The organism is Kitasatospora sp. NPDC058063 (assembly GCF_042885395.1).
In the GTDB taxonomy this organism is placed as follows: Bacteria; Actinomycetota; Actinomycetes; order Streptomycetales; family Streptomycetaceae; genus Kitasatospora; species Kitasatospora lactacystinica.
The window spans coordinates 340,817-398,487 of sequence record NZ_JBHVSD010000007.1 but is presented as its reverse complement, the minus strand read 5'-3'; the positions used below and the strand labels follow the sequence as shown (position 1 = coordinate 398,487).

Annotated in this window: 42 protein-coding genes, 1 pseudogene and 1 riboswitch (1 of these 44 cut by a window edge); of the genes and pseudogenes, 10 read left to right on the top strand and 33 right to left on the bottom strand. The window is 73.4% G+C overall.

From position 1 onward, the window contains the following. The first annotated feature begins 42 nt into the window (after positions 1-42). A complete protein-coding gene (locus ACFVUY_RS15255; protein WP_387730055.1) occupies positions 43-2,526 on the top strand; it encodes a YfhO family protein in 2,484 nt (827 codons plus the stop codon). A gap of 101 nt (positions 2,527-2,627) precedes the next feature. On the opposite strand, the gene ACFVUY_RS15250 is transcribed toward ACFVUY_RS15255, so the two are convergent. From ACFVUY_RS15250 to ACFVUY_RS15155, 20 genes and pseudogenes are all read right to left on the bottom strand, one after another. Then, positions 2,628-5,981: a S8 family serine peptidase gene (locus ACFVUY_RS15250; RefSeq protein ID WP_387730052.1), complete on the bottom strand. Its 3,354-nt coding sequence runs from the start codon at positions 5,979-5,981 to the stop codon at positions 2,628-2,630. A gap of 294 nt (positions 5,982-6,275) precedes the next feature. Beyond that, entirely contained in the window at positions 6,276-6,437 is a 162-nt protein-coding gene (locus tag ACFVUY_RS15245; protein ID WP_387690755.1) for a hypothetical protein, read from the bottom strand. Positions 6,438-6,723: 286 nt separating this feature from the next. Then, positions 6,724-8,304, bottom strand: coding sequence for a phosphoglycerate dehydrogenase (gene serA, locus ACFVUY_RS15240; protein ID WP_359901556.1), 1,581 nt, complete (start codon positions 8,302-8,304; stop codon positions 6,724-6,726). Between the two features lie 246 nt (positions 8,305-8,550). Beyond that, entirely contained in the window at positions 8,551-9,549 is a 999-nt protein-coding gene (ilvC, locus tag ACFVUY_RS15235; RefSeq protein WP_359901553.1) for a ketol-acid reductoisomerase, read from the bottom strand. Positions 9,550-9,653: 104 nt separating this feature from the next. Beyond that, positions 9,654-10,178: an acetolactate synthase small subunit gene (ilvN, locus tag ACFVUY_RS15230; RefSeq protein ID WP_049657946.1), complete on the bottom strand. Its 525-nt coding sequence runs from the start codon at positions 10,176-10,178 to the stop codon at positions 9,654-9,656. Positions 10,179-10,215: 37 nt separating this feature from the next. Beyond that, positions 10,216-12,069, bottom strand: coding sequence for an acetolactate synthase large subunit (locus ACFVUY_RS15225; RefSeq protein WP_387690758.1), 1,854 nt, complete (start codon positions 12,067-12,069; stop codon positions 10,216-10,218). Between the two features lie 331 nt (positions 12,070-12,400). Next, the gene (locus tag ACFVUY_RS15220; RefSeq protein WP_387730075.1) at positions 12,401-15,352 is read right to left on the bottom strand and encodes a putative bifunctional diguanylate cyclase/phosphodiesterase; all 2,952 of its coding nucleotides are present in this window, start codon (positions 15,350-15,352) and stop codon (positions 12,401-12,403) included. Between the two features lie 497 nt (positions 15,353-15,849). Beyond that, a complete protein-coding gene (locus tag ACFVUY_RS15215) occupies positions 15,850-18,891 on the bottom strand; it encodes an AAA family ATPase (protein ID WP_387690760.1) in 3,042 nt (1,013 codons plus the stop codon). A 149-nt stretch (positions 18,892-19,040) separates the two neighbouring features. After that, positions 19,041-19,199, bottom strand: a complete 159-nt coding sequence (locus tag ACFVUY_RS15210) for a hypothetical protein (protein ID WP_387690762.1) — start codon at positions 19,197-19,199, stop codon at positions 19,041-19,043. 238 nt (positions 19,200-19,437) lie between these two features. Continuing rightward, a complete protein-coding gene (gene gatB, locus ACFVUY_RS15205) occupies positions 19,438-20,943 on the bottom strand; it encodes an Asp-tRNA(Asn)/Glu-tRNA(Gln) amidotransferase subunit GatB (RefSeq protein ID WP_387730049.1) in 1,506 nt (501 codons plus the stop codon). 78 nt (positions 20,944-21,021) lie between these two features. After that, positions 21,022-21,279 (bottom strand): hypothetical protein, encoded by a 258-nt coding sequence (locus ACFVUY_RS15200; RefSeq protein ID WP_359901541.1) that lies wholly within the window; start codon positions 21,277-21,279, stop codon positions 21,022-21,024. Further along, positions 21,276-22,769 (bottom strand): Asp-tRNA(Asn)/Glu-tRNA(Gln) amidotransferase subunit GatA, encoded by a 1,494-nt coding sequence (gatA, locus tag ACFVUY_RS15195; protein ID WP_387690768.1) that lies wholly within the window; start codon positions 22,767-22,769, stop codon positions 21,276-21,278. Before gatA ends, ACFVUY_RS15200 begins: the two co-directional genes overlap by 4 nt. A gap of 5 nt (positions 22,770-22,774) precedes the next feature. Further along, positions 22,775-23,071 (bottom strand): Asp-tRNA(Asn)/Glu-tRNA(Gln) amidotransferase subunit GatC, encoded by a 297-nt coding sequence (gene gatC / locus ACFVUY_RS15190; RefSeq protein ID WP_030057414.1) that lies wholly within the window; start codon positions 23,069-23,071, stop codon positions 22,775-22,777. A 452-nt stretch (positions 23,072-23,523) separates the two neighbouring features. Beyond that, positions 23,524-25,011: pseudogene (locus ACFVUY_RS15185) on the bottom strand (putative bifunctional diguanylate cyclase/phosphodiesterase); the annotation flags it as partial. A 385-nt stretch (positions 25,012-25,396) separates the two neighbouring features. Further along, a complete protein-coding gene (gene ligA, locus ACFVUY_RS15180; protein ID WP_387730047.1) occupies positions 25,397-27,685 on the bottom strand; it encodes an NAD-dependent DNA ligase LigA in 2,289 nt (762 codons plus the stop codon). 19 nt (positions 27,686-27,704) lie between these two features. Then, positions 27,705-28,715 carry a methionine synthase gene (locus ACFVUY_RS15175; RefSeq protein WP_359901529.1) on the bottom strand — a complete coding sequence of 337 codons (1,011 nt, stop codon included), beginning with the start codon at positions 28,713-28,715 and terminating at the stop codon, positions 27,705-27,707. Between the two features lie 155 nt (positions 28,716-28,870). Next, positions 28,871-29,560 (bottom strand): SDR family oxidoreductase, encoded by a 690-nt coding sequence (locus tag ACFVUY_RS15170; RefSeq protein WP_387690776.1) that lies wholly within the window; start codon positions 29,558-29,560, stop codon positions 28,871-28,873. 13 nt (positions 29,561-29,573) lie between these two features. Then, positions 29,574-30,098: a TIGR00730 family Rossman fold protein gene (locus ACFVUY_RS15165; RefSeq protein ID WP_387690778.1), complete on the bottom strand. Its 525-nt coding sequence runs from the start codon at positions 30,096-30,098 to the stop codon at positions 29,574-29,576. Positions 30,099-30,168: 70 nt separating this feature from the next. After that, positions 30,169-31,305 (bottom strand): tRNA 2-thiouridine(34) synthase MnmA, encoded by a 1,137-nt coding sequence (gene mnmA / locus ACFVUY_RS15160; RefSeq protein ID WP_387730044.1) that lies wholly within the window; start codon positions 31,303-31,305, stop codon positions 30,169-30,171. 50 nt (positions 31,306-31,355) lie between these two features. Further along, positions 31,356-32,537 carry a cysteine desulfurase family protein gene (locus ACFVUY_RS15155; RefSeq protein WP_387730042.1) on the bottom strand — a complete coding sequence of 394 codons (1,182 nt, stop codon included), beginning with the start codon at positions 32,535-32,537 and terminating at the stop codon, positions 31,356-31,358. A gap of 242 nt (positions 32,538-32,779) precedes the next feature. Here ACFVUY_RS15155 and ACFVUY_RS15150 point away from each other — a divergent pair, with 242 nt between their 5' ends. Beyond that, a complete protein-coding gene (locus ACFVUY_RS15150) occupies positions 32,780-33,547 on the top strand; it encodes an IclR family transcriptional regulator (protein ID WP_359901515.1) in 768 nt (255 codons plus the stop codon). On the opposite strand, the gene ACFVUY_RS15145 is transcribed toward ACFVUY_RS15150, so the two are convergent. Next, on the bottom strand, positions 33,453-34,112 hold the full coding sequence (locus ACFVUY_RS15145) for a trimeric intracellular cation channel family protein (protein WP_387730040.1): 660 nt from the start codon (positions 34,110-34,112) through the stop codon (positions 33,453-33,455). The genes ACFVUY_RS15150 and ACFVUY_RS15145 overlap by 95 nt on opposite strands. 129 nt (positions 34,113-34,241) lie before the next feature. Between ACFVUY_RS15145 and ACFVUY_RS15140 the strand changes: the two genes are divergently transcribed. Further along, positions 34,242-35,660, top strand: coding sequence for an acyltransferase family protein (locus ACFVUY_RS15140; RefSeq protein ID WP_387730038.1), 1,419 nt, complete (start codon positions 34,242-34,244; stop codon positions 35,658-35,660). 74 nt (positions 35,661-35,734) lie between these two features. Here ACFVUY_RS15140 and ACFVUY_RS15135 read toward each other — a convergent pair whose 3' ends face one another. The 7 genes from ACFVUY_RS15135 to ACFVUY_RS15105 all read right to left on the bottom strand — a co-directional run bounded on the left by ACFVUY_RS15135 (position 35,735) and on the right by ACFVUY_RS15105 (position 44,144). Then, positions 35,735-36,799, bottom strand: coding sequence for an ABC transporter ATP-binding protein (locus ACFVUY_RS15135; RefSeq protein ID WP_387730035.1), 1,065 nt, complete (start codon positions 36,797-36,799; stop codon positions 35,735-35,737). A 34-nt stretch (positions 36,800-36,833) separates the two neighbouring features. Continuing rightward, the gene (locus ACFVUY_RS15130; RefSeq protein WP_387690788.1) at positions 36,834-37,904 is read right to left on the bottom strand and encodes an ABC transporter ATP-binding protein; all 1,071 of its coding nucleotides are present in this window, start codon (positions 37,902-37,904) and stop codon (positions 36,834-36,836) included. Beyond that, complete coding sequence (locus tag ACFVUY_RS15125; RefSeq protein WP_380359380.1) at positions 37,901-38,911, bottom strand: ABC transporter permease; 1,011 nt, start codon at positions 38,909-38,911, stop codon at positions 37,901-37,903. The genes ACFVUY_RS15130 and ACFVUY_RS15125 overlap by 4 nt, the downstream gene beginning before the upstream one ends. Before the next feature lie 98 nt (positions 38,912-39,009). Further along, entirely contained in the window at positions 39,010-40,782 is a 1,773-nt protein-coding gene (locus ACFVUY_RS15120) for an ABC transporter substrate-binding protein (protein ID WP_387690791.1), read from the bottom strand. 80 nt (positions 40,783-40,862) lie between these two features. After that, entirely contained in the window at positions 40,863-41,852 is a 990-nt protein-coding gene (locus tag ACFVUY_RS15115) for an ABC transporter permease (RefSeq protein WP_359901496.1), read from the bottom strand. A 444-nt stretch (positions 41,853-42,296) separates the two neighbouring features. Beyond that, positions 42,297-43,223, bottom strand: a complete 927-nt coding sequence (locus ACFVUY_RS15110) for an enhanced serine sensitivity protein SseB C-terminal domain-containing protein (RefSeq protein ID WP_387690793.1) — start codon at positions 43,221-43,223, stop codon at positions 42,297-42,299. 117 nt (positions 43,224-43,340) lie between these two features. Next, a complete protein-coding gene (locus ACFVUY_RS15105; RefSeq protein ID WP_387730033.1) occupies positions 43,341-44,144 on the bottom strand; it encodes an enhanced serine sensitivity protein SseB in 804 nt (267 codons plus the stop codon). A 258-nt stretch (positions 44,145-44,402) separates the two neighbouring features. Then, a riboswitch (glycine riboswitch) is annotated at positions 44,403-44,504 on the top strand. 228 nt (positions 44,505-44,732) lie between these two features. Here ACFVUY_RS15105 and gcvT point away from each other — a divergent pair. The 4 genes from gcvT (at position 44,733) to ACFVUY_RS15085 (ending at position 49,214) form a co-directional block, all read left to right on the top strand. Next, positions 44,733-45,854, top strand: a complete 1,122-nt coding sequence (gcvT, locus tag ACFVUY_RS15100; RefSeq protein ID WP_387690797.1) for a glycine cleavage system aminomethyltransferase GcvT — start codon at positions 44,733-44,735, stop codon at positions 45,852-45,854. 100 nt (positions 45,855-45,954) lie between these two features. Beyond that, entirely contained in the window at positions 45,955-46,335 is a 381-nt protein-coding gene (gene gcvH, locus ACFVUY_RS15095) for a glycine cleavage system protein GcvH (protein ID WP_387690799.1), read from the top strand. Between the two features lie 80 nt (positions 46,336-46,415). Beyond that, positions 46,416-47,684 (top strand): serine hydroxymethyltransferase, encoded by a 1,269-nt coding sequence (glyA, locus tag ACFVUY_RS15090; RefSeq protein ID WP_387690801.1) that lies wholly within the window; start codon positions 46,416-46,418, stop codon positions 47,682-47,684. Between the two features lie 162 nt (positions 47,685-47,846). Beyond that, the gene (locus ACFVUY_RS15085; protein ID WP_387690803.1) at positions 47,847-49,214 is read left to right on the top strand and encodes an L-serine ammonia-lyase; all 1,368 of its coding nucleotides are present in this window, start codon (positions 47,847-47,849) and stop codon (positions 49,212-49,214) included. A gap of 80 nt (positions 49,215-49,294) precedes the next feature. On the opposite strand, the gene ACFVUY_RS15080 is transcribed toward ACFVUY_RS15085, so the two are convergent. Both ACFVUY_RS15080 and ACFVUY_RS15075 read right to left on the bottom strand, forming a co-directional pair. Next, complete coding sequence (locus ACFVUY_RS15080; protein WP_387730031.1) at positions 49,295-50,956, bottom strand: MFS transporter; 1,662 nt, start codon at positions 50,954-50,956, stop codon at positions 49,295-49,297. Positions 50,957-50,978: 22 nt separating this feature from the next. Beyond that, positions 50,979-51,602, bottom strand: a complete 624-nt coding sequence (locus ACFVUY_RS15075; protein WP_387730028.1) for an NADPH-dependent FMN reductase — start codon at positions 51,600-51,602, stop codon at positions 50,979-50,981. Positions 51,603-51,747: 145 nt separating this feature from the next. On the opposite strand from ACFVUY_RS15075, the gene ACFVUY_RS15070 reads away from it, so the two are divergent. After that, on the top strand, positions 51,748-52,500 hold the full coding sequence (locus ACFVUY_RS15070; RefSeq protein WP_387690808.1) for a TetR/AcrR family transcriptional regulator: 753 nt from the start codon (positions 51,748-51,750) through the stop codon (positions 52,498-52,500). Positions 52,501-52,534: 34 nt separating this feature from the next. Here ACFVUY_RS15070 and ACFVUY_RS15065 read toward each other — a convergent pair whose 3' ends face one another. Both ACFVUY_RS15065 and ACFVUY_RS15060 read right to left on the bottom strand, forming a co-directional pair. Beyond that, positions 52,535-52,987 (bottom strand): nuclear transport factor 2 family protein, encoded by a 453-nt coding sequence (locus ACFVUY_RS15065; RefSeq protein WP_387690810.1) that lies wholly within the window; start codon positions 52,985-52,987, stop codon positions 52,535-52,537. 162 nt (positions 52,988-53,149) lie between these two features. Beyond that, complete coding sequence (locus ACFVUY_RS15060; protein WP_387730026.1) at positions 53,150-54,085, bottom strand: EamA family transporter; 936 nt, start codon at positions 54,083-54,085, stop codon at positions 53,150-53,152. Between the two features lie 436 nt (positions 54,086-54,521). Here ACFVUY_RS15060 and ACFVUY_RS15055 point away from each other — a divergent pair, with 436 nt between their 5' ends. Continuing rightward, positions 54,522-55,781 carry a hypothetical protein gene (locus tag ACFVUY_RS15055; RefSeq protein WP_387730024.1) on the top strand — a complete coding sequence of 420 codons (1,260 nt, stop codon included), beginning with the start codon at positions 54,522-54,524 and terminating at the stop codon, positions 55,779-55,781. 173 nt (positions 55,782-55,954) lie between these two features. Here ACFVUY_RS15055 and ACFVUY_RS15050 read toward each other — a convergent pair whose 3' ends face one another. After that, entirely contained in the window at positions 55,955-57,130 is a 1,176-nt protein-coding gene (locus ACFVUY_RS15050; protein WP_387730022.1) for a protein-L-isoaspartate O-methyltransferase, read from the bottom strand. Positions 57,131-57,580: 450 nt separating this feature from the next. On the opposite strand from ACFVUY_RS15050, the gene ACFVUY_RS15045 reads away from it, so the two are divergent. Then, a protein-coding gene (locus ACFVUY_RS15045) for a hypothetical protein (RefSeq protein WP_387730020.1) crosses the window boundary here: on the top strand, positions 57,581-57,671 show its start. The gene runs 605 nt beyond the window's last position; 91 of the gene's 696 nt are visible here — the first part of the coding sequence; it begins with the start codon at positions 57,581-57,583; the stop codon falls past the right edge of the window.

The following is a 57,671-nucleotide window of genomic DNA, read 5'->3' as shown; positions in this document are numbered from 1 at the left end:
TAGGGTGGGCGGGTTCGGCGAAGCGCGTGGAACGGGGTGCGGATGGGCGAGCGGCGGCGGGAGGTGCTGGTCTGCGGGGGTGCCGCGGGGCTGGCCGCGGGCGGGTACGGGCTGGCGGCGGCGCTGAGCGGGCAGTGGCCGGCCGGGGCGGAGGCGGTCGCCGTGCCGTACCACGCCCACCTGTGGGACCTGCTGCACGGGCAGGCCGCCGGGGACCTGCTGGTCAACTGGAACAGCGGCTACGGCGCCCCGTTCCTGGCGGACTTCTTCGCCTACCTGATGAACCCCTTCTCCTGGCCCACCGCGCTGCTCCCCCGCGACCAGGGCCGGCTCGCCGTCCTCCTGGTCACCCTGGCCACCATCGGCCTCGGCACCGCCCTGATGACCCGGCTGCTCGGCCGCCTCCACCCGGGCCCCCGGTGGCTGCGGATGCTCGCCGCCGTCGGGTACGGGCTCTGCGCCTGGGTGCTGGACGTCGGCGGGGCGGCCCCGATGTGGCTCTGGGGCCTGGTCTCGCTGCCCCTGCTCGGCCTGGCGGCCGACTGGTGCCTGCGCGAGCGGCACTGGGTGGCCGGCGCGCTGTGCGTCGCGCTCGCCTGGGCGGGCAACCTGTACACGGCCGCGCTGGCGACCCTGGCGGCCGCGCTCCTGTTCGCCGTCCGGCTGTTCGCCGCCCCGCGCCCGCTGCGCCACCGGGTCCGGGCCACCGGCCGGGCCGTCACCATGGCCACCGCCGGGGTGCTGCTCGCCTCCCCGGTGCTGTTCGTCGCGGTGCTGTCCGCCCGCCGGGCCCAGCCGGAGTCCCCGGTCGAACCGCTCGGCCCGTCCGGCGTCGGCGCCCACCTCGCCCGGCTGCTGCCCGCCACCCACGGCGGGCAGCGGCTGCCGGACGTGGCGATCGGCGTCTTCGGCCTGCTGGTGGTGTGCGGGCTGCCGTTCAACCGGCGGGTGCGGCCGCGGGAGCGCGCCCTGTGGTGCACGGCGCTGGCGCTGGTGGCGGCCGGCTTCCTCTGGACCCCGACCGTGCTGGTCTGGCACGGTCTGGCGATCCCGGCCGGCGGGCCGTACCGGGTGGCCTTCGTGCTCAGCGGGCTGCTGGTGCTGGCGGGCTGGGTCTCGCTGGCGCACCGTCCGGACCGGCTCACCGTGCTGGGCGGCGCCGCCGTGGTGGCGCTGATCGCCGGCCTGGCGGCGGGCCGGCACACGGTGCGCCCGGCCACCTGGGTGCTGCTGGCCGTCGGCGGCGCCGTGCTGTCGGCCGCGCTGTGGCTGCTGGACCGCCGGCACTCCGACCGGCGGGCGACCGCGCTGGCCACCTGGGTGATCGGCGGCGCGGTGCTGGGCAACGCCGTCTGGTCGGGGTACGCGGCGCTCGGCTCGGCCCCCTCCGGCGACGTCTCCCCGGCGGCGGTCCGGGCCGGGCACGCGACGCTGCGCGCGGCCGCCGACTGGCCGCGCGGCCGCAGCGACCCCGGGCCGCACGCCTTCACCCCGAACGACCCGCTGCTGCTGAACGGCCAGGGCGGCGGCTGGTTCAGCAGCTACCTGCCGACCGTCACCGCGCTGCTGCTGCACGACCTCGGCGCGGGCTGGACGGCCGGCGGGCGGCAGACCGCGAGCGTCACCGATCCGGTCGGGCAGGCGCTGTTCGGGGTCCGCGTTCACCTCGACGAGGGCCCGGCGCCGCGTTCCTTCACGCCTGTCCGGGCCGCCGCCACGCCGCCGCTGGTCACCGTGCTGCCCCCGGGTGCCCGGCCGGAGAGGTCCTCGGTCTGGGCCCGGCAGGAGTCGCTGCTCGGCAGCCAGGTGTACGACGCCCCGCTGCCCGTCCCGGCGGGCGGGCCGGCGCCCACCCTGCACGGCACCAGCGGCTGGTCGGTGCCGAGCGGCGGGGAGGGCACGGTGTTCACCGCCGCCTGCACGCCGGGCGGGACGGCCTACTTCCACGGCCTCTGGTACCGGGGCACGGTCAGCGGCCTCGGCAGCGCCTTCCGCAGCGACGGCGAGCAGCCCACCACCGCCGTGCCGATCCACCGGCTGGGGACCGTCCCGGCGGACGGGGTGGTCCGGGTGACGCTGCGGTCGGACGTGGTGAGCCAGCTGCCCGCCCGCCCGATCGGCTGCCTGCGGGCCGGTGCCCTGGAGGCCGCGGTCGCCCGGCTGACCGCGACCGGCGCCACCCGGGTGGAGGCCGGCGGGCACACCCTCACCGCGACCCTCCCGGCGGGTTCCACCGGCACCGCGCTGCTCTCCGTCCCGGCCACCGAGGGCTGGACCTGTGCGGTGGACGGCGGCCGCCGCGCCGCTCCCGCGTCCGTGCTCGGCATGATCGGCGTCCCGCTGGGCGGCGGCGCCTCCCGGATCGCCTGCGCCTTCCGGCCGCCCGGGCTCACCGAGGGCCTCGTCGTCGCCTCCGCCACCGCCGCCGTCCTCGCGCTGGTCGCCGTCTTCGCCCGGCTCTCGCGCCGCCCCACCCGTCCCCCGCGCCGCGACCGCCGCCGGGCGGCGGGGCCGGCCGGGGCGTGACGGGGGCGGGCGGCGCGGCCGGAACGTGCCGGGGCGGCCCGCCGGAGTGCCGGCGGGCCGCCCCGGCCCCGGTCCCCTGATCGGGTCTCCCGACCCCGTGATCAGGGCAGGTCGACCACCTGGGCCCGTCGCTCGGCCGGGTTGAGGTGGTGCAGCAGCAGGAGCCGCGAGGTGCCGCCCTGCGACCGGTGCACGTCGAGGACGGCGCCCGGGCCGGCCGGGACCACCACGGCGTACGGGCCGGTGAGGCCGGCCCGTACGGTGAGTGCCGGCCGCAGCACGTCCAGCGGGACGGTCGGGGCGGTGCCGTTCAGTCCGATGGCGCAGAGCGCGTCGGCCACGTCCGGCGTACCGGCCCCGGCGTAGCCGGTCCACACGCCGTAGCGGACGGTGCTGTGCCCGGGCGCGACGCCGGGCAGGGCGCTCAGCCGGACGGGCAGCACCAGGACGTCGCTGTCGAGCAGGGCGGTGTCGGTGTCGCCCCAGTGGGCGTTGAGCGGCTGGACGTCCAGTTCGGCCCCGGTGCGGGCGTCCAGGGCCCGGGAGACCAGGACGTCGCTGCCGCGCAGCCGGTCGGCCTTGAGGACGACGTCGGTGCTGCCGTCCCCGTCGGTGTCCAGCGCCACCCGCACCCCGTACAGCCCCACCGGGGTGGCCGCGGGCGCCCACAACTGCGCTCCCACGTACAGCAGTTCGGAGTCGACGGCGGCGCCCGCCGCACGCAGGTCGGCGGACCGCTCGCCGGGGTGCTCGACGCAGACCTCCTGCGCCGGGTCCGGCTCCTCCCCGGTGCCCTTCGGCCGGACGCCCGCGCCCGGCGCGACCGCCGCGTCACCGCCGCCGGGCGGGCAGTCCGGCCAGCGGATCCCCTCGCCGCCGAGCGCGAGGGCGCTGACCAGCCCGGGCTGTTCTCCGGGCGCGGCGCGGCCGCCGAGGGTGACCAGGGTGCCGTCCCGGGCGGTGCGGACGGTGGCCGTCGCCGTGAGGTCGCCGGTCGGGCGGGGGGCGGCCAGCACCGGGATCCGCAGCTGCGGCGGCGTGTCGTCGCCGACGGGCGTGAGCAGCACCCGGCCGGAGAGCTCGCCCCGGTAGCTGCGGGCCCGGCCGCCCTGCACGGTGTCGACGGTCGGGTCGGGCGCCCGCCCGAGCTCCCCCGGCACGGCGAGCGTCACCCGTACCCGGGCGGTGCCGCCCGCCGGGACGTCCACCCGGGGCGGCGTCACCCGGTAGGAGGCGCCGGGCAGCCGGGTGGCGGCCGCGTAGGAGGTGCGGTAGGTCAGCGGCGCGGCCGAGGTGTTGCGCACCTCGATCTCCCGGGTGACCGCCGTCGGCCCGCCGACCTCGACCGGACCGAAGGAGACCCCGACGACGCCCTCCGCGGCGCCCTCGCCCACCGCGTAGGCGACGGCGGGCGTGCGGACCGCCCGGTCCACCCGGACCCGCCCGGCGCCGGTGCGCTCGGGCCCGTAGACCGGCCCGCCGCGGTCGTCGCCGAGGTAGGTGTCGACGGTGGTGTTCATCAGCGCGGCCTTGACCTGCTCGACCGGCCAGTCCGGGTGCGCGGCGCGGACCAGCGCGGCGAGTCCGGCCACGTGCGGGGTGGCCATCGAGGTGCCGCTCTCGCGCTGGCCGCCGGCGCCGCTGCCGACCAGGCTGGACCAGATGCTCTCGCCGGGGGCCGCCAGGTCGGGCTTGACCACGCCCGGCACGCCGATGCCGCGCGAGGTGAAGTCGGTCAGGGTGTCGACCCGGGCCGGCTGGTCCTGCGCGACCGAGCCGTGCAGCGTGTTGCCGGGCGCCGCGAGCCGGATCCGCACCGGCCCGGCGGCCGCGGCCTGCCGCAGCCGGTCGCCGTCGGCACGCGCCAGCAGCGCGGCCGGGATCCGGTCGTTGCCGGAGATCTCGGCCAGGTGGTCGGAGTCGGCGGCGTACAGCGCGCCGATCGCGCCCGCGTCGGCGGCGTGGTCGGCGCGCGGGCCGGAGTTGCAGGCCCGGTCGGCTTCCCGGGTGCGCCAGGCGAGCAGCGCGATCCGGCCCTTCAGCCGCTGCCGGTCGGCCTCGCTGAAGTCGGTGCAGCCGTCCGACTGGTCGGCGGGCAGGGCGAGTTCGCCGCTGACGTCGCCGGTGGTCCAGCCCTGGTAGCGCTCGCTCCAGTGGGCCGGGACGATCCCGGCCCGCTCGGCCGGGGCGAGCACGGTGATGCCGTCCACGTCGGCGTGCCCGTGCACCGAGGCGGCGACGGTGATCGCCCGGGCGGCGGTGCCGGGGCTGCCGCCGATGCCGTACACGTCGCCGTCGTTGCCCGCCGCCGCGACCACGACGGTGCCCAGTTCGGCGAGCCGGTCGACGGCCAGGGCGTCGGTGTCGTCGGTGCTGCCGAAGTGGCTGCCGAGCGAGAGGTTGACGACGTCCAGCCGGTCGCTCAGGTCGCCGTCCCCGTTGGGGTCGGCGGCCAGGTCGAGCGCCTCGGCGACCCGGTCGGTGGAGCCGTCGCAGCCGAACACCCGGATCGCGTACAGCTGGGCGCCGGGGGCGGTGCCGGGGCCGATCCGGAAGCCGGCCGGGTCCAGCCCGGGCCCGTACGGACCGGTGTACGGGCGGCCGTCGGCGGTGACGCCGTACCCGGCGGCGGTGCCGGCCACGTGGGTGCCGTGCCCGTTGCGCACGCAGTCGATCGGGTTGTCGCCGGGGTGCGGCACCGGCTGGTGGTGCGGGGAGGCCGGGTCGGGGTCGTAGTCGTCGCCGACCAGGTCCTTGCCGCCGATCACCTTGGCGTTGGGGAAGAGCGCGGGCGGCGCGGGCTTGCCGCGCTCGACCGAGCGGAAGGCCTCCTCGGTGCCGGGTCCGCCGAAGTCGGCGTGGGTGTAGTCGATGCCGCTGTCGATGATCCCGATCCGCATGCCCTGCCCGGTGCCGGTCGTCCGGTCGCCGGCCCAGACCTGCGGGGCGCCGGTCAGCGGGACGGAGTGGGCGTTGTCGCGCCGCTTGGCGACGATCGGGTGGACGGCCCGGACGCCCGGCAGTGCCCGCAGCGCGGGCAGCCGGTCGGCGGGCGCGCTGACCGCGAGGCCGGTGAGCACGGTGCGGGTGCGGTAGAGCTCGCGCGCGGCGGGTGCCGCCCGGTGGACGGCCCCGGCGAGCCGGTCGAGCGCGTCCCCGGTCCGGGACCGCTGGGCGGCGCCGGCCCGCGCGGCCTCCCGGCGGACGTCCTCCGGGGAGCGCCGGGCCCGCCGGGCCCCGTCGGCGGCGCGCCGCCAGGCGGAGCCGGTCGTCTCGGTGGTGAGTTCGAGCAGGACGGAGGCCGTTCGGCCCGCCCCTGGCGGTCCGGCCGTTGGTGGTCCCGCGGTCGGTGGGCCGCCGGCCGCCGGGGTGGCGGCGAGGACGGCGCTTCCGGCCAGCAGGGCCAGGGTGAGGCCGATCCGGGCGGCGGGTCGGCGGACGGGTGGCAGACGCACTGGGCCCTCTCCCCCGGCAGGGGGACTGATCCGCACTCCGTGTCGCTGACGCCCGCCCACGCGAACGTCGATCACCCCTCCGAGAGCCCCAAATTAGGATGATCGCGCCGACGGGGACGAGCAACTTCCCTCGGACGGAGCGGGGTTGCACTCTACTGGGTGACATCCCCAACGCCCGTACGGCCCATTCGGCCGATGAACGCCGGTCGACACCCGGCCCGACGGCGGGGACGGCCGCCGGACGGCGGCGGCGCGTACCCGAGGACGGGGCCGGTCACCCGAGGGCGGGGCGGGTCAGTGGTGGCCGGTCACGCCGCCGTTGTCCCGGCGGTCCAGCGAGCGCTGCAGGGCGGCGGCCGCGAAGGGGGTCCGCTCGGCGGCCCGGCGGCGGCGCGGGGCACGGACGGGGGCGGTGGCGGGGGCGGACGTGGCGTGACGGTCGGCGGTCGGCGACATACCGGGCTCCTTGGAAGCGGCGCCGCGGAGGGCGGGCGCGAAGAGGGGGGAGGGAGCGCGGGAGCAGGGATCGCCTGCTCGTGAAGGCGCACGCGCACACGGGCCGCACACCCTGGCTACAGGGGCGGCACACCGTATGGCCCTTCCACGGTACGGCCGCGCCCCGGCCGTGTCTGCACGAATACTTGGATTTCCTAGTATCTGAGACGGGCGTCACCCGGGAGAACGCAGCAGGGCCCGGACCGCCGTTCGCACGGCGGTCCGGGCCCTGCTGGAGCCGGGAGGGTCAGCCCAGGTCGACCGAGCGCGCGAAGTGGGCGCCGATCTCGGCGGCGATGGCCGACAGCACCTCCTGCGGGATCTCGGTGTCCACGGTGATGGAGGCCAGCGCGTTGCCGCCGTCGCGGGCGACCTGCATGCCGGCGATGTTGATGCCCGCGTCGCCGAGGTGGCGGCCGAGCACGCCGACCACGCCGGGGCGGTCCTCGTACTTGAAGAAGGCCATGTGGTCGGTGAGCGCCACGTCCACGTCGAAGGCGTCCACGCCGACGATCTTCTGGGTCTGCTTGGGGCCGGCCAGCGTGCCGGAGATGGCGATCTCCTCGCCGCCCCCGAGCGTGCCGCGGACGGTGATCACGTTGCGGTGCTCGGGGCTCTCGCTGGAGGTGGTCAGCCGGACCTCGACACCGCGCTCCTGGGCGAACAGCGGGGCGTTGACGTAGGACACCGTCTCCGCCACCACGTCCTCGAACACGCCCTTCAGCGCGGACAGTTCGAGCACCTTCACGTCGTGCTGGGTGATCTCGCCGCGGACCTCGACGTCGAGGCGGACGGCCACCTCGCCGGCCAGCGCGGTGAAGATCCGGCCGAGCTTCTCGGCCAGCGGCAGGCCCGGGCGGACGTCCTCGGCGATCACGCCGCCCTGGACGTTCACCGCGTCCGGCACCAGCTCGCCGGCCAGCGCGAGGCGCACCGACCTGGCGACCGCGATGCCGGCCTTCTCCTGCGCCTCGTCGGTGGAGGCGCCCAGGTGCGGGGTGGCGACCACGTTGTCGAAGGCGAACAGCGGGGAGTCGGTGCACGGCTCCTTGGCGTACACGTCCAGGCCGGCGCCGGCCACCCGGCCGTCGCGCAGCGCGCTCGCCAGCGCCTCCTCGTCCACGATGCCGCCGCGGGCGGCGTTCACGATGCGGACGGTCGGCTTGACCTTGTGCAGTGCCTCGTCGCCGATCAGGCCGATGGTCTCCGGGGTCTTGGGGAGGTGGACGGTGATGAAGTCCGAGACCTCCAGCAGCTCCTCCAGGGTGACCAGCTTGACGCCCATCTGCGCGGCGCGGGCGGCCTGGATGTAGGGGTCGTACGCGACGATCTTCATCCCGAACGCGGACATCCGCTGGGCGACCAGCACGCCGATCCGGCCGAGGCCGACGACACCGAGGGTCTTCTCGCTCAGCTCGACGCCGGTGTACTTGTTGCGCTTCCACTCGCCCTGCTTGAGCGCGGCGTTGGCCGGCGCGATGTTGCGGGCGACGGAGATCAGCAGGCCGCAGGCGAGCTCGGCGGCGGTGACGATGTTGGAGGTCGGCGCGTTGACGACCATCACGCCGGCCTTGGTGGCGGCGGAGACGTCCACGTTGTCCAGGCCGACACCGGCCCGGGCGACCACCTTGAGCTTGCGGGCGACGGCCAGCGCCTCGGCGTCGACCTTGGTGGCGGAGCGGATCAGGATCGCGTCGACGTCGGCGATCGCGGTGAGCAGCTCGGTGCGGTCGGCGCCGTTGCAGTGGCGGATCTCGAAGTCGGGGCCGAGGGCGTCGACGGTGGCGGGCGAGAGCTCTTCGGCGATCAGTACAACGGATTTGCTCACGACAGTGGGGTCCTTAACTGTCCGGTTCCCCCGGGCACGTAGGTGGCGTGGAGGGCGGGGGAAGGTGGCATGCCGCGTAGGTAGACGCACGACGCTGTGGGCCTGACGCGCACTCGGAGTGTATCGACGGGCTGGGTAGCGGGCTGCTCCCGTCCGGCGAAATCACCCGGACGAGAGCAGCCTACTTGTACAAGGGAGTTACAAAATCGGGGCCGGCGGCGCAGCCGGTACCGGCCCGGAAGGGGGTCAGGCCTTCTCGTTGACCCAGCTCATCAGCGAGCGCAGCTTCTTGCCGGTGGTCTCCAGCAGGTGGTCCTCGTCGGCCTTCTTGTACTCGTTGTACTTGGGCAGACCCGCCTTGTACTCGGCGATCCACGTGTTGGCGAAGGTGCCGTCCTGGATCTCGGCGAGGACCTTCTTCATCTCGGCCTTGGTGGCGTCGGTGATGATCCGCGGGCCGGTGACGTAGTCGCCCCACTCGGCGGTCTCGGAGACCGACCAGCGCATCTTCTCCAGGCCGCCCTCGTACATCAGGTCGACGATGAGCTTCAGCTCGTGCAGGCACTCGAAGTAGGCGATCTCCGGCTGGTAGCCGGCCTCGACCAGGGTCTCGAAACCGGCCTTCACCAGGGCGGCGGTGCCACCGCAGAGGACGGCCTGCTCACCGAACAGGTCGGTCTCGGTCTCCTCGGTGAAGGTGGTCTTGATGACGCCGGCCTTGGTGGCGCCCAGGCCCTTGGCGTACGACAGCGCCAGGGCGAAGGCGTTGCCCGAGGCGTCCTGCTCGACCGCGACGATCGCGGGGACGCCGCGGCCCTCCTCGTACTGGCGGCGGACCAGGTGGCCCGGGCCCTTCGGGGCGACCATGCAGACGTCGACGTCCGCCGGGGGCTTGATGAAGCCGAAGCGGATGTTCAGGCCGTGGCCGAAGAACAGGGCGTCGCCGGCCTTCAGGTGCGGGGCGATGTCGGCCTCGTAGACGTCGGCCTGGATCGGGTCCGGCACCAGGATCATGATGACGTCGGCCTCGGCCGCCGCCTCGGCCGGGGTGACGACGCGCAGGCCGGCCTCCTCCGCCTTGGCGCGGGACGTGGACTCCGGCTTCAGGCCGACCCGGACGTCGGCGCCGGAGTCGCGCAGCGACAGCGCGTGGGCGTGGCCCTGGCTTCCGTAGCCGATGACCGCGACCTTGCGGCCCTGGATGATGGACAGGTCGGCGTCGTCTTCGTAGAACAGCTCGGCCACGGGGGCACATCTCCTTGCGTGATGGTTGCCGGGTACGCGGTGCTCACCGTATGCGCACGCGGCGGGGGTTTGGGTCTTTGCGTCAGGGTTTGAGACGGCGCTGTTTACGCGCTGCGGTCCAGGGCGCGCAGCGAGCGGTCCGTGATGGAACGCGCGCCGCGGCCGATGGCGACCAGGCCGGACTGGACCAACTCCTTGATGCCGTAAGGCTCCAGCATCCGGAGCATGGCCTCCAGCTTGTCCGAACTGCCGGTGGCCTCGATGGTCACCGCTTCGGGCGACACGTCGACGGTCTTGGCACGGAACAGCTGGACGATCTCGACGATCTGCGACCGGGTCTCGTTGTCGGCGCGGACCTTCACCAGGACCAGTTCCCGCTGGATCGCAGCGGACTGGTCGAGTTCGACGATCTTTATCACGTTCACGAGCTTGTTGAGCTGCTTGGTGACCTGTTCCAGCGGGAGGTCCTCGACGTTGACCACGATCGTCATCCGGGACACGTCCGGATGCTCGGTCGAGCCGACGGCGAGGGAGTCGATGTTGAAGCCCCGACGGGAGAACAGGGCGGCGATGCGGGCGAGCACGCCGGGCTTGTTCTCGACCAGGACGGAGAGGGTGTGCTTGGACATGGGATTCCTCAGTCGTTCTGGAAACTGCAGGGGCTGGTCAGTCGAGGTCGTCGCCGAAATCGGGGCGCACGCCCTTGGCGAACTGGATCTCGTCGTTGCTGGTGCCGGCCGCGACCATCGGCCAGACCATGGCGTCCTGGTGGACGATGAAGTCGATGACCACCGGGCGGTCGTTGATCTCCATCGCCTGCTTGATGACCGCGTCGAGGTCCTCGGGGCGCTCGCAGCGCAGGCCGACGCAGCCCATCGCCTCGGACAGCAGGACGAAGTCGGGGATCCGGGTGCCCTGGGCCGGCGGCTCGATGCCGTCGTGGCCGGGGCCGGAGTGCAGCACGGTGTTGGAGTAGCGCTGGTTGTAGAACAGCGTCTGCCACTGCCGGACCATGCCCAGCGAGCCGTTGTTGATGACCGCGACCTTGATCGGGATGTCGTTCAGTGCGCAGGTGACCAGCTCCTGGTTGGTCATCTGGAAGCAGCCGTCGCCGTCGATGGCCCAGACCGCGGTCTCCGGGCGGCCGGCCTTGGCGCCCATCGCCGCGGGGACGGCGTAGCCCATCGTCCCGGCGCCGCCCGAGTTGAGCCAGGTGCCCGGCTTCTCGAACTGGATGAACTGCGAGCTCCACATCTGGTGCTGGCCCACGCCCGCGGCGTAGATGGCCTCGGGGCCGACCAGCCGGCCGATCCGCTCGATGACCTGCTGCGGCGAGAGCTGCCCGTTCGGGGCCGGCTCGTAGCCGAGCGGGTAGGTCTTCTTCCACTCGTCGAGCCGCTCCCACCACTCGGTGTAGTCGCCCCGGTGGCCGGCGTCGAACTCGGCCTGGACGGCGACGATCAGGTCGGCGAGCACCTCGCGGGCGTCGCCGACGATCGGCACGTCCGCCGGGCGGTTCTTGCCGATCTCGGCCGGGTCGATGTCCGCGTGGACGACCTTGGCGCCGGGGGCGAAGCCGTCCAGCTTGCCGGTGACGCGGTCGTCGAAGCGGGCGCCGAGGGTGAACAGCAGGTCCGCCTTCTGGAGCGCGGTGACGGCCGGGACGGAGCCGTGCATGCCGGGCATGCCCAGGTGCTGGGGGTGGCTGTCCGGGAAGGCGCCGAGCGCCATCAGGGTGGTGACCACCGGGGCGCCGGTCAGCTCGGCGAGGATCCGCAGCTCGGCGGTGGCCCGCGCCTTGAGCACGCCGCCGCCGACGTACAGCACCGGACGCTTGGCGCCGACCAGCATCTTCGCGGCCTCGCGGATCTGCTTGGCGTGCGGCTTGGTCACCGGGCGGTAGCCGGGCAGCGCGGTCTCGACCGGCCAGCGGAAGGTGGTGGTCGCCTGGAGCGCGTCCTTGGCGATGTCGACCAGGACCGGGCCGGGGCGGCCGGTGGCGGCGATGTGGAAGGCCTCCGCGATCACCCGGGGGATCTCGGCCGGGTCGGTGACCAGGTAGTTGTGCTTGGTGATCGGCATCGTGATGCCGCAGATGTCCGCCTCCTGGAAGGCGTCGGTGCCGATGGCCTTGGAGGAGACCTGGCCGGTGATCGCGACGACCGGCACCGAGTCCATGTAGGCGTCGGCGATCGGGGTGACCAGGTTGGTCGCGCCCGGGCCGGAGGTCGCCATGCAGACCCCGACCCGGCCGGTGGCCTGGGCGTAGCCGGTGGCGGCGTGACCGGCGCCCTGCTCGTGGCGGACCAGGATGTGGCGCACCTTGACGGAGTCCATCAGGGGGTCGTACGCGGGAAGGATGGCCCCGCCCGGAATGCCGAAGACGGTGTCCGCGCCCACGGCCTCCAGGGAGCGGATGAGCGACTGGGCGCCGGTCATGGTCTCGACGACGTGCTGGGGAGCGGGAGCGTTGGCGGCCGGGTTGTCCCCGCGGCGGGGGGATGCGGCGTGCTCAGTCATCTGCCTGTCTCTTCTCGGGATTTGCCGACCAGGTGCTGCGGGCCCCGGTGCTGCGAGGGTGGGGTCCCGGTCCGGGCCGAGCGCCGGCTCTGCCTCAATCGTCCCGCTCGATCCGACAAGTCGGACATGCTCGGGCGGCCGAGGCCAGGGGTCTTGCGGAGGTGGAACAGCGTCAGTGCAACAAAAAACCCCTCGTGCCCAAGGGCATGCGAGGGGTGGCGCGTCGGTCTGTCACGAGCAGGGCGTACGAGCCCACTCAGCCGACGCGCCCGCCAAGTACGAGAATTCGGGTGCGCATGGCAACGACCTTCCTCCCGTCCGGGGCGGCATGTCAAGCAGGTGGGATGACCGTCTCGCCATGCGGACCTCCCGGCGGACCAGTGACGGCACGGTGTTCGGGCAGGTCAGAGCCGCCATGGTGATGTGCGCCACGTCCCGGCGCGGCGTCCGTGCGGCCGCTCGTCCGGCCACTCGTCCGGGTGTCGTCGGCGGCGGGAGAGTACGCGCGGCGGGCCGGGACCGGGCCCGCCGGCGCGGGCAGCGGGTAGCCGCGGCGGGCCAGCGCCCGGCGCAGCCGGGGCTCGTCCAGCGGCGGGGCGAAGGCCGAGCCCTGGGCCTGCCCGCAGCCCAGCTCCTGCAGCGCGGAGACCTGGCGGGGCAGGTCCACCCCCTCGGCGGCGGTGGCCATCCCGAGGTCGCGGCCGAGCCGCAGTACGTGCCCGGCCAGGGTGCGGCTGAGCGCGGACTCGCCGAGGTCCTGGACGAGCGTGCGGTCCAGCTTGAGCCCGTCCAGCGGCAGCCGGGCGAGGGCGCCGAGCGAGCCGCCGCCGGCGCCGTACCCGGCCAGCCAGGTGGAGACGCCCAGCCCGCGCAGGGCGGAGAGCCGGCGGCCGAGCTCGTCGGCGAGCGAGTCCGGGCCCATCCGGGCCACCTCGATCACCAGCTCGTCGGCCGGCAGCCCGCTGTCGCGCAGCGCCGCGGCCACCGTCTCGTACAGGCCGGGCGAGCAGAGCCGTTCCACGGAGAGCCGGACGGCCACCGGGACGGGCTCCGGCGCGCCGCGGCCCCGGCCCGGCAGGGTGCGCCGCTCGACGGCCGCGCTGACCGCCTCCAGGACCAGCCAGCGGGAGAACCGGGTGGCCGCGTCGCCGTGCTCGCTCGAGCGCAGGAACTCGGCCGGGGTGAGCAGCAGGCCGCCCACCGAGCGCCAGCGGGCCTGCGCCTCGACGCCGGTCACCGCGCCGCTGCGCAGGTCCACCACGGGCTGGTGGAGCAGCGTGAAGCCGCCCTCCCTCACCGCCATCCGCAGCCGTTCCTCCAGTTCGGTGCGGCGCTCCAGGTCGGCCCGCATCGCGGGGGTGTAGAGCACCACCCGGCCCTTGCCCTCGGACTTGGCCCGGTACATCGCGAGGTCGGCGTTGCGCATCAGCTCGTCGGCGGCGACCCTGGGGTCGGCCGCCGGGCCGCGCTCGGGGGTGCCGAAGGCGATGCCGATGCTGGCGGCGACGCCGAGTTCGGCACCGCCGATCCAGTACGGGTCGGAGAGCGCGAGGCGCAGCCGCTCGGCCAGCTCCTGGACCTGGAGGCGGCCGAGCGGGCCGCAGACCAGCGCGGCGAACTCGTCGCCGCCGAACCGGGCGACGGTGTCCCCGCAGCGGACGGCGTTCTGGAGCCGGCGGGCGGCCTGCACCAGCAGTTCGTCGCCGACCTGGTGCCCGGCGGTGTCGTTGACCGCCTTGAAGCCGTCCAGGTCGAGGAAGAGCACCGCGATCCCGGCGCCCGTCCCGCCCTGCTGGCCGCGGGCGCCGAGGGCGGCCCGCAGCCGCTGGGTGAACAGCGCCCGGTTGGGCAGGTCGGTGAGCGGGTCGTGGAAGGCGTTGTGCTGCAACTGGGCCTGGAGCATGACGCGTTCGGTGACGTCCCGGCTGTTGAGCAGCAGGCCGTCGCGATGTCTGCTGACGGTGGACTCGACGTGCAGCCACTCGCCGGCGCCGGAGCTGATCCGGCACTCGACCCGGGCGGAGAGCTCGGCGCCGCCGGGGCTGCGGTGGGTGGTGAGCCGGACCCTGGCGAGGTAGCGGCGGACCTCGGCGAGCACCCGGCCGACGTCCTCGGGGTGGACCAGGTCCAGCAGGTTGCCGCCGACCAGCTGCTCCGGGTCCCGGCCGTAGACGCCGAGCGCGGCCGGGGAGACGTAGGAGAGCACGCCGTTGGCGCCGGCGATCATGATGACGTCGCTGGAGCCCTGCACCAGGGAGCGGAAGTGCGCCTCCTTGTGGGCGAGTTCCTGGGCCAGCGACAGGTTGTCCAGGAGCATCACGCCCTGCCGGAGGATCAGCGCCAGCCCGACGGTGCAGGCCGCCGCGGCCACCACGCGGTCCAACTCCCGTCCGCCGAGGGCGTTGTAGAGGATTCCGGCGGTGCAGACCGCGGCGGCCGCGTACGGGGTCAGCGCGCTGAAGGTGGTGGCCACCCGGCGGTGCGGCAGGCCGCCGGCCGAGGGGTGCTCGCGCAGCGGGCGGCGCCAGCGCGGCGACCACGGTGCCCAGGCCAGCAGCAGGCTGCCGGCGAACCAGCCGGCGTCCAGCAGTTCGCCCGAGTGGTAGTTGCTGCGCAGTTCCGGGGAGGTGAACAGGGCGTCGCAGGTGACGGTGACGGCGAGCGCCACCATCGCCGTGTGCACCGCCGCCCGGTTGCCGTCCCGGCCGCCGAAGCGCAGCCCGACCACCAGGCTGACCAGCAGGATGTCCAGCACCGGGTAGGCCAGGTTGAGGGCCAGGCGCAGCGGTGAGCCGTCCTCGCCGGCCGCGATCCGGCCGAGTGCCAGGCTCCAGCTGAGGGTGAACAGCGAGCCGGCGATCAGCCAGCCGTCGAGCAGCAGGCAGAGCCAGCCGGCCGCCGTGCGCGGGTGCTGGGCGAGTACCAGGACGCCGGTGATGGCGAGCGGGGCGAAGAGCAGGAAGGCGTACTCGGCGAGCGAGTCCCGGGGCAGCGCGGTGCGCACGACCAGCTCGTACCAGCCCCAGGTGCCGTTGCCGAAGGCGACCATGAGCGAGGAGAGGCCGAACAGCAGCCAGGCCGGGCGGGCGTGCCCGCCGACCGTGCAGCCGTACACCAGACAGGACAGCGCGGCCGCCAGGGCCGCCGCGGCCAGTCCGAAGTCGCCCATGAAGACGGACAGTTGGTGTGATCCCCAGCCGGCGGCGGCGCCCGCGGCGTAGGCCAGGCAGAGTGCGCCCAGGACGAACCCGGGCAGGGTGCGGCTGGCCCGGAGCCGGCACAGCGGGCTGCGGCGGGCGGGCGCGGGCACGTCGGCGGCGGACGTGTCGGTGTGCGGTGCCTCCGGCCGTCCGGTTCCGGGCAGCACCGTTTCGGTGGAGCTCACTCGGCCTCTCCCCCTCCGGCCCGGGGCCTCGCGCCCCGGCCACGGACCACCGGCCGCGCGCCTCTCGGACGTACGCGGTGGCCTGGCGCCCCGTCAGGACGGTGGCCCAGGGGGTGGGCGGCCTGCCGGTCGCCGCACCGTACCGATGCTCCCAAAATGGACCCTACACCAATCCCGTCACTCAATGACACGCACACTCAACTTAGAGTAATGGCGAAAGGGTGGGGAAATGCCCCCGATTCCTACGGATCGGCCCGGTTGGCGGCGGCGCGCGGGCGGGGGCTCACGCGGCGCGCACGGGAGCACGCGGCGGCGCCCGAACACCGGTTCCAGGACGGACGAACGAACGGCCCCGGACCGGTCGAAGCCGGTCCGGGGCCGCCGCGGGGCCCTGCTCAGCGGCCCGAGGGGGCCAGATCGTCCGGGAACAGCCGCAGCCGGTGCGCCAGTGCGGCCGCCTCGCCCCGGCCGCCGACCGCGAGCTTGCCGAGGATGTTGGAGACGTGCACGCTCGCGGTCTTCGGAGAGATGTACAGCTCCTCGGCGATCTGCCGGTTGGTCCAGCCGCGCGCGAGCAGGCGCAGCACGTCCCGCTCACGGGGGGTGAGGTTGAAGGAGTCCCCGGCGGCCTGGGCCGGCACCGCGGCCGACCGCTCGGCCGGGGCGAGGCTCAGCCCGGCCCGCTCGGCCAGCGCGGCGATCTGCCCGCCGAGCAGCCGGTCGTCCCGGACGGCCGCCAGTTCGGCCGCCTCGCGCAGCAGTTCGGCGCCGGCCTCGCGCCGGCCGGCCTGCACCTCGGCCTCGCCGGCCCGCAGCAGGGCCTGGGCCAGCGGGTACGGCAGGCCGGTCGGCCGCAGCGCCTCGACCGCGGCGGCCCAGACCTCCGGAGTGTCCGCCCCCTCGGCGCGGGCCAGTTCGGCCTCCAGCAGCCGGGCCCAGCCGTGGTGCAGCGGGGCCCTGGGACGCAGCTCGGCGGCGGCCGCCGCGATCGCGGCCAGCGCCCCCGGCCGGCCCGCCCCGGCCTGCGGCAGGCCCCGGCTGTCCGCCTCCACCGTCGCGGCCTCGGCCAGCAGCGGGTAGACGTCGGACTCGTGACCGAGCCGGCCGTCCTCCTCCAGCACGGCGAGCGCTTCGGCCCGGGCCTCCAGCGGCCGGCCGCCGAGCGCCGCGAGCCGCACCGCCAGCCGGCTGATCGGCACGCTGTGCTGGACCTGGCCGACCCGGTTGGCCGCCCGGGCCTGCGCCAGCATGGTCCCCGCGGTGGCCAGGTCCCCCTTGAGCAGGGCGAGTTCGCCGCGCATCCGGTCCAGGAACTCGGCGTGGGTGCCGGTCGGGCTGGCCGCCTCGTAGCCGGCCAGCACCTCGGCGGCCTCCCGGACCCGCCCGAGGTCGGTCAGCGCCTCGACCAGGTTGCCGGTCAGGATGGCGCCGATGTTGCGCAGCAGGCCGTTGCCGTCCGCGAACTCCAGGCCCTCCCGGGCCAGTCGGACCGCGTCCTCGGGGTGTCCCAGTCCGCGCTGCATGCTGGCCAGGTTGTTGATGCCGCGCAGCAGCAGGTCGGGCACGCCCAGCCGGCGGGCCCGTTCGACCGCCCCGGCGAGCTCGGCGAGCCCGCCCTCGGCGTCGCCCTGCACGTCGTAGCGCAGGCCGCCGAGGGTCATCCGGGCGTGCACCTCGACCGAGTGGGCGCCCACCTCCTCGGCGATCCGGATCGCCCGCTCGGCCAGCTCGATCGCCTCCGCGGTCGGCTTCTTGAGCATCGCCGTCCCGGCGCCGAGCGCGAGCACCTCGGCCTGGACCGCGGTCGGCGGCAGGTGCTCCACCAGCCGCAGCGCGTTCGCGATCTCCTCCTCGTCGCCGGAGCGGCGCAGGCTGCCCAGCATCCGGGCCCGGTTGATCCGGAACCAGGCCGCGCGCACCGGGTGCTCCGCCTCGTCGACCAGCCGCAGCCCGCGCTTGGCCAGGCTCAGGCCGCGCTCCCGGTCGCCGCAGCGCCGGGCCGCGACCACCGCCTCGGCCAGCACGTCGACCAGCTGGATCCGGTCGCAGTCCTCGTCCGCGGCGCTGTGGTCGCAGGAGCCCGGCGGGTAGGTCTCGGCCCAGTCGTACGGGCGCAGGGTGTGCGCCAGCACCTCCTCGGAGACCAGGTCCCACAGCTCCAGGGCCCGTTCCAGCATCCCGAGCTGCTCGGCGAAGGCGTTGCGGCGGCGGGCCGCGCGGGCGGCGTCCAGGGCCGTCGGCAGGGCGCGGGCCGGATCGTGCGCGTGGTACCAGTAGTTGGCCAGCCGGGCGGCCAGCGCGTCGCCCGGGACGAGCTGCGGCTGGGCCTCCACGACGAGCGCGAACTTGCGGTTGATCCGGTGCCGTTCGCCGGGCAGCAGGTCGTCCGAGACCGCCTCGCGGACCAGCGCGTGGCGGAACCGGTAGCCCTCGCCCTCGCTGTCCGGGCGCAGGATGTTGGCGCCGACGGCCGCCCGCAGCGCCTCGATCAGCGCCTCCTCGTCGTCGTCCAGGACGGCGGCGAGCAGGGCGTGTTCGACGTGCGAGCCGCCCTCGGCGGCGATCCGCACCACCCGCTGGGCCTCCTCGTCCAGGCCCTCGACCCGCACCAGCAGGATGTCCCGCAGCGAGTCGGTCAGCCCGGCTCCGCAGCCGTCCTCGAAGGCGGTGGCCAGCTCCTCGACGAAGAACGGGTTCCCCTCCGAGCGGCGGTGGATGCGGTCCACCAGCTGGCGGTCGGGGACGGTGGTGCCGAGGATGCCGGCCAGCTGGGCGGCCACCTCGCGGCGGTCGAACCGCGCCAGCTCCAGCCGCTGGACGGTGCGCAGCCGTTCGAGCTCGGCGAGGAAGGGGCGCAGCGGGTGCCGGCGGTGCAGGTCGTCGGTGCGGTAGGTGGCGACCAGCAGCACCCGCGACCGGTGCAGGGTGCGCACCAGGAAGGCGAGCAGCTCGCGGGTGGAGCGGTCGGACCAGTGCAGGTCCTCGACGGCGAGGACGAGGGTACGCTCCGCGCCGAGCCGCTCGAACAGCCTCGCGGTGTGCTCGAACAGCCGGGCCCGGCTGTACTCGTCGTTGGGTTCGCCGTCCACCTCGCCGAACTCGGAGAGCAGCAGGGCGAGGTGGCTCTCGCTGCCGGCCGCGGCGGCCTCCAGTTCGGGGCCCAGCGAGCGGTGCAGCCGGCGCAGCGCGGCGGCCAGCGGCGCGTACGGCAGGCCCTCGGCGCCGACCTCCAGACAACTGCCGAGCGAGGTGACCGCCCCGCGGGCGGCCGCCCGCTCCAGGAACTCCTCCAGCAGCCGGGTCTTGCCGACCCCCGCCTCCCCGCCGATCAGGATGGCCTGCGGGCTGCCGGTGCCGGCGCGGCGCAGCGCGTCGGTCAGCTCGGTGATCTCGCTGCCGCGGCCGACGAAGACGGGGCTGACCGATGTCTGCTGCATGGAGGCGAGCATGCCATAGCCGGTGGGGCCCGGCCGAGGGGTTATCTCCCCTGGCGAACGGGTCGAAGGGCCCGAATGCCCGGAGGGGGAGACGCTGGTGAGCGTCTCCCCCTCCGGAGCTCCTTCGGCACCGCCGTGGTGCCGCACCGTCAGCATTCGGGCCGACGCACGGGGCGCCGCTGGAAGCGGGCGGCCACCGGACGCTGCCGCACTCGGCGGGCCTCCTTGGCCTCGCGCACCAGGCGCTCGTGCTCGGCGCGGGCCACGAGCTCGTGGGCCTGTTGCTGGAAGGTCTGGTACTCGATCATTTCCGGTTCCCCCTCGGGTTTTCCACTCCGTCTTGCTGACAGGTAAGAGCTTCCTCCGCCAGTGGGGGGTGCCGCATCGGGAGCGTGCCGCATCTTCCGGGCCCCGGATGCCTTAGATCGGTCGCCAAAAACGGTTTAAGGCCCCGCCTCACCCAGATACATAGGTGAGACGGGGCCTTAGGCCTTACTTAGAGGGCCTTAGATGCCTTAGATGCCTTAGGAAGGAAGGGCCGACAGCCTAGGCCGCACCCAGCTTCTCCAGGATCAGGTCCTTCACGCGGGCGGCGTCGGCCTGGCCGCGGGTGGCCTTCATGACCGCGCCGACCAGCGCGCCCACGGCCTGGACCTTGCCGTCGCGGATCTTGGCGGCGATCGCCTCGTTCTCGGCGATGGCCTGGTCGACCGCGGCACCCAGCGCGGAGTCGTCCGAGACCACGGCCAGGCCGCGCTTCTCGACGATCTCGTCCGGCTCGCCCTCGCCGGCCAGCACGCCCTCGATGACCTGGCGGGCCAGCTTGTCGTTGAGCTTGCCCTCGGCGACCAGCGCGGCGACCCGGGCGACCTGCGCCGGGGTGATCGGCTGCTCGCTCAGCTCGGTGCCGGTCTCGTTGGCGCGACGGGCCAGCTCGCCCATCCACCACTTGCGGGCCTGGTCGGCCGGGGCACCGGCCGCGATGGTCTCCTGGATCGGCCCCACCGCACCGGCGTTGAGCACCGACTGCATGTCCTTGTCGGACAGGCCCCACTCCGCCTGCAGCCGGGCACGGCGCACCCGCGGCAGCTCGGGCAGAGCGGCGCGCAGCTCCTCGACCCACTCGCGGGTGGGGGCCACCGGCACCAGGTCCGGCTCGGGGAAGTAGCGGTAGTCCTCGGCGTTGTCCTTGATCCGGCCCGAGGTGGTGGAGCCGTCCTCCTCGTGGAAGTGGCGGGTCTCCTGGACGATGGTGCCACCGTCGGTCAGCACCGTGGCGTGCCGCCGGACCTCGAACCGGGCCGCCCGCTCCACGCTGCGCAGCGAGTTGACGTTCTTGGTCTCCGAGCGGGTGCCGAAGGTCTCGGTGCCGTTCGGGCGCAGCGACAGGTTGACGTCGCAGCGCATCTGGCCCTTGTCCATCCGGGCCTCGGAGACGCCGAGCGAACGGATCACCTCGCGCAGCTCGGCGACGTACGCCTTGGCGACCTCGGGGGCGCGCTCGCCGGCGCCCTCGATCGGCTTGGTGACGATCTCGATCAGCGGGATGCCGGCCCGGTTGTAGTCGAGCAGCGAGTGGGTGGCGCCGTGGATGCGACCGGTGGCCCCGCCGACGTGGCTGGACTTGCCGGTGTCCTCCTCCATGTGGGCGCGCTCGATCTCCACCCGGAAGGTCGAGCCGTCCTCCAGCTGCACGTCGAGGTAGCCGTTGAAGGCGATCGGCTCGTCGTACTGCGAGGTCTGGAAGTTCTTGGGCATGTCCGGGTAGAAGTAGTTCTTCCGCGCGAACCGGCACCACTCGGCGATCTCGCAGTTCAGCGCCAGGCCGATCTTGACGGCCGACTCCACGCCGACCGCGTTGACCACCGGCAGCGAACCCGGCAGGCCCAGGCAGGTCGGGCAGGTCTGGCTGTTCGGCTCGGCACCCAGCTCGGTCGAGCAACCGCAGAACATCTTGGTCTTGGTGCCCAGCTCGACGTGGACCTCAAGGCCCATCACCGGGTCGTACGACGCGAGAGCGTCCTCGTAGGAGACCAGGTTCATGACGCTCACAGCGTCCCTTCTCACTTGAAGCTTGGGAGGTACGGGCCCGGCCACCGCGTCGCGCGGGGCCGGGCCAGGGCACTTGACTCAGCCCAGCAGCACGTCGTCGGAGCCCAGCCGGCGCAGCTCGCGCACCAGCAGGGCGGTGCCGGTGACCAGCGCGGCGGCGCCGACCAGGGCGTTGACCAGCTTGAGGGTGTCGCTCTCCTCGCGGGCCTTGCGGACGTCCTTGGCCACGGAGATCGCGCCGAACGCGCTGGTGCCGATGGACAGCCACAGACCGGGCTTGGAGTGCTTGAAGCCCTTCAGCGAGCCGGAGCCCTTGGTCTTCTCGATCTTGCTCACAGTGCCGGTGCCTCCTCCAGCAGGGTGTGCCCCCACTTGTCGTTGAGTGCGGCCTCGACGGCGCCGCCCACGCGGTACAGGCGGTCGTCCGCCATCGCGGGTGCGATGATCTGGAGGCCGACCGGGAGATTGTCCTCCGGGGCCAGGCCGACCGGCAGCGACATGGCCGCGTTGCCCGCCAGGTTCGACGGAATCGTGCACAGGTCGGCCAGGTACATCGCCATCGGGTCGTCGGCGCGCTCGCCGATCGGGAAGGCGGTGGTCGGCGTGGTCGGCGAGACCAGGACGTCCACGCCCGCGAAGGCCGCGTCGAAGTCGCGCGAGATGAGGGTGCGGACCTTCTGGGCCGAGCCGTAGTAGGCGTCGTAGTAGCCCGAGGACAGCGCGTAGGTGCCCAGGATGATGCGGCGCTTGACCTCGTCGCCGAAGCCGGCCTCGCGGGTCAGCGCGGTGACCTCCTCGGCCGAGCGCGAGCCGTCGTCGCCGACCCGCAGGCCGTAGCGCATCGCGTCGAAGCGGGCCAGGTTGGAGGAGCACTCCGACGGCGCGATCAGGTAGTACGCCGGCAGCGCCAGGGTGAAGGACGGGCAGGAGACCTCGACGACCTCGGCGCCCAGCTCGCGCAGCAGCTCCACCGACTCGTTGAAGCGCTGCATCACGCCGGCCTGGTAGCCCTCGCCGGCGAACTCCTTGACGACGCCGATCCGCATGCCGCGGATGTCGCGCATCCGCGCGGCCTCGACGACGGCCGGCACCGGCGCGTCGATCGAGGTGGAGTCCAGCGGGTCGTGCCCGGCGATGGCCTCGTGCAGCAGGGCCGCGTCCAGCACGGTGCGGGCGCACGGGCCGCCCTGGTCCAGGCTGCTGGAGAACGCGACCAGGCCGTAGCGGGACACCGAGCCGTAGGTCGGCTTGACGCCGACGGTGCCGGTGACGGCGCCGGGCTGGCGGATCGAGCCGCCGGTGTCGGTGCCGATCGCCAGCGGGGCCTCGAAGGCGGCCAGCGCGGCGGCCGAACCGCCGCCGGAGCCGCCGGGGATGCGGGAGAGGTCCCACGGGTTACCGGTCACGCCGTACGCGGAGTTCTCGGTGGAGGAGCCCATCGCGAACTCGTCCATGTTGGTCTTGCCGAGAATGACCACGCCGGCGTCCTTGAGACGGCTGGTCAGCGTGGCGTCGTACGGCGGGATCCAGCCCTCGAGCATCTTCGAGCCACAGGTGGTCGGGATGCCCTTGGTGGTGAAGACGTCCTTGAGCGCGAGCGGGACGCCGGCCAGCGGGCCCAGCTCCTCGCCCTTGGCGCGCTTGTCGTCGACGGCCCTGGCCGCGGCCAGCGCGCCCTCGGTGTCGACGTGCAGGAAGGCGTTGACCTTCTTGTCGACGGCGTCGATGCGGTCAAGGTGGGCCTGCGCGACCTCGACGGCGGACACCTCGCCCTTGGCGATGGCGCCCGCGGTCTCGGCGGCGGTGAAGCGAATCAGCTCGGTCATCTCGGTCAGTCCTCCCCGAGGATCTGCGGCACACGGAAACGCTGCTCCTCGGCGGCGGGGGCGCCGGACAGCGCCTGCTCCGGGGTGAGCGACGGCCGGACCTCGTCCGCACGCATGACGTTGGTCAGCGGCAGCGGGTGGGAGGTCGGCGGGACGTCCTGTCCGGCGACCTCGGAAACGCGGGCGACCGCGCCGATGATCACGTCGAGCTGCTCGGCGAAGTGGTCCAGCTCTTCGGGCTTCAGCTCAAGACGCGACAGCCGGGCGAGGTGGGCGACCTCCTCGCGCGTGATGCCAGGCATGCAGCGATCCTCAGGGTGAGTTCTGGTGAGACCCGGCTGTGCCTTGCGGGCGGTGCCGGGCCCGGGCAGGAGCAGCCGGTTCCGGCGCTCCGTCCTCGTGGTCTTTGGACCCCATCCTATGGGGCCCGTCCCCCGCCCCGGCCAACGAGTGAGCCGCGGCGCCCGTCACCGGCCCTCCCCGGGGCCGGACCGCGACCTCCGGCGGGCTACTGCGGCCGGGTGCGGGCCCAGCCCTGCGGTTTGATCTCCCGGTGCGCGGCCTGCACCACCTGGGCCACCGGCGGCAGCGTGGGCGGGATGACCGGCGGCCGGACCGGCGGGAGTGTCGGCGGCAGCACCGGCGGCCTGGCCGGCGGGACGATCGGCTTGGCGTTCGGGACCGACGGGAAGCCCGCAGGCAGCTGGGGCGGCAGGCCGAGCCGCTCCACCGGCGGGGCGCCGGTGCGGTGCACCCGCAGCCAGGCGGTGGCCTGCTCGGCCGGCAGCGCGGCCGACACCAGCCAGCCCTGGACGGCGTCCACGCCCATGCAGTGCAGCCGTTCCCAGGTCTCGTCGTCCTCGACGCCCTCGGCGACCACGGTCAGGCCCAGCGAGTGGGCGAGCTCCACCGAGCAGCGCACCACCGCCGCGTCGTGGTCGTCGGCGACCATCCGGGAGACGAAGGAGCGGTCGATCTTCAGCTCGCCGACCGGCAGGCTGCGCAGCCGCACCAGCGAGGAGTGCCCGGTGCCGAAGTCGTCCAGGGACATCCCGACGCCGTAGCCGCGCAGCTCGGCCAGGGTGTCGGCGGCCCGCCGGGAGTCGTCCAGCAGCAGCCGCTCGGTGATCTCCAGCTGGAGCGCGTGGGCCGGCACCTGGTGGCGCACGAGGTGGCCGGCGACCCGCTGGGCGAAGCCGGGGTTGAGCACGTCGCGCGGCGAGACGTTGACCGCGACCTGCACCTGCAGGCCCTGGTCGCGCCAGTACGCGAGCTGGCCGACGGCCGCCTCCAGCACGTAGTCGGTGAGCCGGGGCATCAGGCCGCTGGACTCGGCGAGCCCGACGAACTCGTCCGGCGGGACCTTCCCCTGGCCGGGGCGCTCCCAGCGCAGCAGCGCCTCCAGGCCGACCACCCGGCCGTCGAAGGCCACCTTCGGCTGGTAATGCAGCTGCACCTCGCCGGTCTCCAGCGCCCTGCGCAGGTCCCCCAGCAGCCCGATCCGGTACGGCGTGTCGGCGTCCTGGGTCTCGTCGTACTGGGCGACGCCGCAGTGTCCGCGCTGGGCGTGGCCCATCGCGACGTCGGCCCGGCGCAGCAGGGCCTCCGCGTCCTGGGCGTGCTGCGGGTAGACGCAGACGCCGCCGCTGGCCTCCAGGACGAGCAGCAGCCCGTCCAGCCGGATCGGGGCGGCCAGTTCGGCGATCAGCGCCTTGGCGACCCGCTCCAGGCTGTCCGGGCAGTTGATGCCGGGCAGCAGGACGGCGAACTCGTCGCCGCCCATCCGGGCCACCATGGGGCGGCCGCGGCGGTAGTGCCGGGGCAGGCCGGCGAAGACGTCGTCGATGGACTCCCGGGTGGCGCTGCCGGCCGGTCCGCCGGAGCGCAGGGCCCGGTGCAGCCGGCGGGCGATGTGAACCAGCAGCCGGTCACCGGCCGTATGACCTAGTGTGTCGTTGAGTGATCGGAAGCGATCGAGATCGAGCAGGATGAGACCGACGCTGTAGCCCTGACCACACTCCGCGATCGCCTCCTGGGCGGCCAACAGCAGGGCCTGACGGTTGGGCAGATCCGTCAGCGGGTCGGTCAGCTGATCGCGGGCGCGGTCCCGGGCGATCCGCCAGGCCGCCACCAGCACCGCCAGGGGCACGGCGAACAGCGGCAGCAACTCGGGTTCGTACCGGTAGACCAGGACGGCCAGCGGGATGAGCGGCGCGGCTCCGGCCAGCAGCACGCCGAGCAGCAGGACCGCACCCGCCACCCCCTGCGGCGGGCGTGTGGGCGCACCGCCGGTCGTACGATCCATAAGCCCTGTCCTCCGTCGGGCCCGCCCCGTCGGGCCGCCTTACGGTGAGGCACCGTGCCGGTACCGACAGCTGCCGGGCATGGAGCGACCCCGCGGAACACCGGCCCAGCCGGTGCCCCCACCCCTGCTGACACTCTGTTGCGCTCCAGGGTATGCCGGGGTCCACCCGGTGGGCAGACTTTCGGACAACCGGAAACGCGCCACCGCTCTCGGGTGCCGCACAGTGACACAATGCCCGCTTTCACTGTGCGGCACCCGGTGACGTTGCATCAGGACGATAACAACACCGATCCGGTCACCGACCGCTCGGGTCCGCTCCGGGTCAGTCCTCGACGGGCTCCTTCTTCGCCTCCCCGGCCTCCTCCGGCTCCGGAAGCCCCAGGTGGGCACGGGCGGCGGACGGACCGTCGGCGAGCAGGACGGCGAACCCGGCGTCGTCCAGGACCGGCAGGCCGAGCTGAACAGCCTTGTCGTACTTGGACCCAGGGTTGTCACCAGCGACCACAAAATCGGTCTTTTTCGAAACCGAACCGGTCACTTTCGCTCCGCGCGAGGTCAGCGCCTCCTTGGCGCCGTCCCGGGTGTGGCCGGCCAGGGTGCCGGTCACCACCACGGTCAGGCCCTCCAGCGGGCGCTCCGCCTCCTCCTCGTCCGCGAACTCCTCGGTGAAGCGGACGCCGTCCGCCTCCCAGTTCCGGAGGATCTCCCGGTGCCACTCCTCCGCGTACCACTCCCGGATCGAGCGGGCGATGGTCGGGCCGACCCCCTCGACGGCCGCCAGCTGCTCCTCGCTCGCCTCGAAGATCTTCGTCAGATCGCGGAACTCCCGGGCCAGCGCCTGCGCGGCGACCGGACCGACGTGCCGGATCGACAGCCCGTTGACGAACCGCCACAGCGGCCGCCCCTTCGCCGCGCCCAGGTTGTCGATCAGGGCCTGGAGCGACTTCTTCGGCTCGCCCTTGGTGGTGGCGAAGAAGAAGACCTCCTTCTCCTTGCCCGTCCTGTCGTCCAGCTTCGGCATGCCGGTCTTCGGGTCCCGGACCAGCACCTTGATCGGCAGCAGCTTCTCCCGCGTCAGCCGGAAGATGTCGGCCTCGTTCCGCACCGGCGCCTCGGCCGGCTCCAGCGGCTGGGTCAGCGCGGTGGCCGCGACGTAGCCCAGCCCCTCCACGTCCAGGCACTGCCGCCCGCCGAGGAAGGCGATCCGCTCCCGGATCTGGGCCGGGCAGCGCTCCGCGTTCGGGCAGCGCAGGTCGATGTCGCCCTCGGCCATCGGCCGCAGCTCGCTGTCGCACTCCGGACAGTGCGAGGGCATCACGAAGGCCTGCTCGGTGCCGTCCCGCAGGTCGTAGACCGGGCCGAGGATCTCCGGGATGACGTCGCCGGCCTTGCGCAGCACGATCGTGTCGCCGAGCAGCACGTCCTTGGCCTTGACGACCTCCTGGTTGTGCAGCGTCGCGTACTGCACCATCGAGCCGGCCACCTTCACCGGCTCGGCCAGCACCGCGTACGGGGTGGCCCGGCCGGTGCGGCCGATGCCGACCTTGATCTCGGCCAGCCTCCCGGTGACCTCCTCCGGCGGGTACTTCCAGGCGATCGCCCAGCGCGGGGACTTGGAGGTGGCGCCGAGCCGGCCCTGCAGGGCGATCTCGTCCACCTTCACCACGACGCCGTCGATCTCGTGCTCGACCGAGTGCCGCTGCTCGCCGAAGTGCGCGATGAAGGCCCGCACCTCGGCGAGCGTCCCCACCACCTGGTTGTGGCGGGCGGTGGGCAGGCCCCAGTCGTGCAGCAGCCGGTAGGCGTGCGACTGGTTGTCGATGTCGAAGCCCACCCGGGCGCCGATGCCGTGCACCACCATGTGCAGCGGGCGGGAGGCGGTGACGTGCGGGTCCTTCTGGCGCAGCGAACCGGCGGCGGCGTTGCGGGGGTTCATGAACAGCCGGATCAGCGCCCGGGGCCGCTTGCCCTCCTTGGCGCGCTCCTCGTTCTCCTGCCGGCGGCGCTCGTTCTCCTCCGCGAAGGAGGCGTTGAGCGCGTCGAACTCCTCGGTCGGGAAGTAGACCTCGCCGCGGATCTCCACCAGCTCCGGGATGTTCTCGCCCTTGAGCCGGTGCGGGATCTCCTTGATGGTGCGGACGTTGGGGGTGATGTCCTCGCCGACCCGGCCGTCGCCGCGCGTCGCCGCCTGCACCAACTGGCCGTTCTCGTAGGTGAGGTTGACGGCCAGGCCGTCCACCTTGAGCTCGCACAGGTAGTGGTAGTCGATGCCCTGCAGCTCGGTGGCGACCCGCTCGGCCCAGGCGGCCAGCTCCTCGTCGTCCATCGCGTTGTCCAGGCTGAGCAGCCGCTCGCGGTGCTCGACCTCGGCGAACAGCCCGGTGGCCGCGCCGCCGACCTTCTGGCTCGGCGAGTCCGGGGTGACCAGGGCCGGGTGCTCGGCCTCGATCCCCTCCAGCTCCCGCATCAGCGCGTCGAACTCGGCGTCGCTGACGACCGGCGCGTCCTGCTCGTAGTACCGGGCCCGGTGGTCGGTGATCTCCTGCGCCAGCTCGGCGTGCCGCCCGCGCACCTCCGCCGGGACGTCCTCCCAGCCCTCGACAGCCGTCACCGCAAGCCCTCCTGCACTCTCATTCCGGGTTGTCCACCAGGCTCTGTGCCGCCCGCGCCGCGGACGACAGCGCCCTGCGCGCGTACGCCGGGGAGGCCCCGGCCAGCCCGCAGGTCGGTGTCACCAGCACGCGGCGGCCCAACAGCTCCGGGGCGAACCCGAGCCTGCGCCACAAGGTCCTGACACCCTGGACACTACCGGCAGGGTCGGACACCGCCTGGTCAGTGGCGGGGACGACACCGGCGAGGATCGTCGTGCCGCCCTCCACGGCCTCGCCGAGGTCGTCGTCCTGGCGCTCGGTGAGGAGCGAGAAGTCGAGGGAGATCCCGGCGACCCCGGCGCGGCGCAGCAGCGGGACCGGGACGTCCGGCGCGCAGCTGTGCACCACCACGGGCGCGTCGAGGTTCCGGATCACCTCGCGCAGCACCTCCTCGGCGACCTGCCGGTCGACGGCGCGCAGCCGCTGGAAGCCGCTGGCGGTCTTCACCGACCCGGCCAGGACGGCGGGCAGCGAGGGCTCGTCCAGCTGCAGCACGACCTCGGCGCCGGGCACCCGCCTGCGGACGTCCGCGAGGTGGCGGCGCAGGCCCTCGGTGAGCGAGCCGGCGATGTCACGGCACGCGCCGGGGTCGGCGAGCGCCTTCTCGCCGTGCTTGAGCTCGATGTTCGCCGCCAGCGTCCAGGGGCCGACGGCCTGGACCTTGAGCGCGCCCTGATGGCCCTGGGTGAACTCCTCCAGCGCGTCCAGGTCCTCGCCGAGCCAGGAGTGGGCGCGCCGGGTGTCCCGGCCCGGACGGTCGGTGAACCGCCAGCCGCTCGGCTCGGTCTGCGCGAACAGTTCGACCAGCAGGCCGGCGCCGCGCCCGATCATGTCGGCGCCCGGCCCGCGGGCGGGCAGCTCGGGCAGGAACGGCAGGTGCTCCAGTGCCCCGGTGGACGTCTTGGCGGCCTCCCGGGCGTCGGTGCCGGGCAGCGAGCCGACGCCGGTGGCGGCGCCGCGCAGGTCGGGGAAGGTGTGTGGGGTGCTCACCCGCCCGAGCCTACTCAGCCGGACGGCCCCGGTGCCGGGCGCGGGGCCCGGCACCGGGGCCGTCGGGCATGCGGAGGCCGTCGGGTACGCGGGGGCCGTGTCGAAATCCGGTCCGCGCACGGAAAGTCGGACCGGCCGGCCTCCCGTGCGGCGCGCTACCGCCCGGGGCGGACGGTGATGTCGGTGATCTCCGCGTCCCGGGAGGCGTCGAGAGCGGCGAGGATCGCCCCGGCGACGGACGCGGGCTCGATCCAGCGGCCGGCGTCGTACTCCTTGCCCTCCTGCTGGTGCACCTTCACCTGCATCGCGGTGGCGGTGCGGCCCGGGTAGACCGAGGTGACCCGGACGCCGTTGGCGTGCTCCTCCTGGCGCAGCGCGTCGGCGAGCGCCTTGAGGCCGTGCTTGCTGGCCGCGTACGCCGACCACTCGGCGTGGGCGTTGAGGCCCGCGCCGGAGTTCACGAAGAGCACATGGCCCTTGACCAGCCGGATCGACGGCAGCAGCAGACGGGTCAGCTCGGCGGGGGCGACGAGGTTGACGTTCAGCGTCTCCTGCCAGGCCTTGGGGGTCAGGTCGCCGACCGGGCCGAGCTCGACCGTGCCCGCGACGTGCAGGAGGGAGTCCAGCTCGACCGGCAGCTGCTGGTGGCCGAAGGCCCAGGACAGCTTGCCCGGATCGCCGAGGTCCCCGACGAGGGTGCGGGCCCCGGGGAAGCGCTCGCGCAGTTGGGCGGCCCGACGGGCGTCGCGGGCGAGCAGCCAGAGCTCGTCCCCGCGCTCGGCGAGTCGCTCGGCGAGTACGGCGCCGATGCCGGAGCCGGCGCCAGTGATCAGATGTGCAGCCATGGTCGTGATCCAATCAGGCCTTGAGCTGGGCGAAAACCTCGGCGGGCGTGTCCGCGAAGGTGATCAGCTCGGCGAGCGGGCGCGGCAGGAAGCCCTCGGCGTCCATCCGCTCCATCTGGGTGCGCAGGCCCGTGTAGAAGCCCTCGGTGTCCAGGACCACCACCGGCTTGTCGAACATCCCGTGCTTCTTGAGCTCCAGCACCTCGGTGACCTCGTCCAGGGTGCCCAGCCCGCCCACCAGCACGACGATCGCGTCCGCTCGCGAGGCCAGCTCGGCCTTGCGCTCCGGCAGGTCGGCCGTCCACACCAGCTCGTCGGCGCCGACGTACGCCTTGTGCCGCAGCATCTCGACCATCACGCCGACGAGCGTGCCGCCCGCCGCCTTCACCTCGTCGGCGAGCAGCCCCATCAGCCCGGCGTTCGAGCCGCCCCACACCAGCGTGTGCCCGCCCTCCCCCAGGAGCCGGGCGAACTCCGCGGCGGGGGCGGAGTAGCGGTCGTCGAGCGAGTACGCGGAGCAGAAGACAGAGATATTCATAGTGCCGTCCGGTCTATCACGCCCCGCGGCAGGACTTCACCGGGGATTCCTCGCCGGGCGCGGGGCGGGCTCAGGCGGTGACGGCCGGGCGCTCGGTGGTGGCGATGGTCGCGGAGCCGACGACACGGGTGCCGTCGTAGACGACCACGGCCTGGCCGGGGGCGATGCCCCGTACCGGGGTGTCCAGTTCCACCCGCAGCTCGCCGTCGACGACCGAGGCGCTCACCGGCACCTCCTCGCCGTGGGCGCGCAGCTGGGCGGTGTAGCGGCCGTCCGCCAGGGGCTCGGTGCCGCACCAGCGGGGGCGGATGGCGGTCAGCCCGGTCACGTCGAGGCCCTCGACCGGGCCGACCGTGACGGTGTTGTTCACCGGGGAGATGTCCAGCACGTAGCGCGGCTTGCCGTCGGCCGCCGGGCGGCCGATCCGCAGGCCCTTGCGCTGGCCGATGGTGAAGCCGTACGCGCCGTCGTGCTCGCCGAGCTTGGTGCCGTCGACGTCGAGGATGTCGCCGGTGGCGGTGCCGAGGTGCTGGGCCAGGAAGCCCTGGGTGTCGCCGTCGGCGATGAAACAGATGTCGTGGCTGTCGGGCTTCTTGGCGACGGCCAGGCCGCGGCGCTCGGCCTCGGCCCGGATCTCCTCCTTGGTGGTGTCACCGAGCGGGAAGAGCGAGTGGGCGAGCTGGTCGGCGTCGAGCACGCCGAGGACGTAGGACTGGTCCTTGGCGCCGTCCACGGCCCGGTGCAGCTCGCGCGAGCCGTCCGGCAGGTCGACGATCCGGGCGTAGTGGCCGGTGCAGACGGCGTCGAAGCCGAGCGCGATCGCCTTGTCCAGCAGCGCCGCGAACTTGATCTTCTCGTTGCAGCGCAGGCACGGGTTGGGCGTGCGCCCGGCCGCGTACTCGGCGACGAAGTCGTCGATGACGTCCTCGCGGAAGCGCTCGGCGAGGTCCCAGACGTAGAAGGGGATGCCGATCACGTCGGCCGCTCGCCAGGCGTCCCGGGAGTCCTCGATGGTGCAGCAGCCGCGCGCGCCGGTCCGGAAGGACTGCGGGTTGGCGGAGAGCGCCAGGTGGACGCCGGTCACCTCGTGCCCCGCTTCGACGGCGCGGGCGGCGGCGACGGCGGAGTCGACTCCGCCGGACATCGCCGCGAGCACGCGCAGACGGCCGGTGGACGGAGCGGTCGGGGCACCCGGGAAGTCAGTCATGGTGAGTACAAGCCTACGGGGCCGCCGGACATGCCCACCGCGCGGAGCAACTACCGCCGCACCGACGCCAGCCCCGCGTTGCGCGCCCGCTCGACGACCGGCCCGATGGCCTTCCCCAGCGCCGTGACGTCCTCCGGCACCGAGGTGTGCCCGAGCGAGAACCGCAGGGAGGCGCGCGCCAGCAGCGGGTCGACGCCCATCGCGAGCAGCACGTGGCTGGGCTGCGGCACCCCGGCCGAGCAGGCGGAGCCCGTCGAGCACTCGATGCCCTGGGCGTCCAGCAGCATCAGCAGCGCGTCTCCCTCGCAGCCGGGGAAGGAGAAGTGCGCGTTGGCGGGCAGCCGGCCCTCGGCCGACGGGTCGCCGTTGAGGATCGCGTCCGGTACGGCGGCCAGCACCGACGCCACCAGTTCGTCCCGCAGCGCGCCGAGCGTGACCGCGTGCTCGGCCCGCCGCTCGACGGCGAGCGCCGCGGCGGCCGCGAAGCCGGCCGAGCCGGGGGCGTCGAGAGTGCCGGAGCGCACGTCGCGTTCCTGCCCGCCGCCGTGCAGCAGCGGTACGGGCGCGGCGCCCCGGGAGAGCAGCAGGGCGCCGATGCCGAACGGGCCGCCGATCTTGTGCCCGGTGACGGTGAGCGCGGTGAGGCCGGACTCGGTGAAGGAGACCGGGACCTGACCGAGCGCCTGCACGGCGTCGGCGTGCACCGGGATGCCGTACTCGGCCGCCACGGCGGTCAGTTCGCGCACCGGCTGGACGGTGCCGACCTCGTTGTTGGCCCACATCACGGTGACCAGCGCCACCGACGCCGGGTCGCGTTCGATCGCCGACCGCAGCGCCTCGGGGTGCACCCGGCCGTACCCGTCCACCGGCAGGTACTCGACCTCGGCGCCCTCGTGCTCGGAGAGCCAGTGCACCGCGTCCAGCACCGCGTGGTGCTCGACGGGGCTGCACAGCACCCGGGTGCGGGCCGGGTCGGCATCCCGGCGGGCCCAGTACAGGCCCTTGACCGCCAGGTTGTCGGATTCGGTGCCGCCGCCGGTGAGCACGATCTCGCTGGGGCGGGCGCCCAGCGACTCGGCCAGCGATTCCCGGGACTCCTCGACCACCCGGCGGGCCCGGCGGCCGGCCGCGTGCAGAGCCGAGGCGTTGCCGACCACCCCCAGGTGCGCCGTCATCGCGGCGATCGCCTCGGGCAGCATCGGCGTGGTCGCCGCATGGTCCAGGTATGGCATAACCATCCGATTGTAGAGCGCGGCACCACAGCGGGTTCCGGGCCGGGGCAGTTTCAGCCACGCACGGCCCGCGCCGACCGGCACCGGCCCGCACCGGCCCGGACGCACCGCGGACGAACCACGGGTGCGCCGCACCGCGGACGCACCACTGCCGGACGGCCGCGTCCGGCAGTGGTTTGTACCACTGAGCCACCCAGCGGTTAGCCTGACGCCATCAGTCAGCCGGATCCACGGGAAACGCCATGTCGCAGTCGGTCGACCGCGCGCTGACCCTGCTCGACGCACTCGGCGACGCGCCGCTCTCGCTGGAGCAGGCCGCCAGCAGCCTCGGGGTGCACAAGTCCACCGCCCTGCGGCTGCTGCGCACCCTGGAGGAGCACGGCTTCGCCCGCCGCCAGCCGGACCTGCGCTACCGGCTGGGCGGCCGGGTGCTCTCGCTGGCCCACCGCGCGCTGGAGGACTTCGACGTCCGGCAGGTCGCCGCGCCGTACCTGGCCGCGCTCAACGCCCGCTGCGGATACACCGTCCGGCTGGCCGTGCTGCACGACGGCGAGGTGCTCTACCTGGACGAGGTGGCCGGGTTGCCGGGCGCCGAGCCGTCCCGGATCGGGCGCCGGGCCCCGGTGGACGGGACGGCGGTCGGCCGGGTGCTGCTCGCCGGGCTGTCGGCGGACGGCGTCCCCGAGGAGCCCGAGCTGGCGGCGGTGCGCCGCCGGGGCTGGGCGGCCGAGTCCTGCGAGCACCGGGAGCCGGTGACCTGCGTGGCCGCGCCGGTCGCGGGCAGCGGCGGACGGACGGTCGCGGCCTGCGCGCTGAGCGCCCCGGCGAGCGAGGTGCCGCCCGGCGAACTGGCCCGGATGGTGCCGGAACTGCTCTGCACGGCCGAGGCGATCTCGCTCGCGTACGGCGGCTCGCCTACTCCTCGCTGGTGCGAGAACCGTTGCGGTGCCAGGCCCGCGGGGCACGCCAGCCGTACTTCAGCGCGAGCATCCGCAGCCCGAAGGCGGTGAGCGCGGCCGCGGTTCCGGTGATGCCGGTGAGGCGGTCCGCGCCGATCAGCAGCGCGACCAGGGTGGCGCCGACCAGGGCCGGGACGGCGTAGATCTCCCGGTCCCAGCGCAGCAGCGAGGGGATCTCCCCGGCCAGCACGTCACGGATCACGCCGCCGCCGGCCGCGGTCACCATGCCGAGCGCGATCGCCGCGACCGCGCCGAGCCCGAAGTCGTGGGCCTTGGCGGTGCCGGTCACGCAGAACAGCCCGAGCCCGAGCGCGTCCAGGGTCTGCACGGCCCGGTTGATCCGCTCGACCTCCGGGTGCAGGAAGAACACCACCAGCGCGGCGCCCAGCGGGGTCAGGAAGTAGCCGAGGTTGGTGAACGCGGCGACCGGGGTGGCGCCGATCACCAGGTCGCGCATCACGCCACCGCCGAGGGCGGTGACCTCGGCCAGCACACAGATCCCGAAGATGTCCATGTTCTTGCGGACGGCGAGCAGGCCCCCGGAGAGGGCGAAGACGAAGATGCCGACGAGGTCCAGCGACTGCTGCACGTCGGTCGGGAAGAGCTGGGATGTCACCGTCCATGTGTACCCGATTCGCGCGGGTGTTCCGGCGAACGTCCGTGCTCCGGATACGAACGCACCGCCGGAACGGCGGCGAACCCCTTGCGCGCCGTGGGGCCGAACCGGTTCGGCTAGCCTCCGCCTGTGAAGCTCGCGAAGCCCGGGTCGGCCCCGAAGCCGCCGCCGGAGCCGTCGAAGTCGCCGAAGCCGCCGAAGCCGCCCACGCCGACCCGGTCGTCGAAGCCGCCCGGGTCGCCGGGCTCCCCCGCCTCCGCCCGGCTCGGCTGGCTCGACGCGCTGCGCGGCATCGCCGCCCTCGCCGTCGCCATGCACCACTTCGGGCTGCTCGGCAAGATCCCGCACGCGGGCGGGGTGCCGCGCCACCTGGACCTCGGCTTCTTCGGCGTGATGCTGTTCTTCCTGGTCAGCGGGTACATCATCCCGGCCTCGCTGGAACGCCGGGGCGACGTCCGGGCGTTCTGGACGGGGCGGCTCTTCCGCATCTACCCCGCGGTGGCCGTCACCGTTTTGGCGAGTCTGCTGGTGCTGCCCCGCAGCGGCCAGATCGTCCAGAGCTTCCCCTTCGACCACCCGGTGCTGTCGCTCGCCGCCAACGGCCTGCTGCTCCAGGACCTGCTGGGGGTGCCCAGCACCATCGGGGTGATGTGGTCGCTCACCTACGAGATGGTCTTCTACTACTTCGTCTGCGCCCTGTTCGTGCGGGGGTGGCACCGGCACAGCGCGCCGATCGCGGTCGGCTTCGCGTCCGTCGCCCTGGTGCTCGGCACCTGGCTGCCGATCGGCGGGATCTCGGTGGACCTGGCGGCCACCAGGCACCTGGTGGCCGCGGCCGGGATCGTGGTGCTGATGGCGGCGGCCTGCATCGCCACCGCCCGCCCGGACCTGACCCGTTGGGGCGCGCTGCTGCTCGGCGGCCTGGGCCTGGTCCTGATCACGGTGAACAACCGGACCACCGGCTTCGAAACCATGCTGATCTTCGCGACCATGTTCGCCGGCACCGTGCTGTACCGGCTGGAGCACGGCCTGCTCGACCGGCTCCCGGCCCTGCTCTGCTGCGGCTTCGTGATCGTCACCGGCGTCACGGTCGGCTACCTGTACAACCGCGACACGGCGCTCTGGCACACCTGGACGCCCTCGTGGGAGTCCTTCTCGTCCGCCTACCTGGCCGCCTGGGCCCTGTTCGCGGCCGCCATGCTGCTGCGCCGCCGCCGCTTCCCGCGCTGGCTCTGCGGGCTCGGCACGATCAGCTTCTCGGTCTACCTGCTGCACGGCCCGCTGATGTACTTCCTCGGCTGGAAGCTGCGGGACTACCCGCCGATCGTCGGGCCGAAGGGGCAGGCCGCGCTCACCCTCGGCTACCTGGGGGCGGTCGTGGTGCTCTCCTGGCTGTCGTACCGGCTGGTCGAGATCCCGTTCCAGAACCTGGGCCGCAGGGCGGTCCGGGCGCTGGACCGCCGCTTCCCGGCCCCCGCCCCGGCGCCGCCCGCCGCGGCCGCCCCGGGTCCGCGCGTGCCGGAGCCGGAGCCGGCCGCCGGCGTCTGAGGCGCGGACCGCCAAAAGGCCGCCCGTCCCCGGAAGTCCGGGGGCGGGCGGCCTCCTGCGTACGTGCGAGGGCCTCAGGCCGTGGCGCCGGCCGTCGCCTTCTCCGGAGCGTTCTCCGGGAAGTGGCAGGCCACCTGGTGCCCGGTCGCCAGCACCGTCAGCGGCGGCTCCTGGCTCGCGCACACGTCCTGCGCCTTCCAGCACCGGGTGCGGAAGCGGCAGCCGCTGGGCGGGTTGATCGGCGAGGGGACGTCGCCCTTGAGCAGGATGCGCTCGCGGCCCGCGCGCTGGCGGCGGCGCGGGTCGGGGACGGGCACGGCGGACATCAGCGCGTTGGTGTACGGGTGCATCGGGCTGCGGTAGAGCGAGTCCCGGTCGGCGATCTCCACGATCTTGCCGAGGTACATCACCGCGACCCGGTCCGAGACGTGCCGGACCACCGAGAGGTCGTGCGCGATGATCAGGTAGGTCAGCCCGAGTTCCTGCTGGAGGTCGTCCAGCAGGTTGACCACCTGCGCCTGGATCGAGACGTCCAGCGCGGAGACCGGCTCGTCCGCGACGATCATCTTCGGCTTCAGCGCGAGCGCCCGGGCGATGCCGATGCGCTGGCGCTGGCCGCCGGAGAACTCGTGCGGGTAGCGGTTGTAGTGCTCGGGGCTGAGCCCGCACAGTTCCAGCAGCTCCTGGACGGCCTTCTTGAGCCCGCCCTCCGGCACCGCGTTCTGGAGCTTGAAGGGCGCGCCGACGATGGTGCCGACGGTGTGCCGGGGGTTCAGCGAGGAGTACGGGTCCTGGAAGATCATCTGGATGTCGCGGCGCAGCGGCCGCATCGCCCCGACGCCCAGGTGGGTGATGTCGGTGCCCTCGAACTCGATGGTCCCGCCGGTCGGTTCGTCGAGCCGGGTGACCAGTCGGCCCATGGTCGACTTGCCGCAGCCGGACTCGCCCACGACGCCCAGGGTCTCGCCGGCGTTGACCGTGAAGTCGATGCCGTCGACGGCCCGCACCGCGCCGGTCTGGCGCCGCAGCAGCCCGCCGCGGATCGGGAAGTGCCGGGTCAGGCCGGCCACCTTCAGCAGCGGCTCGCGGCCGGGGGCGGGTGCCGGCGACGGAATCGTGGCCGCCTGAGTGTCCGTCATCGGTTCTCTCCAGAAAGGTGGTACGAGGCCGGGCTCACAGCCGGGGCGCGATCTCTTCGGCGAAGATGCGGTGCCGCTCGTCGGCCGCCAGGTGGCAGGCCGCGAAGTGCCCGGGCGCGGCCTCGGCCAGCACCGGGAGCTCGCCGGTGGAGCGCCCGCCGGTCAGGGCGGCGTACGGGCAGCGCGGGTGGAAGGCGCAGCCGGACGGCACGTTGATCAGGCTGGGCGGGGTGCCCTTGACCGGCACCAGCCGGTCCTGGAGTTCCCGGTCCAGCCGCGGCATCGACCCCAGCAGGCCCCAGGTGTAGGGGTGTTCGGGCGCGTCGAAGAGGGTCTCGGCCGGGCCGCGCTCGATGCACTTGCCGCCGTACATGACCAGGATGTCGTCGGCCAGCTCGGCGACCACCCCGAGGTCGTGGGTGATGATGATGACGGCGGAGCCGAACTCCTCCTGGAGGTCGCGGATGAGGTCCAGGATCTGCGCCTGGACGGTGACGTCCAGGGCGGTGGTGGGCTCGTCGGCGATCAGCAGCGAGGGGTCGTTGACCAGCGCCATGGCGATCATGGCGCGCTGGCGCATGCCGCCGGAGAACTGGTGCGGATAGTCGTCCACCCGGCGGTCGGGCTGCGGGATGCCGACCCGGTCGAGCATCTCGATCGCCCGGGCCCTGGCCTGCTTCTTGGAGGCCTGCGGGTGGTGCACCCGGTACGCCTCGACGATCTGCTGCCCCACCGTGTAGTAGGGGTGCATCGCGGTCAGCGGGTCCTGGAAGATCATCGCCATGTCCCGGCCGCGCAGTTGGCGCACCCGGTCCGGGCCGGCCGCGATCAGGTCCTCGCCGTTCAGCCGGATCTCGCCGCTGATCCGGGCCCGCTTGGAGCGGTGCAGGCCCATGATGCCCAGCGAGGTGACGGACTTGCCGGAGCCGGACTCGCCGACGATGCCGAGGGTGCGCCCCTTGTGGAGGTCGAAGCTGACCCCGTCCACCGAGCGGACCAGGCCGTCGTCGGTGTCGAAGTGGATCCGCAGGTCGCGGACCGAGAGGAAGGGGTCGCCCGGCGGGGTCTGCGCGGCGTCCGCCGGGGACTTCTGGAGGTCGGTCACGAGAGCCTCACCCGGGGGTCGACGAGCGCGTACAGGAGGTCGACCACGAGGTTGCAGGCGACGATGAAGAAGGCGGCGAGCAGGGTGACGCCGAGGATCTTGGGCAGGTCGTTGTCGGAGATCGCCTGGACGGCGAACTGGCCGACGCCCTGGAGCGAGAAGACCTGCTCGGTGATCAGCGCGCCGCCGAGCAGCAGCCCGAGGTCCATGCCGAAGATCGTGACGATCGGGGTGAGCGCGGCGCGCAGCCCGTGCCGGGTGACGACCTTGCGCTCGACCAGGCCCTTGGCCCGGGCGGTGCGGATGTAGTCCTCGCTCATGGTCTCCAGCATTCCGGCGCGGGTGAGCCGGGCGTAGAGCGCGGAGTAGAGGAAGGCCAGCGAGATCCAGGGCAGGATCAGGTTGCGGGCCCACATCAGCGGGTTGTCGGTGAGGTTCACGTACTGCAGGTTGTCCAGGATCGGCCACTCGTAGCTGAACAGCGTGAGCAGCAGCGCGCCGGTGAAGAAGACCGGCAGCGAGACGCCGGCGAGCGCGACGCCCATGGAGAGCCGGTCGAAGATCGAGCGCGGCTTGAGCGCGGAGACGACGCCGGTGGCGACGCCGGAGACCAGCCAGAGCACCGCCGCACCGGCGGCGAGCGACATGGTGACCGGGATCCGCTTGGTCAGCTCGGGCCAGACCTCCAGGTGGTTCTTGAAGGAGTAGCCGAAGCAGGGCACGTGACAGGTGGCCGGTTCCGGGCCGAACGTGTACTCGGCGCCGCTGACCAGCCCCTTGAGGAAGTGCCAGTACTGGGTGTACAGCGGCTGGTCGAAGCCGAGGTTCTGCTTGACCGCGGCGATCGCCTCGGGCGACGGGTTCTTCCCGATGTACTGGGCGGCCAGTTGGTCGGCCGTCTCTCCGGCGAGTCGCGGGAGCAGGAAGAAGATCGCGAAGGTGACCACGCTGACGACCAGCAGCAAAATCGCCGCCGCGATGATCCTGCGGATGATGTAGGCAAACACAGTTGGGCGGCTCCGGCGGCCCGCCGCCGTCCGGGATCTTCCGGACGGCGGCGGGCGCCGCTGCCTTCACCTGCCTTCAGGGATGCGGAGCCAGGCTCTTACTTGGTGGAGCCGATGTTCAGGTAGTCGTACTCACCCGAGAACGCCGAGGTGGAGACCAGGTTGGTGGCGTTGTCCGGGCGGTACAGGAAGACCTTGAAGTAGGTCAGCGGGACGTAGACCGCCTGCTCCATGACCTTCTTGTCGACGTCGCCGTAGATCTTCTCGCGGGCGCCCTTGTCGGGGTTGATCGCGGCGTCGTCGATCATCTTGTTGACGGCGGAGTCGTTCAGCTGGGCCAGGTTGTTGTTGCCGGACGGCTTGATGGTGCGGCCGTCGACGATCTGCTGGAGGAAGCCGTAGCCGGTCGGCCAGTCGGCGCCCCACTGCATCATCATCAGGCCGATGTTGTGCTCGGCCGCGAACTGCGGGGACCCGGCGGCGTCCTGCAGGTACTTGCCCTGCGGGTACTGCTGGATCTCGGCGTTGATGCCGACCTTCTTCAGCGCGGCCTGGATCGAGGTGGCCGCGGCGACCTCGGTGGCGCGCTCGGTGCGGGCCGACAGGACGGTGTTGATGCCGCCCTCCTTGCCGCAGGCCTTCAGGGCTTCCTTGGCCTTGGCCTCGTCGCCCTTGTTGTCCTTGGTCTCGTACAGGTTGAAGTCCTGGTGGCCCGCGATGTCCGGCGGGAGGACCGTGTTGGCGATCTGGCCGCGGATCGGGCCGCCGAGCGCGGTCTGCACCGAGACCTTGTCGATCGCGTACTGGACGGCCTTGCGGCACTCGACGTTGTCGAACGGCGCGAGCTTGGAGTTGATCGCCATGTACACCAGACGGCCGCCGTAGGCGTTGTCGGTGCTGGCCTTCAGCTTCGGGTTCTGCAGGATCTGCGCCTGGGTCTGCGGGTCGACGCCGCCGCCCACCAGGTCGACCTGGGCGTTGCCGGCCAGCAGGTCCTTGTCGATGGTGGCCTGGTCGATGTTGAACTTGAGCACGATCTTGTCCGCGAGCTGCTTGCGGATCGGGTCGGTGCTCTTGTCCCAGTTGGTGTTCGGCACCAGGACGGCCTGCTTGCCGTCCTCGTAGGACTCGAACTTGTAGGAGCCCGAGGACGCGATCTTCTTCACGTACTCCGCACCGGTGTCCTTGGCCTGCGGGACGGGCACGGTCTCCGGGGCGCTGACCAGGTAGTCGAAGTCGGCGAAGGGGTGCTGCAGGTGGAAGACGATCGTGGTGTCGTCGGGCGTCTCGATCGAGTTGAGGCCGCCCTCCTTGTCCTTGTACGGACCCGCGTACGGCGTGGCGTTGTCGACCAGCAGGTCGTGGAAGTACACCGGGCCGTTGGAGTTCACGTCCAGCGCGTAGTTCGAGCGCTCGATGGCGTACTTGACGTCCTTCGAGGAGATCGGGGTGCCGTCGTCGTACTTCAGGCCCTTGCGGAGCTTGTACGTCCAGGTCAGGCCGTCCGCGCTCTGCTGGCCCATCGACTCGGCGAGGTCCGGGACGAGCTTGTTGCCCTCCTCGCCCGGCGCCGGGTTGAAGGTGGTCAGCGGCCGGCCGTACAGACGCGAGAAGTTGTAGATGTACGCGTAGTACGTGTTGCCCGGGTCGAGCGAGTCGGGGGTGCCCTTCATCTCGTAGGTCACCGTCCCGCCCTTCTTGTCCGAGGCGTTGACGATGCCCTTGGTGGCCGCGTTGGCACCGGAGCCGCCCTCGGCGGAGCCGGAGGCCGTGGACGACCCTCCGTTCTTCGACGAACTGGTGCAACCGGTCACGACCAGGACCGCGGCGGCAGCCGCCGCGGTCAGGGCGACGGTACGGGACCTACGCATGGGTGAGATCAACCCCTTGAGGATGTGGAGGAGGGATTCTGACGCACCGTCGAGTGACGGGTGGTCCGAGTGACGCAAGGTCAGTTGTTCTTGGGGTCGAGGGCGTCGCGCAGCCCGTCGCCGAGCAGGTTGAAGGCGAGCACGGTGACGAAGATCGCCAGGCCGGGGACCACCATGTACTGGGGGTCCACCTGGTAGTACCGGATCGCGTCCTGGAGCATCCCGCCCCAGGAGGCCTGCGGGGGCTGGATGCCGACGCCGAGGAAGCTCAGCCCGGCCTCGAAGAGGATGTTGGTCGGGATCAGGAGGGTCGAGTAGACCAGGATCGGACCGACCAGGTTGGGCAGCAGTTCCTTGAACAGGATGAACGGTCCGCGCGCGCCCAGGCTGCGGGCCGCGTGGACGAACTCCCGCTCGCGCAGCGAGAGCGTCTGGCCGCGCACGATCCGGCCCATGTAGGGCCAGTTGAAGAAGCCGATCACGAAGATCAGCACCAGCATGTGCAGCGGCAGGCCGTGCAGGCCGAACGCGCCGCCCTGGAGCGAGGTCGAGATCGCGATGGCGAAGAGCAGCAGCGGGAACGCCAGGAAGACGTCCATCACCCGGCTGATCAGGGTGTCCACCCAGCCGCCGTAGTAGCCGGCCATGATGCCGAGCACGGTGCCGATGGTGTTGGACAGCAGGGTCGCGCCGAAGGCGACCAGCAGGGAGACCCAGGAGCCCTCGATGACGCGGGTGAGCAGGTCACGGCCCTGGAGGGGGTCGACGCCGAGCGGGTGGTCCCAACTCATGCCGCCCCAGTCGCCGAACGGCAGACCGCCGAGGTCGGCGTCCAGCAGGTCCTGGTGGAGGGCGTCCGGGTCGAGCCCGAACATCGACTCGATCGGCTTGGCGAGCACGGCGAGCAGGATCAGCAGGATCACCACGACGCCGCCGGCGACGGCGGCCTTGTCCCGCTTGAAGCGGGTCCAGGCGATCTGGCCGAGGGAGCGGCCCTCGATCTTCTTGGCCGGGCTTGCGGTGGCGGGTGCCTCCGGATCGTTCCCGGCGGTGGTCACGGTTGCGGTCATGGTCAGTTGGTCCCCTCGCCGACGGTGGCCGGCCCACGGGTGCCGGTCGCCGGCTTCGGCGGTGCGGCTGCGGACGTGCGGAGGTGCTTAGGAGGAGCGGGTGTTGACGGCAGTGCGTCGTGCACAGGCACTGCCACCACGCGGGATGGGCGTCGCGTGGGCGGACTGTCGGCGTGCGCGCTCGCCCTTGTGGGGTTCAAGCACGCGCGGTGCGTTGCGCAGAACTCTCTGCCATCCGAACTGGCTTGCGCCAGCCCTGCCAACCGACAGATGCCCAACTGTGATCTGCGTGCATGCACCTCCCCGGTCTTCGGCATATACCTCTTCACATGGCTGTAACTGCCATGTCAAGATGGCCTGAGCACACATCCGGAAATTCGTCCGGAAAGCATCGAAGCCGACTTGATGGACAATCAAGTCGGCTTCGGGGAATGGGTTTTGGAATCAGCGCCCGGGGTAGCCGGGCCACGGCCGCTGCGGCGGCTGCTGCTGCCAGCCCTGCGCCGGCGGCTGGGTGCCGTACCCGTAGCCCGGCATCGACTGCCCCGGGTACGGCGGCGGGGGCACCGGCGGGTACGGACCGGTCGGCGGGCGGCCCGCCTCCCGGTCGAAGAACGGCCGCGCGTTGGCGCGCATCCACAGCGCCACCGGGTCGTACTCGTCCGACATCGCCACCGTCGACACCGCGAGCCCCTCCGGGGCCACCGCGATCGCGCGCTGCATCAGCGCCCGCACCGCCTCCACCGCCGGCGGCGAACTCTCGTACAGGTCGAGGCCGATGGCCAGGTACGGCTCCCCCACCGCGGGCTGCACCCAGGCCCTGCGCAGGGCCCGAACCGCGCGCACCTCGGCGGCCTGCCGCTCCAGCAGCGCGAAGAACGACTGGGCGTTCAGCTGCGGCTCGCTCAGCTTCAACGGCCCGGCCGGCAGCCGGTCCAGGCCCGCGGCGATCCGCCGCAGGTCCGCCCAGGGCACGCCGACGCCGCCGCCGGGCGCGTGCGGGTTGAGCCACAGGCCCCAGCGGGTGCGGTAGAGCGAGGCCGCGATCTCCCGGCCGGAGATGACCTCGTGGGCCCGCGCCCAGCCGGAGGCGGTCAGCTGCTCGGACGAGGTGACGGCCGGCGCGTAGCCGTGGCCGCTGATCTCCATGTTCCCGTACTGGGCGTCCGGGCTGCCCGGCGTGCCGTGCCACAGCAGCATCCAGACCTGGCCGTCCGCCAGCGCGTGCAGCAGCCGCTCGTACGCGTCGTAGCGCTCCGGCGCGACGTCGCGCAGGGCGCGCTCCAACGCGCCGGGATCAGCTCCCGGGCGCCCGGCCGGTGCCTGGCCCCAGGGCCCCGGCACACCGCCCGCTCCCGTTCCCGCACTCATGCGCCCACCTCGCCGCGCCTCTTTCCCTCAACCCGCCGGCCCGTCGGCCGTCTGCACGCACCCTATGGCGCTGCACCGGCCACCGCCACGGCGACGTGCCTTTGATACGAACCCCGCTCAGCCCCGCGAATAGAACGGCTGTACCCGGGTGAGCAGCCACTCGACCACCGGGTCGTCGGCGAGGTCGAGCAGTACGAGGTGGACGCCGCCGGGCAGCGGCGCGGTTCCCAGCGCTCGGCCGAGCGCGTCGTTCACCGCGGCCGGATCGGCCGGTACCGCCGGGTCCAGCTGGACGCCCACGAACATCACGGTCGGCTCGCCCTCGATGCTGGCCAGCGCCCTGCGGGCGGTCAACACTCCCGGCAGCGCCGACAGTTCGCCCCGGCAGGCGGCCAGGAAGTGCTCCGGGTCCTCGCCCGGCACCGGCTCGCGCAGCGCCACCCGGCCGCCGGTCGGCGCCGCGGCGTCGTCGGCGGCCTCCCAGCGGTCCCCGCGCGGACCGCGCCGCAGCTCGGCGACCCCCTGCGGCGGCACCGGGATGCCCACGGCCGCGTCGGGGTTCACCGCGATGCCCACGCCCAGCGGCAGCCCGCGGGCGAACTCCCACACCGGCGCCACCGCGAAGGCCATCCCCGGCGCCTGCTGGAGGAACACCTCCTGCGAGGAGAACACCGGCACGTACGGGTCGCCGCCCAGCTCGACGGTCGGCAGGTCCAGTGCCTGCCCCTGCGGATCGGCCCCGGCCGGCAGCGGCACCCACACCTGGCTGCGCGCCAGCACCTCGATCACCCGCGGCGTCGCGCCCGGGTCGCCCAGGGCCGCGGTCAGCACCTGCTCCAGCTCGTTGGCCGGCCAGGAACCGCCCGCCGGCGCCTCCTGCGGTCCGCCCCACCCCTGCTGCTGCTCCACCGGGTACCCCATGCGCCGCCGATCCCGCCCTCTGCCGCTCGGCCGCCCTCTGCTGCGCCGACGCGCAGCAGTCTAGGGCCCCCGGGCCCTCCCCTTTAGGGCTCGTGTTCGGGTGCCCCGCGGGCCCCGGTCCCGGGTGCCGTCCCGGGCCCGCGTCCGGATGCCGCGCGGTGTGACCGGGTCCCCTCTCCCCTCTCCGTCCCGGACGTGCCATGATGTGCCCGTCCGACGGCATGCGCCGCGGGCCCCCACAACTCCATACCGGCCGCTCGAACCCGCGCGGGAGAGCCCGGAGTGCCGTTCAGGCACAGCCGGCGCCGAAGGAGCAAGTCCTCCCCGGAATCTCTCAGGCACCCCTACCGCACGGGTTAGGCACATCTGGAAAGCGGCGCCCGGCCCTGTCGTGCGCCCACCCACGGTGCAAGCCGTCATGCTGTCCCCCAAGCTGGAAACAGCTGCGGGCGGCGGGCGGTGAAGCTCTCAGGTTCGACGACAGATGGGGAGACCCACGCCGCCGCATGCCCGCGCGCAGGGTCGGCCCCCAGCGGGTCCGGTCCGGCGCGTGCACCCCTGAGTGCCCCGACCGAGGAGTTCCTGGCCATGTCGTCCCTCCGCCTGACCGCGCTCGACGCGCTGCACCGCGCCCTCGGCGCGACCATGACCGACTTCGCCGGCTGGGACATGCCGCTGCGCTACGGCAGCGAGCGCGAGGAGCACCTCGCGGTCCGCACCCAGGCCGGTCTGTTCGACCTCTCGCACATGGGCGAGATCACCGTCACCGGCCCGCAGGCGGGCGAGATGCTGGACCACGCGCTGGTCGGCTTCGTCTCCGCGCTGGGCGTGCTGCGCGCCCGCTACACCATGATCTGCGCCGAGGACGGCGGCATCCTGGACGACCTGATCGTCTACCGCCTGCGCGAGGACGCCTTCCTGGTCGTCGCCAACGCCTCCAACGCCCAGCTGGTCCTCGACGAGCTGATCGCCCGTGCCAAGGGCTTCGACGCCGTCGTCACCGACGACCGCGACACCTACGCGCTGATCGCCGTCCAGGGCCCGGAGGCCACCGGCATCCTGGCGAAGACCACCGACGCCGACCTGCCCGGCCTGAAGTACTACGCGATCCTCCCGGCCCGGGTGGCCGACCGCGACGTGCTGCTCGCCCGCACCGGCTACACCGGTGAGGACGGCTTCGAGATCTTCTGCCGTCCGGCCGACGCCGAGGCGGTCTGGCAGGCGCTGACCGCCGCGGGCGAGGGCCACGGCCTGATCCCGTGCGGCCTGTCCTGCCGCGACACGCTGCGCCTGGAGGCCGGCATGCCGCTGTACGGGCACGAGCTGTCCACCGACCTCACCCCGTTCGACGCCGGCCTGGGCCGGGTCGTCCGCTTCGACAAGACCACCAACGAGGGCGCCTTCATCGGCCGCAAGGCGCTGGAGCAGGCCGCCGCCGCGGCCGAGACCAACCCGCCGAAGGTGCTGGTCGGCCTGGTCTCCGAGGGCAAGCGGGTTCCGCGCGCCGAGTACACCGTGGTCTCCACCGAGGGCGAGCCGATCGGCCGGATCACCTCCGGCTCGCCGTCCCCGACCCTGGGCAAGCCGATCGCGATGGCCTACGTCGACGCCGCCCACGCCGCCCCCGGCAGCACCGTCGCGGTGGACGTGCGCGGCAAGCACGAGCCCGTCCAGGTCGTGGCGCTGCCGTTCTACAAGCGCGCCCGCTGACCTGTCGCCGCGGCCCCCGTTTTTCCGTTTGCGCACGTCGCGGCCGTCCGCGCGGCGGCCCGCTTCGTCGTACCCGCTTCCCATCCTGGAGAATGACGCCATGAGCAACCCCCAGCACCTGCAGTACACCAAGGAGCACGAGTGGCTGACCGCGGCCGCGGACGGTGTCTCCACGGTCGGCATCACGGAGCACGCCGCCACCGCCCTCGGTGACATCGTCTACGTGCAGCTGCCCGAGGTCGGCGACACCGTGACCGCCGGCGAGACCTGTGGCGAGCTGGAGTCCACCAAGTCGGTCAGCGACCTGTACTCCCCGGTGACCGGCGAGGTCACCGAGATCAACCAGGACGTCATCGACGACCCGGCCTCCGTGAACGCGGACCCGTTCGGGAACGCCTGGCTGTTCAAGGTGCGCGTCGAGGCCACCGACGAGCTGCTCAGCGCCGACGAGTACGACGCGCTCATCAACCCCCAGGGCTGAGCCACCCGACGGGACGGGCCGCGCACGGCGGTCCGCCCCGCCCCGGCCCCTTTCCCTCCTCCTCCCGGGAAGACCACACCATGACGGTTCTCAACCAGTCCCTGCACGCCCTCGACCCGGAGATCGCCGCCGCGGTCGACGCCGAGCTGCACCGCCAGCAGACCACCCTGGAGATGATCGCCTCCGAGAACTTCGCCCCGGTGGCGGTCATGGAGGCCCAGGGCTCGGTGCTGACCAACAAGTACGCGGAGGGCTACCCCGGCCGCCGCTACTACGGCGGCTGCGAGCACGTCGACGTGGTCGAGCAGATCGCGATCGACCGCATCAAGGCACTGTTCGGCGCCGAGCACGCCAACGTCCAGCCGCACTCCGGCGCGCAGGCCAACGCCGCCGCGATGTTCGCGCTGATCCAGCCGGGTGACACCATCCTGGGCCTGAGCCTGGCCCACGGCGGTCACCTGACCCACGGCATGAAGATCAACTTCTCCGGCAAGCTCTACAACGTGGCCGCGTACCACGTGGACGAGAAGACCGGCCAGGTCGACATGGCCGAGGTCGAGCGCCTCGCCAAGGAGCACCAGCCGAAGCTGATCATCGCCGGCTGGTCGGCCTACCCGCGCCAGCTCGACTTCGCCGCGTTCCGCCGGATCGCCGACGAGGTCGGCGCGCTGCTCATGGTGGACATGGCGCACTTCGCCGGCCTGGTGGCCGCCGGGCTGCACCCGAACCCGGTGCCGTACGCGGACGTGGTCACCACCACCACCCACAAGACCCTGGGCGGCCCGCGCGGCGGCGTCATCCTGTCCAAGGCCGAGTTCGCCAAGAAGATCAACTCCGCGGTCTTCCCCGGCCAGCAGGGCGGCCCGCTGGAGCACGTGATCGCCGGCAAGGCGGTCGCCTTCAAGGTCGCGGCCTCGGAGGAGTTCAAGGAGCGCCAGCAGCGCACCCTGGACGGCGCCCGCATCCTCGCCGAGCGCCTGCTCCAGGCCGACGTGGCCGAGGCCGGCGCCAGCGTGCTCTCCGGTGGCACCGACGTCCACCTGGTCCTGGTCGACCTGCGCAACAGCCAGCTCGACGGCCAGCAGGCCGAGGACCGCCTGCACGAGGTCGGCATCACCGTCAACCGCAACGCCATCCCGAACGACCCGCGCCCGCCGATGGTCACCTCGGGCCTGCGCATCGGCACCCCGGCCCTCGCCACCCGCGGCTTCCAGGCCGAGGACTTCCGCGAGGTCGCCGACATCATCGCCGAGGCGCTCAAGCCCGCCTTCGACGAGACCGTCGCCACCGCACTGAAGGCCCGGGTCAGCGCCCTGGCCGACAAGTACCCGCTGTACCCGAACCTCTGATCACTCCGGTGATCGTTCGGGCGGGGTGACCGGCCTCACCCCTCCGGCGTACCTGGCACCCCGGGGCACCGCGCACACTGGACAGTGCGCGCGGTGCCCCGTCCCGTGTCGGCCCCTCCCTGCCCGCAAGTCCTTCCACGAGACCAGACAAGGACGTCCCCCGTGGCCATCAGCGTCTTCGACCTCTTCTCCATCGGCATCGGCCCGTCGAGCTCCCACACCGTGGGCCCGATGCGCGCCGCCCGGATGTTCGCCCGCCGACTGCGCTCCGAAGGCCTCCTGGACGGGGTGACGGGGGTGCGCGCCGAGCTGTACGGCTCGCTCGGCGCCACCGGCCACGGCCACGGCACCCCGAAGGCCGTCCTGCTGGGCCTGGAGAACGCCTCGCCCCGCACCATCGACGTCGACCAGGCCGACAAGGACGTCGAGCGGATCATCGCCGAGAAGCGGATCAACCTGGTCGGCGAGCACACCATCGACTTCGACCCGGACACCCAGCTGGTCCTGCACCGCCGCCGCTCGCTGCCGTACCACGCCAACGGCATGACCCTGTGGGCGTACGCGGCGGACGGCTCGACCCTGCTGGAGAAGACCTACTACTCGGTCGGCGGCGGCTTCGTGGTGGACGAGGACGCGATCGGCGCGGACCGGGTCAAGCCCGACGACACCGCGCTGAAGTACCCCTTCCGCACCGGTGACGAGCTGCTGCGGCTCAGCCGGGAGACCGGCCTGTCGATCTCCGGCCTGATGCTGGAGAACGAGAAGGCCTGGCGCAGCGAGGAGGAGATCCGGACCGGTCTGCTGGAGATCTGGTCCGTGATGCAGGAGTGCGTGCGGGCCGGCATGTCCCGCGAGGGCATCCTGCCGGGCGGGCTGAAGGTCCGCCGCCGGGCCGCGTCCGGCGCCCGTGCGCTGCGCGCCGAGGGCATCGGGCCGGCCAACGCGATGGAGTGGGTGACCCTCTACGCGATGGCCGTCAACGAGGAGAACGCCTCCGGGCGCCGGGTGGTCACCGCGCCGACCAACGGCGCCGCCGGGATCATCCCGGCCGTCCTGCACTACTACCTGAACTTCATCCCGGGCGCCGACGACGACGGCATCGTCCGCTTCCTGCTCGCGGCCGGCGCCATCGGCATGCTCTTCAAGGAGAACGCCTCCATCTCCGGCGCCGAGGTCGGCTGCCAGGGCGAGGTCGGCTCCGCCTGCTCGATGGCCGCGGGCGGCCTCGCCGAGGTCCTCGGCGGCACCCCCGAGCAGGTCGAGAACGCCGCCGAGATCGGCATCGAGCACAACCTCGGCCTCACCTGCGACCCGGTCGGCGGCCTCGTCCAGATCCCCTGCATCGAGCGCAACGGCATGGCGTCCGTCAAGGCCGTCACCGCGGCCCGGATGGCCCTGCGCGGCGACGGACGGCACCACGTCTCGCTGGACAAGGCGATCAAGACGATGAAGGAGACCGGGGCCGACATGAAGATCAAGTACAAGGAGACCTCGCGCGGCGGCCTCGCCGTGAACGTCATCGAGTGCTGATCACCCGCTGATCCCGACAGCCTGGCGGCCCCCGGCGGAGTTCTGCTCCGCCGGGGGCCGCTTCGCGTGCCCCGTACGCCTCAGGCCTTCGTCTCCGCCCGGGCTTCGGCCTTCGTCTCCGCCGGGGCACCGGCCTTCGTCTCCGCCGGGGCATCGGTCCGGGCTTCGGCCGGGGCATCGGCCCGGGTTCCGGCTCCGGCCGGCTCCGGGGCCCGGCTCGGGCGGACCAGGCAGGCGAAGGCCGTCGCCGCGGCCGCCAGCAGGACCCCGCCCACGACCGTGCCGTGCAGGCCGCCGGTGACCGCCGCCCCGACGGCGTCGCGGACCTCCGCCGGGAGGCCTTCGAGGGAAGCCGGGGTCAGCCCGCCGCCGGTGAGCCGGCCGGCCTCGGCGGACCCGAGGCGCTCCGTGAGGGAGTCCGTGAGCCGCGCCGTGTAGACCGCGCCGAGCGCCGCCATGCCGAGCGAGCCGCCGATGCTCCGCAGCAGCGTGACCACGCCCATCGCCGCGCCCATGTCCTGGGGCGGCACGGCCCCCATCGAGGTCAGCAGGGTGCTCTGCATCACCAGGCCGAGGCCGATCCCGGCAACGGCCGTGAGGGCCGAGGCCAGGGCGATCGGGGTGTCGGTGCGCAGGAGCAGCAGCAGTGCGCCGCCGACCAGGGTGAGCGCGCCGCCCAGCAGCGGGTAGCGCCGCTCGCCGCCCGGCCGGCCCATCAGCCGCGCCGTCACCAGCTGGGTGCCCATCATGCCGAGCATCAGCGGCAGCAGGAGCAGGCCGCCGGCGGTGGGCGAGGCGCCCCGGGCCAGTTGCAGGTAGAGCGGCAGGTAGCCGACCAGGGCGATCATCACCGCGCCGGCGAGGAGGCCGAGCACCTGCGCCACCGTGAAGTTGCGGTCGCGGAACAGCGCGGGCGGGATCAGCGGCCCGGGGGCGCGCAGTTCGGTCCGGACGAACCAGCCCAGCGCGGCCAGCGCGACGAACGCCGTGCCGAGGAGCACCGGGGAGGTCCAGGAGTAGGCGGTGCCGCCCCAGCTGCTGACCAGGGTGAGCGCGAGGATGCCGGTGGTCAGCAGGACGACCCCGGCCCAGTCGAACGGGGCGCGCACCCGCTCGGTCCGCAGCCGTACCCCGACGCCGACCGCGAGCAGCGCGACCAGCCCGACCGGCAGGTTGACGTAGAAGGCCCAGCGCCAGCTCAGACGTTCGGTGAGGAAGCCGCCGAGCAGCGGTCCGCCGATGAAGGCGATCGGCATCAGCACGCCGACCACCGACTGCACCCGCGCCCGGTCGGAGGCGGGGACGAGCACCCCGATCACCGAGAGCGCGCCGACCATCAGCCCGCCCGCCCCGATCCCCTGGAGGCCCCGGAAAGCGATCAACTGCCCCATGTCCTGGGCGAGTCCGGACAGCACCGAGCCCGCCAGGAACACCACCACCGCCCACTGGTAGGCGCCCTTGCGCCCGTACAGGTCGCCGAGCCGGCCCCAGAGCGGGGTGGCCGCGGCGGAGGTCAGCAGGTAGGCGGTGACCGCCCAGGAGAGGTGCTCCAGTCCGCCGAGGTCGCCGACGACGGTCGGCAGCGCGGTGCCGATGATCTGCCCGTCGAGGGCCGAGAGGAAGATGCCGAGCATCAGCCCGATGACACCGAGCAACGGCGGCTTGGGCCGCTCCTCGGCCTGGCCCTCGGCCTGCCTCTCGGCCTTTCCCCCGACCTGGTCCTCGACCGGTTCCGTGGCCATGGTGTCCGCCCCCTGCCCCGGCTCAGGCCGCGAACGGGCGGGCCCGGCGGGCGTCCCGCAGCGCCTGGGCCCACCAGACGAGCTGGTCGAGCATGGTCTTGGCGGCGGCGTCGGCGGCCGGGTCGATCGCCTTGCCGTCGGCGTCGAAGCACTGGCCGGCGCCGTGGAAGCTCACCGTGTTGCGGATCGTCGCCGCGTTCAGCTCGGCCAGCACCACCCGGAGCTGTTCGACGGCCCGCAGACCCCCCGACAGGCCGCCGTACGAGACGAAGGCGACCGGCTTGCCGTGCCACTGCCGGTTGTGCCAGTCGATGGCGTTCTTCAGCGGGGCCGGGAAGCTGTGGTTGTACTCGGGCGTGACGATCACGAAGGCGTCGGCCGCTTCCAGTCGGGGCGACACGGCGGCCAGCAACTCGGCGTCGCCCGGCGGGAGTTCGCCGCCGAAGGACGGGAAGGTGGTGGGCAGCGGGGTCTCCACCAGGTCGATCCGGTCGGCGGTCAGGTCGCCGTGGGCCTCCAGGTGGCCGAGCAGCCAGTCGGTGACCACCGGGCCGAAGCGGCCCTCGCGGGTGCTGCCGACGAGGACGGCGACCTTCAGGTGCTGCTCCTTCAGGTGCTGCTCCGTCAGGCTCTGCTCCGTGGACATGGGAATCCCCCTCCGGGACGAATGCTGTGTACGGCGTATCTGCCGGATACAACGTACACATCAGCGTGTACGTCGTCCACTGTGGATACGCCGTACACGCGGAGTGCTACGGTGGGCCCGACCCCAGTCGGAAGGAGCCCTCCCCGTGCCCGCTCAGCAGGCCCCAGCCGGGGACACCCCCGCCGGCGACGACAGGCCCCCGGCCTCGCTCTGGGAGCGCCTGGCCCGCCCGGCCCCCGCACCGCGCACCACCCTGACCCCGCAGCGGATCGCCGAGGCCGCCGTCGCCGTCGCCGACGCCGAGGGCCTGGAGGCCGTCACCATGCGCCGGCTCGCCGCCGAACTCGGCGTCGCCCCGATGGCCGCCTACCGGTACGTCTCCGGCAAGGACGAGCTCATCGAGCTGATGGTCGACTTCGTCTACGGCCGGCTCCCGCTGGGCACCCCCGCCGAGGACTGGCGGGACACCATGCGCGCCCTGGCCCTCAACCTGCGGGCCATGCACCTGGCCCACCCGTGGACCGTCCGGGCGGCCACCCCGTTCTCCCTCAGCCCCCACCAACTCGCCGTCCCCGAGCACGCGTTCGCCGCCCTGGCCGAACACGGCCTGGACGCCGACACCACCATGGCGGTGTTCCGCACCGTCACCGGCTACGTCCACGGCTCGGTCACCACCGAGGTCACCCTGAACACCCTGCGCCGCGAGCGCGGCTGGTCCGACGGCGACCAGACCCGGGCCGGCCTCGCCCCCCGGATGACCTGGCTGATGGACACCGGCCGCTACCCCAACTACCGGCGCTACCTCCACACCGCCACTCGCAAGGACGACCCCGACTGGCAGTTCGAGACCGGCCTCGACTGCGTCCTCGACGGCATCGCCGCCCACTTCGCCCTCTGACCGGCCCGCGCCGGAGGCCGGCCGGGCCGGCGCCCTACTCCCCGGCCTCCAGCCGCGCGGCGACGGCGCCCAGCCGCCCCATCGCACGGGCCACGCCCAGGCCGTCCATGTAGTCCCGGACGTGCACCAGCTGCCCGCCCCGGGCCCGCATGACCAGCAGGCCCGGCACGGTGAACGGCTCGCCGGTGCCGGCGTGCGTCCCGACCACCTGCTGCTCGACGGTGAGCACCTCCGGATCGGCCCCCGGATGGACGGCCACCTCCCGGATCTCCCGCGGCCGCGCCGCACTCGGGCCCCAGATCGCGCGGTACCCGGCCCGGATCTCCTCCCGTCCCCGGTACCGCTCGGGCACCCCGGGGAACAGGAACGGGAACTCGTGCACCCCGTCCTCCGCGTAGAGGTCGGCCAGGGCGTCCGCGTCCAGGTCGAGCATCGCCCGCCGGTAGCGGGCGAGCAGGTCGAGCGGGCCGGTGGCACTGTCGGGCATGACGGGATTCCCCTCGTACGGCACGGAAGTCGGCGGCCTCGGTCGGGCCCGCCGCCCGCAAGCCCAACAGGACGGGACCACCGACGGCAACCGGCTTCCGCGAACTCGCCGCTGCCGCACGGGAAGTCGGCCGGGCCGACTTCCCGTGCAGGGGCGTCGGGCCTACCGCCGGGCGGGGAGCGCCAGGAAGGCCAGGCCGGCGGCGAGGACGGCGAGGCCGCACCAGGAGAGCGCCGGCAGGCGCTCGCCCAGGGCGGCCACGCCGAGTACCGCCGCGACGGCCGGTTCGGCGAGGGTCAGGGTGGTGGCGGTCTGAGCGGTGGTGTGCCGCAGGCCGTGGCCGAACAGCCAGTACGCGAGGAAGGTGGTGACCACCGCGAGGTGCAGCACCACGCCCGCCCCGCGCGCCGAGGCGAGCCACTCCAGGTCACCCGCGAGCAGCACCGGCAGCACGATCAGTGCGCCGCCACCGAACATCGCGCCCATCACCCCGCCGGAGGGGTGCCCGGCCGTGATCAGCCGCCCGCCGATCAGCGAGTACCCGGCGTACGAGAGCCCCGAGAGCGCCGCCAGCAGCACCCCCAGCGGGTCCACCGCCCCACCGCCCCCGGCGAGTTCGGGGCCCAGCACCAGGAGCGCGCAGCCGAGCACGGCCAGCGCCGTGGCCCCGGCCCACCGCCCGCCCGGCCGTCCCTGCCGGGTGAGCCGGCCGAGCAGCCCGATGAACACCGGCGCGCTGCCGAGCGCGATCACGGTGGCCACCGCCACGCCCGTACGGCCGACCGCCGGGTAGAAGGTGACCGGATACCCGGCCACCGCGACCGCGCCGGCGGCGAGCAGCCACCGTTCGCGCGGCCCGCACTTCCGGGGCAGCACGCGGGCGGCGCGGTCGGTGAGGAGCAGCAGGAGCCCGCCGAGCACCAGCCCGGCGGCCCCGATCCCCGCCGCCGGGGCGCCGTCGGGCGCCAGCGAACTGGCCGTCCCGGTGGTGCCCCAGAGGACGGCGGCGATCAGGATCGGCCCCGCGCCACCGCGCGGGCGGGTGCGGCGGGGAGCCGTGGGAAGGGAACGGGCGGGCGAGGACAAACGATTCGGCACAGTCGTGGACTTCCGTCGTCGAAAACCGTCGGGGGAACTGGTTCCGAGAACGGGCGCACGCCGTCGGCCCACGGCGGCCGCCATCGGGCCGGGCCGGGGTCGCAGGGGTCAAGCCACCGAAGCGCGCGCCCGATCAGGCGCTGAGCGGTGGCAGCACGACGTGCCAGTACAGGTTCACGGGCCCGATGCTATCCGCCCGCCCAGGAACCCGCGCAGGAAGTCGACGGGCCCGACTTCCCGCGCGGCCGCCACCGGACCGGGCCGGAGCGCAGGCGCCCCACCCGCCCCCGGGACGCCGCCCCGCCCCTCCCGGGGGCGCGTTGCCCCACGCGTGCACCGACTGCCGGCCCGGGCCGCGACGTCCGGACGTAGCGGACCGTTCATCCACCCCTACGCTGAGTACCGACCCGTCGACACATGCCGGAAGGACCCGCCCGTGCGCCGCTCCCGCCTCGCGTTGTCCCTGGTCCTGACCACCGTGGTCGCCTCCGGCCTGGTCGCCGTCGACACCGTTCAGGACGAGCCGTACCTGTCCGTCAGCCTGCCGGTGCTCCGCGAACCGCAGGCCCAGCAGCTGCTCCACCGCATGACGGACCCGGTGCAGGACTGGGCGGAGTCCGGGGATCCGGCGGCCGTCGGCTATGCCGGGACGGTGATCGACCCGGCGAACCAGCACGCCGACATCTACTGGAAGGGCGAGGCCCCGGCCGAGGTCCGCTCCCTGCTCGACGCGAACGCCGCGAGCGCCGGCCCCGGCTACACCGTCGACGTCCACCGGAGCCCGTACTCCCGCGCCGAGATGCGCGCCGCGATCGACCGGTTCACCGCCGCCGTGGCGCCCGACGCGTGGACGTCGATCGGCCCGCAGGAGGACGGCACCGCCATCGCGATCACGTACGCGCGGGCGAAGGCGAAGCAGCTGACCGGCGGTGACACGGCCGCGCAGGCGTACTCCCGGCAGGCCGCCGGGATCGCCGGGATGCCGGTGACGGCCGGCGTCGAGGAGACCCCGGTCGCACTGTCCGGCAGCCGGCACTCCGACAGCGCGCCGCACTACGCGGGTGCCGAGGTGAGCACCGGAAAGGCGTCGTTCTGCTCGACGGCGTTCAGCGGCTGGAAGGGCGGGACGAAGGTGGTACTGACCGCCGCGCACTGCGGCGGCGGCCGGTACTACAACGGCACCGGGAGCTACATCGGCGACCTGTCCTCGGTCGGGGACGGCCTGGACGTCGGCATGATCGCGATCAGCGGGAGCGGCGGCGGCCGGTTCTACGACGGCGCCTGGTCGGACAGGGGCGGTTCGTCCCGGCACACGTACGGCGCCGGACGGAACAACGTCGGGGACCTGATCTGCCTCAGCGGTGCCCAGTCGGGCTGGAAGTGCGACGTGCAGATCAAGCGGGTCGACGTGGAGACGACGAACGACGAGGGCACGAGGATCAAGCCGGTGGACGTCGCGGAGTCGAAGGGCGGCGACCGCCGGGCGATCGCCGCGAAGGGCGACAGCGGCGGCCCGGCACTGGCGAACCCGTCCGGTCCGAACGGCGACATGGAGGCCCGCGGCGTGATCGTGGCCGCCCGGTCGGAGGTCGGCTGCCCGGCCGGGTCCACGGCGCACCCGACGACCTGCTACGCGCAGGTGATGTACGTGCCGATGACCCCGGTGGTGAACCGGATGGGCTTCTCGATCTCCTGACCCCGGGCGGTCGTCGGTGGGCCGCGCTGCGCGAGAAGTCGGCCGGGCCGACTTCCTGCGCGGCGGACCTCAGGTGGAGGGGCCGGGCTCGAAAGCGACGGAAACGGGCGAGGAGCCCCGGGCGTGAACACCGGGCGTGAACACCGGGGCTCCTCGATCGGCACTGCTCATGGTCACCGCGCGGCCGGGTGCGGGGATCCGATGGGCCAGCGCGGGCCGGTGTCCGGGTCGCCCTGCCAGGCCCACTGGGAGTCGGGGGTGATGGTGACGCCGTAGTCGTACAGGTCGGGACGCCCCAGGTCCTCCCACTGGGACCAGGCGGCCAGCAGTTCGTCACCGATGCGGCGCGGCCCGCCCTGCGACAGCAGCGGCGGCTCGCCATCGGCCCGGGCCACGAGCGTGGCCCATGACCGGTGGCCGTCGTGGACCCAGGCGTTGATGCCGTCGGCGTCCCGGGCGGTGAGCAGCACGGCGTCCGGGACGGCGACGCGCAGCGCGAACCGGAGGTGCCAGTCCTCCAGTGGGGCCAGGTCGCGGTCAACTGTCCGTCGGGTTTCGGGTTCGGCGTCGCCACGCACTGCGGCATAGGCGGCGCTGCCGGTGCCGGCCTGGGCCGGAGCGTGCCGGTCGCCCATGAACTGGGCCAGGCCCTGGACCCATCCCCAAGCACTGGCACCGTCGTCGGCGACGGTGAGGGCGACGTGTCCGAGTCGTCCCCAGGGGTAGACGATCCGTCCGCCCGGCCGGACCGCCGCCACCCAGGACCAGGGGACGGTCTCGACGGCGTAGGCGGCGTGGAGGCGGTCGACCGGGCCGCCGCCCGGCACACCGCCACCGGTACCGTCCCCGGCCGCCGCCTCGACGTCGAGCCCGGCGTCCGCGAGCCTGGCCCGGGCGAACGCGGCCAGGTGCTCGTCGACCTCGGTGGTGACCACCCGGCCCGGCCCGGCCCGCCAGGCGGACAGCGCCGCCGTCCAGCCCTGCCCCGTGCCGACGTCCCACACCCGGTGCCCCGGCTCCACCCGGAGGCTGTCCAGCATGTCCGCCACCACGGAGGGGGCGGACAGCGACGAGGACGGCCGGCCGCCGGTGAGCTGGGTGACCGCCGGGGAGTGGACCCCGGAGTACAGCTCGTCCGCCCAGCCGTCCGGATCCACCGCGCGGTCGAGCGACACGTAGGACCGGCCGTCCCACCGCCACAGCCGGTCCGGCGCGAACCCGTCCCGGGGCAGCGCGGCGAAGGCCTCGCGCAGCCACGGCGAGCCGGCCGGCCACGCCCCGCACCGCTCCATCTCGGTGTGCAGGCCTGCCCGGTGTCCGGTCAAGCCGCCGCCGTCGCTCGCCGTCACTTCTTGTGCTTCCCGTTACCCGGCGGCGGAACTTCGACCTTGCTGTCGCTGTTGTTGGGCGGCGGCGTTCCCTGCCCGGGGTCCGGCGGCTGCTTCTCGTGCTCACCCATCGCAGCGTCCCTTCGGTCGGGTCCAACGGTCGGTGACCAATCTGGCGCGGCACCGCACCAGCCGGTAGTGGCGTGCGGGAGCGGCCGGGGGCGCGTGCGCGTGTGTGTCCCGCCGGACGCCGCGGGGAACACCCGGGCCGCGCAGGAAGTCGACGGGGCCGACTTCCTGCGCGGCCGGTCATCAGGAGGCCTTCGCCCTGTTCGGAGGGCGTCATCATGGTTCGCCCCGAATACAGGCTTGGTTGCCGACGGCCCACTGGGGATGCGGCTGCCACCGGAGGCGTCGGCGCCTGGAAAACCCCCGGCGGGCCTTCCGGGCGCTGCCGTAGGATCCGGCCCCGTGCAGAGTGACGATACGACCGCTTCCGAGAGTGCCCAGGGGGCCGAGAGGCCCAGCGGCCTCCGGGCGATCTGGGCGAACACCCTGGAGC

Excerpts from the sequence above, each read along its gene's own strand:
- ACFVUY_RS15120 (WP_387690791.1), bottom strand. The coding sequence starts at position 40,782 with ATGCGTAGGTCCCGTACCGTCGCCCTGACCGCGGCGGCTGCCGCCGCG.
- glyA (WP_387690801.1), top strand. The coding sequence starts at position 46,416 with ATGACGGTTCTCAACCAGTCCCTGCACGCCCTCGACCCGGAGATCGCC.
- ilvN (WP_049657946.1), bottom strand. The coding sequence starts at position 10,178 with ATGTCCAAGCACACCCTCTCCGTCCTGGTCGAGAACAAGCCCGGCGTG.
- ACFVUY_RS15225 (WP_387690758.1), bottom strand. The coding sequence starts at position 12,069 with ATGACTGAGCACGCCGCATCCCCCCGCCGCGGGGACAACCCGGCCGCC.
- ACFVUY_RS15110 (WP_387690793.1), bottom strand. The coding sequence starts at position 43,223 with ATGAGTGCGGGAACGGGAGCGGGCGGTGTGCCGGGGCCCTGGGGCCAG.
- ACFVUY_RS15080 (WP_387730031.1), bottom strand. The coding sequence starts at position 50,956 with ATGGCCACGGAACCGGTCGAGGACCAGGTCGGGGGAAAGGCCGAGAGG.
- ACFVUY_RS15065 (WP_387690810.1), bottom strand. The coding sequence starts at position 52,987 with ATGCCCGACAGTGCCACCGGCCCGCTCGACCTGCTCGCCCGCTACCGG.
- ACFVUY_RS15135 (WP_387730035.1), bottom strand. The coding sequence starts at position 36,799 with ATGACGGACACTCAGGCGGCCACGATTCCGTCGCCGGCACCCGCCCCC.
- ACFVUY_RS15255 (WP_387730055.1), top strand. The coding sequence starts at position 43 with ATGGGCGAGCGGCGGCGGGAGGTGCTGGTCTGCGGGGGTGCCGCGGGG.
- gcvT (WP_387690797.1), top strand. The coding sequence starts at position 44,733 with ATGTCGTCCCTCCGCCTGACCGCGCTCGACGCGCTGCACCGCGCCCTC.
- ACFVUY_RS15105 (WP_387730033.1), bottom strand. The coding sequence starts at position 44,144 with ATGGGGTACCCGGTGGAGCAGCAGCAGGGGTGGGGCGGACCGCAGGAG.
- mnmA (WP_387730044.1), bottom strand. The coding sequence starts at position 31,305 with ATGACTGACTTCCCGGGTGCCCCGACCGCTCCGTCCACCGGCCGTCTG.
- ACFVUY_RS15115 (WP_359901496.1), bottom strand. The coding sequence starts at position 41,852 with ATGACCGCAACCGTGACCACCGCCGGGAACGATCCGGAGGCACCCGCC.
- ACFVUY_RS15215 (WP_387690760.1), bottom strand. The coding sequence starts at position 18,891 with ATGCAGCAGACATCGGTCAGCCCCGTCTTCGTCGGCCGCGGCAGCGAG.
- gatA (WP_387690768.1), bottom strand. The coding sequence starts at position 22,769 with ATGACCGAGCTGATTCGCTTCACCGCCGCCGAGACCGCGGGCGCCATC.
- ACFVUY_RS15075 (WP_387730028.1), bottom strand. The coding sequence starts at position 51,602 with ATGTCCACGGAGCAGAGCCTGACGGAGCAGCACCTGAAGGAGCAGCAC.
- ACFVUY_RS15165 (WP_387690778.1), bottom strand. The coding sequence starts at position 30,098 with ATGAATATCTCTGTCTTCTGCTCCGCGTACTCGCTCGACGACCGCTAC.
- gatC (WP_030057414.1), bottom strand. The coding sequence starts at position 23,071 with ATGCCTGGCATCACGCGCGAGGAGGTCGCCCACCTCGCCCGGCTGTCG.
- gcvH (WP_387690799.1), top strand. The coding sequence starts at position 45,955 with ATGAGCAACCCCCAGCACCTGCAGTACACCAAGGAGCACGAGTGGCTG.
- ACFVUY_RS15210 (WP_387690762.1), bottom strand. The coding sequence starts at position 19,199 with ATGATCGAGTACCAGACCTTCCAGCAACAGGCCCACGAGCTCGTGGCC.
- ACFVUY_RS15245 (WP_387690755.1), bottom strand. The coding sequence starts at position 6,437 with ATGTCGCCGACCGCCGACCGTCACGCCACGTCCGCCCCCGCCACCGCC.
- ACFVUY_RS15170 (WP_387690776.1), bottom strand. The coding sequence starts at position 29,560 with ATGGCTGCACATCTGATCACTGGCGCCGGCTCCGGCATCGGCGCCGTA.
- ACFVUY_RS15150 (WP_359901515.1), top strand. The coding sequence starts at position 32,780 with ATGTCGCAGTCGGTCGACCGCGCGCTGACCCTGCTCGACGCACTCGGC.
- ACFVUY_RS15155 (WP_387730042.1), bottom strand. The coding sequence starts at position 32,537 with ATGCCATACCTGGACCATGCGGCGACCACGCCGATGCTGCCCGAGGCG.